At 68.6% G+C, this 57,201-nt stretch carries 48 protein-coding genes and 2 pseudogenes (2 of these 50 running past the window's edge); 14 read left to right on the forward strand and 36 right to left on the reverse strand.

Annotation, left to right across the window (positions count from 1 at the left end):
* Together M3M27_RS00245 and M3M27_RS00250 are read right to left on the reverse strand one after the other, a co-directional pair.
* Window positions 1-6, reverse strand: the 5' end (the start) of a protein-coding gene (locus M3M27_RS00245) for a DEAD/DEAH box helicase (protein ID WP_434026779.1). It extends 2,433 nt beyond the left edge of the window; 6 of the gene's 2,439 nt are visible here — the first part of the coding sequence; its start codon is at window positions 4-6; its stop codon lies off the left edge, out of view.
* A gap of 107 nt (window positions 7-113) precedes the next feature.
* Window positions 114-1,940 (reverse strand): family 43 glycosylhydrolase, encoded by a 1,827-nt coding sequence (locus tag M3M27_RS00250; RefSeq protein WP_434026780.1) that lies wholly within the window; start codon window positions 1,938-1,940, stop codon window positions 114-116.
* A 374-nt stretch (window positions 1,941-2,314) separates the two neighbouring features.
* On the opposite strand from M3M27_RS00250, the gene proP reads away from it, so the two are divergent.
* Window positions 2,315-3,832: a glycine betaine/L-proline transporter ProP gene (gene proP / locus M3M27_RS00255; RefSeq protein WP_434026781.1), complete on the forward strand. Its 1,518-nt coding sequence runs from the start codon at window positions 2,315-2,317 to the stop codon at window positions 3,830-3,832.
* Window positions 3,833-4,086: 254 nt separating this feature from the next.
* On the opposite strand, the gene acpA is transcribed toward proP, so the two are convergent.
* From acpA to fabV, 4 genes are all read right to left on the reverse strand, one after another.
* Complete coding sequence (acpA, locus tag M3M27_RS00260) at window positions 4,087-5,772, reverse strand: acid phosphatase (protein WP_434026782.1); 1,686 nt, start codon at window positions 5,770-5,772, stop codon at window positions 4,087-4,089.
* Window positions 5,773-6,005: 233 nt separating this feature from the next.
* Window positions 6,006-6,335, reverse strand: coding sequence for a YXWGXW repeat-containing protein (locus M3M27_RS00265; RefSeq protein ID WP_434026783.1), 330 nt, complete (start codon window positions 6,333-6,335; stop codon window positions 6,006-6,008).
* 274 nt (window positions 6,336-6,609) lie between these two features.
* A complete protein-coding gene (locus tag M3M27_RS00270) occupies window positions 6,610-7,686 on the reverse strand; it encodes an HDOD domain-containing protein (protein ID WP_434026784.1) in 1,077 nt (358 codons plus the stop codon).
* A 283-nt stretch (window positions 7,687-7,969) separates the two neighbouring features.
* A complete protein-coding gene (gene fabV, locus M3M27_RS00275; RefSeq protein WP_140724621.1) occupies window positions 7,970-9,178 on the reverse strand; it encodes an enoyl-ACP reductase FabV in 1,209 nt (402 codons plus the stop codon).
* A gap of 330 nt (window positions 9,179-9,508) precedes the next feature.
* Between fabV and M3M27_RS00280 the strand changes: the two genes are divergently transcribed.
* Complete coding sequence (locus tag M3M27_RS00280; protein WP_140724624.1) at window positions 9,509-9,922, forward strand: host attachment family protein; 414 nt, start codon at window positions 9,509-9,511, stop codon at window positions 9,920-9,922.
* A 10-nt stretch (window positions 9,923-9,932) separates the two neighbouring features.
* Here the strand turns inward: M3M27_RS00280 and M3M27_RS00285 are convergent, their stop codons facing one another.
* On the reverse strand, window positions 9,933-10,535 hold the full coding sequence (locus M3M27_RS00285; protein ID WP_434026785.1) for a hypothetical protein: 603 nt from the start codon (window positions 10,533-10,535) through the stop codon (window positions 9,933-9,935).
* Window positions 10,536-11,152: 617 nt separating this feature from the next.
* Here M3M27_RS00285 and M3M27_RS00290 point away from each other — a divergent pair.
* Both M3M27_RS00290 and M3M27_RS00295 read left to right on the forward strand, forming a co-directional pair.
* Window positions 11,153-13,150: a bifunctional 2',3'-cyclic-nucleotide 2'-phosphodiesterase/3'-nucleotidase gene (locus M3M27_RS00290; RefSeq protein ID WP_434026786.1), complete on the forward strand. Its 1,998-nt coding sequence runs from the start codon at window positions 11,153-11,155 to the stop codon at window positions 13,148-13,150.
* A 200-nt stretch (window positions 13,151-13,350) separates the two neighbouring features.
* Entirely contained in the window at window positions 13,351-14,133 is a 783-nt protein-coding gene (locus tag M3M27_RS00295; RefSeq protein WP_140725302.1) for an EcsC family protein, read from the forward strand.
* 1,023 nt (window positions 14,134-15,156) lie between these two features.
* Here M3M27_RS00295 and M3M27_RS00300 read toward each other — a convergent pair.
* The 11 genes from M3M27_RS00300 to M3M27_RS00350 all read right to left on the reverse strand — a co-directional run bounded on the left by M3M27_RS00300 (window position 15,157) and on the right by M3M27_RS00350 (window position 29,470).
* Window positions 15,157-16,476, reverse strand: a complete 1,320-nt coding sequence (locus M3M27_RS00300) for an acetamidase/formamidase family protein (protein ID WP_434026787.1) — start codon at window positions 16,474-16,476, stop codon at window positions 15,157-15,159.
* A gap of 189 nt (window positions 16,477-16,665) precedes the next feature.
* Window positions 16,666-16,998, reverse strand: a complete 333-nt coding sequence (locus M3M27_RS00305) for a YegP family protein (RefSeq protein WP_140724637.1) — start codon at window positions 16,996-16,998, stop codon at window positions 16,666-16,668.
* A gap of 122 nt (window positions 16,999-17,120) precedes the next feature.
* On the reverse strand, window positions 17,121-18,920 hold the full coding sequence (locus M3M27_RS00310) for a carboxypeptidase regulatory-like domain-containing protein (protein WP_434026788.1): 1,800 nt from the start codon (window positions 18,918-18,920) through the stop codon (window positions 17,121-17,123).
* Window positions 18,917-21,145 carry a hypothetical protein gene (locus M3M27_RS00315; protein ID WP_434026789.1) on the reverse strand — a complete coding sequence of 743 codons (2,229 nt, stop codon included), beginning with the start codon at window positions 21,143-21,145 and terminating at the stop codon, window positions 18,917-18,919. The genes M3M27_RS00310 and M3M27_RS00315 overlap by 4 nt, the downstream gene beginning before the upstream one ends.
* Window positions 21,142-22,299: a BatA domain-containing protein gene (locus M3M27_RS00320; protein ID WP_434026790.1), complete on the reverse strand. Its 1,158-nt coding sequence runs from the start codon at window positions 22,297-22,299 to the stop codon at window positions 21,142-21,144. The genes M3M27_RS00315 and M3M27_RS00320 overlap by 4 nt, the downstream gene beginning before the upstream one ends.
* Window positions 22,300-22,465: 166 nt before the next feature.
* On the reverse strand, window positions 22,466-23,356 hold the full coding sequence (locus tag M3M27_RS00325; protein ID WP_434026791.1) for a DUF58 domain-containing protein: 891 nt from the start codon (window positions 23,354-23,356) through the stop codon (window positions 22,466-22,468).
* A 10-nt stretch (window positions 23,357-23,366) separates the two neighbouring features.
* Window positions 23,367-24,359 (reverse strand): AAA family ATPase, encoded by a 993-nt coding sequence (locus M3M27_RS00330; RefSeq protein WP_434026792.1) that lies wholly within the window; start codon window positions 24,357-24,359, stop codon window positions 23,367-23,369.
* Between the two features lie 93 nt (window positions 24,360-24,452).
* Window positions 24,453-25,154, reverse strand: a complete 702-nt coding sequence (locus tag M3M27_RS00335) for a DUF4159 domain-containing protein (RefSeq protein ID WP_434026793.1) — start codon at window positions 25,152-25,154, stop codon at window positions 24,453-24,455.
* A gap of 211 nt (window positions 25,155-25,365) precedes the next feature.
* Window positions 25,366-26,700 (reverse strand): TldD/PmbA family protein, encoded by a 1,335-nt coding sequence (locus tag M3M27_RS00340; RefSeq protein ID WP_140724658.1) that lies wholly within the window; start codon window positions 26,698-26,700, stop codon window positions 25,366-25,368.
* Between the two features lie 20 nt (window positions 26,701-26,720).
* Window positions 26,721-28,355, reverse strand: coding sequence for a TldD/PmbA family protein (locus tag M3M27_RS00345; protein ID WP_434026794.1), 1,635 nt, complete (start codon window positions 28,353-28,355; stop codon window positions 26,721-26,723).
* A 167-nt stretch (window positions 28,356-28,522) separates the two neighbouring features.
* Entirely contained in the window at window positions 28,523-29,470 is a 948-nt protein-coding gene (locus tag M3M27_RS00350) for a LysR family transcriptional regulator (protein WP_434026795.1), read from the reverse strand.
* Between the two features lie 120 nt (window positions 29,471-29,590).
* Here M3M27_RS00350 and M3M27_RS00355 point away from each other — a divergent pair, with 120 nt between their 5' ends.
* The gene (locus M3M27_RS00355; protein WP_140724664.1) at window positions 29,591-30,364 is read left to right on the forward strand and encodes an SDR family oxidoreductase; all 774 of its coding nucleotides are present in this window, start codon (window positions 29,591-29,593) and stop codon (window positions 30,362-30,364) included.
* 52 nt (window positions 30,365-30,416) lie between these two features.
* Here the strand turns inward: M3M27_RS00355 and M3M27_RS00360 are convergent, their stop codons facing one another.
* The 4 genes from M3M27_RS00360 to M3M27_RS00375 all read right to left on the reverse strand — a co-directional run bounded on the left by M3M27_RS00360 (window position 30,417) and on the right by M3M27_RS00375 (window position 35,821).
* The gene (locus M3M27_RS00360) at window positions 30,417-32,042 is read right to left on the reverse strand and encodes a TldD/PmbA family protein (protein ID WP_434026796.1); all 1,626 of its coding nucleotides are present in this window, start codon (window positions 32,040-32,042) and stop codon (window positions 30,417-30,419) included.
* Between the two features lie 157 nt (window positions 32,043-32,199).
* Window positions 32,200-33,246, reverse strand: coding sequence for an alpha/beta hydrolase (locus tag M3M27_RS00365; RefSeq protein WP_434026797.1), 1,047 nt, complete (start codon window positions 33,244-33,246; stop codon window positions 32,200-32,202).
* 86 nt (window positions 33,247-33,332) lie between these two features.
* On the reverse strand, window positions 33,333-33,977 hold the full coding sequence (locus M3M27_RS00370; protein ID WP_434026798.1) for a DUF2931 family protein: 645 nt from the start codon (window positions 33,975-33,977) through the stop codon (window positions 33,333-33,335).
* A gap of 8 nt (window positions 33,978-33,985) precedes the next feature.
* Window positions 33,986-35,821, reverse strand: a complete 1,836-nt coding sequence (locus M3M27_RS00375; RefSeq protein WP_434026799.1) for a PAAR domain-containing protein — start codon at window positions 35,819-35,821, stop codon at window positions 33,986-33,988.
* Between the two features lie 647 nt (window positions 35,822-36,468).
* On the opposite strand from M3M27_RS00375, the gene M3M27_RS00380 reads away from it, so the two are divergent.
* Window positions 36,469-37,104: an XAC0095 family protein gene (locus M3M27_RS00380; protein WP_434026800.1), complete on the forward strand. Its 636-nt coding sequence runs from the start codon at window positions 36,469-36,471 to the stop codon at window positions 37,102-37,104.
* Between the two features lie 233 nt (window positions 37,105-37,337).
* On the opposite strand, the gene M3M27_RS00385 is transcribed toward M3M27_RS00380, so the two are convergent.
* On the reverse strand, window positions 37,338-37,763 hold the full coding sequence (locus tag M3M27_RS00385; RefSeq protein WP_434026801.1) for a hypothetical protein: 426 nt from the start codon (window positions 37,761-37,763) through the stop codon (window positions 37,338-37,340).
* Window positions 37,764-37,837: 74 nt separating this feature from the next.
* The gene (locus M3M27_RS00390) at window positions 37,838-38,323 is read right to left on the reverse strand and encodes a hypothetical protein (protein WP_434026802.1); all 486 of its coding nucleotides are present in this window, start codon (window positions 38,321-38,323) and stop codon (window positions 37,838-37,840) included.
* Between the two features lie 249 nt (window positions 38,324-38,572).
* Here M3M27_RS00390 and M3M27_RS00395 point away from each other — a divergent pair.
* Window positions 38,573-39,102 (forward strand): annotated as a pseudogene (locus M3M27_RS00395) (transposase); the annotation flags it as partial.
* 50 nt (window positions 39,103-39,152) lie between these two features.
* Here M3M27_RS00395 and M3M27_RS00400 read toward each other — a convergent pair.
* A complete protein-coding gene (locus M3M27_RS00400; protein ID WP_434026462.1) occupies window positions 39,153-40,358 on the reverse strand; it encodes an IS256 family transposase in 1,206 nt (401 codons plus the stop codon).
* Window positions 40,359-40,444: 86 nt separating this feature from the next.
* Between M3M27_RS00400 and M3M27_RS00405 the strand changes: the two are divergent.
* Window positions 40,445-41,032: pseudogene (locus tag M3M27_RS00405) on the forward strand (IS3 family transposase); the annotation flags it as partial.
* Between the two features lie 157 nt (window positions 41,033-41,189).
* On the opposite strand, the gene M3M27_RS00410 reads toward M3M27_RS00405, so the two are convergent.
* The 9 genes from M3M27_RS00410 to M3M27_RS00450 form a co-directional block, all read right to left on the reverse strand.
* Window positions 41,190-42,059, reverse strand: a complete 870-nt coding sequence (locus M3M27_RS00410; RefSeq protein WP_434026803.1) for a TIR domain-containing protein — start codon at window positions 42,057-42,059, stop codon at window positions 41,190-41,192.
* 68 nt (window positions 42,060-42,127) lie between these two features.
* Window positions 42,128-42,640, reverse strand: coding sequence for a hypothetical protein (locus M3M27_RS00415; RefSeq protein WP_434026804.1), 513 nt, complete (start codon window positions 42,638-42,640; stop codon window positions 42,128-42,130).
* 88 nt (window positions 42,641-42,728) lie between these two features.
* Window positions 42,729-42,986 (reverse strand): abortive infection family protein, encoded by a 258-nt coding sequence (locus tag M3M27_RS00420; protein WP_434026805.1) that lies wholly within the window; start codon window positions 42,984-42,986, stop codon window positions 42,729-42,731.
* Window positions 42,980-43,785 (reverse strand): IS5 family transposase gene (locus tag M3M27_RS00425; protein WP_130531530.1). Its coding sequence is split into 2 segments (ribosomal slippage): window positions 42,980-43,455 and window positions 43,455-43,785, totalling 807 coding nucleotides; the frame shifts between segments, so codons are not numbered across the junction. The genes M3M27_RS00420 and M3M27_RS00425 overlap by 7 nt, the downstream gene beginning before the upstream one ends.
* Before the next feature lie 23 nt (window positions 43,786-43,808).
* Window positions 43,809-44,513 carry a hypothetical protein gene (locus tag M3M27_RS00430; RefSeq protein ID WP_434026806.1) on the reverse strand — a complete coding sequence of 235 codons (705 nt, stop codon included), beginning with the start codon at window positions 44,511-44,513 and terminating at the stop codon, window positions 43,809-43,811.
* 85 nt (window positions 44,514-44,598) lie between these two features.
* A complete protein-coding gene (locus M3M27_RS00435; RefSeq protein WP_434026807.1) occupies window positions 44,599-44,877 on the reverse strand; it encodes a hypothetical protein in 279 nt (92 codons plus the stop codon).
* A gap of 69 nt (window positions 44,878-44,946) precedes the next feature.
* Window positions 44,947-45,264, reverse strand: coding sequence for a hypothetical protein (locus tag M3M27_RS00440; protein WP_434026808.1), 318 nt, complete (start codon window positions 45,262-45,264; stop codon window positions 44,947-44,949).
* Between the two features lie 231 nt (window positions 45,265-45,495).
* Entirely contained in the window at window positions 45,496-46,512 is a 1,017-nt protein-coding gene (locus tag M3M27_RS00445; RefSeq protein ID WP_434026809.1) for a class 1 fructose-bisphosphatase, read from the reverse strand.
* 619 nt (window positions 46,513-47,131) lie between these two features.
* A complete protein-coding gene (locus M3M27_RS00450; protein WP_434026810.1) occupies window positions 47,132-48,334 on the reverse strand; it encodes an aromatic amino acid transaminase in 1,203 nt (400 codons plus the stop codon).
* A gap of 161 nt (window positions 48,335-48,495) precedes the next feature.
* On the opposite strand from M3M27_RS00450, the gene M3M27_RS00455 reads away from it, so the two are divergent.
* The 3 genes from M3M27_RS00455 to M3M27_RS00465 all read left to right on the forward strand — a co-directional run bounded on the left by M3M27_RS00455 (window position 48,496) and on the right by M3M27_RS00465 (window position 51,677).
* A complete protein-coding gene (locus tag M3M27_RS00455; protein WP_434026811.1) occupies window positions 48,496-50,631 on the forward strand; it encodes a TonB-dependent receptor family protein in 2,136 nt (711 codons plus the stop codon).
* A 190-nt stretch (window positions 50,632-50,821) separates the two neighbouring features.
* Window positions 50,822-51,379 (forward strand): flagellar basal body L-ring protein FlgH, encoded by a 558-nt coding sequence (locus M3M27_RS00460; RefSeq protein WP_434026812.1) that lies wholly within the window; start codon window positions 50,822-50,824, stop codon window positions 51,377-51,379.
* A 79-nt stretch (window positions 51,380-51,458) separates the two neighbouring features.
* Entirely contained in the window at window positions 51,459-51,677 is a 219-nt protein-coding gene (locus M3M27_RS00465; RefSeq protein ID WP_434026813.1) for an SHOCT domain-containing protein, read from the forward strand.
* 150 nt (window positions 51,678-51,827) lie between these two features.
* Here M3M27_RS00465 and M3M27_RS00470 read toward each other — a convergent pair whose 3' ends face one another.
* Window positions 51,828-53,708, reverse strand: coding sequence for a sigma-54-dependent Fis family transcriptional regulator (locus M3M27_RS00470; protein WP_434026814.1), 1,881 nt, complete (start codon window positions 53,706-53,708; stop codon window positions 51,828-51,830).
* A gap of 237 nt (window positions 53,709-53,945) precedes the next feature.
* Here M3M27_RS00470 and adh point away from each other — a divergent pair, with 237 nt between their 5' ends.
* From adh to M3M27_RS00485, 3 genes are all read left to right on the forward strand, one after another.
* Window positions 53,946-55,475 (forward strand): aldehyde dehydrogenase, encoded by a 1,530-nt coding sequence (gene adh / locus M3M27_RS00475; RefSeq protein WP_140724695.1) that lies wholly within the window; start codon window positions 53,946-53,948, stop codon window positions 55,473-55,475.
* Between the two features lie 150 nt (window positions 55,476-55,625).
* Window positions 55,626-56,654 carry an alcohol dehydrogenase AdhP gene (gene adhP, locus M3M27_RS00480; RefSeq protein WP_140724698.1) on the forward strand — a complete coding sequence of 343 codons (1,029 nt, stop codon included), beginning with the start codon at window positions 55,626-55,628 and terminating at the stop codon, window positions 56,652-56,654.
* Between the two features lie 79 nt (window positions 56,655-56,733).
* A complete protein-coding gene (locus tag M3M27_RS00485; RefSeq protein WP_434026815.1) occupies window positions 56,734-57,135 on the forward strand; it encodes a DUF779 domain-containing protein in 402 nt (133 codons plus the stop codon).
* A gap of 22 nt (window positions 57,136-57,157) precedes the next feature.
* On the opposite strand, the gene M3M27_RS00490 is transcribed toward M3M27_RS00485, so the two are convergent.
* On the reverse strand, window positions 57,158-57,201 hold the 3' end of the coding sequence (locus M3M27_RS00490; protein WP_140724704.1) for a hypothetical protein. Its footprint extends 352 nt past the window's final position; only the last 44 of its 396 coding nucleotides appear in the window; the start codon falls outside the window, past its right edge; its stop codon occupies window positions 57,158-57,160.

Raw genomic sequence — 57,201 nt, forward strand, 5'->3', positions numbered from 1 at the left:
GGTCATGGAGACGGTCGGCCGATCAAAGGGCGCCATCAAAGCACGAGGGCGTCTCAGCCCGTGAGACGGACATACGGTGCCGGGCGATCGCATGTCGTCCGGCGGCTTGGCCTTCACTTCGCCGGCACCACCTCGCTGACCGGCGAGACCCCGCGTTCGTCGAACGCTTCCACCGCGAACACGTAGCCGGTATCGACGTTCAACGCGCGGATCTCCAGTTCGGTGCCGCGGTCGGCGAAGACCTGGTAGGTCAGGTCGAGGCGGTCCGGACGCAGGCCCCAGCGCACGTTGTAGCCGACCGCGCCGGGTACCGCCCGCCAGCGCACGGTGGCATCCCGGCGGTCGCTGCCGCGCTCGACGCGCACCTCGCGCGGCGTCGCGGGCGGCGGGCCGTCGGCGTTGCCGAACACGCGCAGGTCGCTGATCGCCAGGTGCGCGGCGCCGACGTGCCCATGCACGTAGCGCACGTAGCGGGTGCGCACCGGCGCGGGCAATTGCAGGTAGGCATTGGGGCGGTCGCGGCGGTCCGGGCCGTCGCCGACCTCGGCCAGCGGCTGCCAATGGCGGCCATCGCGCGAGTGTTCGAGCCGGAAGCTCGTATAGATGTCGGGCGCATCGCCATAGCGTCCGGATCGGTAGTCGGCGTAGTTCACCTGCACCGCGCGCACGGTCTTCTCCGCGCCCAGGTCGACGGTGAGCGCCTCGCCGGCGGCGTTGCGCGCGGCGACCCAGAACGTGCGCGGGTCCTCGTCGGTGGCGCGGGCCGCGGCGAACTCGCCGAGCGTGGACGAGGCATGCGCCGGCTTGCGGTAGGACAGCAGCATCCAGCCGGTGAACAGCGCCTGCGGATCGTCGACCGGGCCATCCGGCATCCAGTGCGGGAAGTCGCCGAAGCGGGTCGACACGCGCATCTGCCCGTCGTCGGCGAAGGCGGCCGGGAACAGCGCGATGCGGCGCTCGAAGGTCCAGTTGGCGCCGATCCATGGCGTGCCGCTGTTCCACCAGTTGCCGTGCGCGTCCTGGAACGTGGAGCCGTGGCCGGCGCCCTGCACGAAACCGCCGGGCTTGTACGCCACCGGGTTGTAGTCGGCGTAGCGGAACGGGCCGAGCGGATGGTCGCCGACGTAGACGCCGGTGGCATAGGCGTTGTACTCGGTGCCCGGTGCGGCGTACTGCAGGTAGTAGCGGCCGCCGGCCTTGGTCATCCACGCGCCTTCCAGGTAGCTGCGCGCGATGCTGCCGTCGGAGAGGACCGCGCCGCGGTGGTCGGGGCCGAAGCGTTCCCAGCCGTGGCGCTGCGGGTCCGCCGAGACCAGCGGCGTGGGCGTGCCGCGGAAGGCGAAGCCGCGCGCGCCGCGGTCCATCGCGATGCCGTACAGCGGATAGCGGTCCGACGAGCCCCAGTACAGGTACCACTGGCCGTCGTCGTCGATGAACAGCGCCGGATCCCAGGGGCCGGGCGGCGTGCGGCCCGGCGGCAGCGGCGGCTGGTCGCGGCCTTCCGCCATCGTGGTCGGGATCGACGGCAGCAGGCGCGTGAGGAAATCGAGCCGTCCTCGCGCGGGATCGCGCGTTTCCAGCAGCGGGCGCGGACCGAACGCGGATTGCATGATCACCAGCCGCTCGCCGTCGGCCACGACGGCCGGCGCGACGATGCTCTCGAACGGCCAGCGGCTGGGCGCGACGAAGGTCCAGTCGACCAGGTTGGTGGAACGCCAGTAGCCGTCGGCCAGCGTCAGGAACAGGTAGTACGCGTCGCCGGAGCGCACGAACACCGGATCGGCGCCGGTGCGGTAGGAAATGCCCTCGTTGAGCTGCTCGAAGTTGTAGCGGTAGTCGATGTCGAGCGGGTTGGCGTAGGTGCGTTGCCCCGGCGGCGCGGCATGGGCCGCGGCGGCACAGGCGAGCATGGCCGGGGCGATCAAGTGCGGCAGGCGCATGGCGTGGTTCCCCTTTGGACGATCCGGTGCAAGACCTTAGGACGGATCGGCGTGGGGAGATAGGGCGGGCGCATCGTGCAGGCGGGCGAAGCCTCCATGCGCGACATCGCGCGTCGCGCGCGATGGGCGCATCGATGTGAACGCGCAGTCAGGCTCGCGTGAGCGCAGCGGTTATAATGCCGTTCGCAATCCGTTCCCTGGACCGTGTTCCGCCCGGTCCTCTCACCTGCCAATCCTGGCCTGGCCGTCCGTGGTTCGCACGCGGAGGCCCGGCGATTCCCCGCAAGTCCACGCGCATTCGGCGCATCGGCATGGGCCTGCTTGCGCGCGCGCAACGGAAACAGGATCGGCATCGCCGCAGGAGGAAAACCCAGATGCAGGATTCGCATGCCGCCCACGTCCACTTCGGCTGGTTCAAGCGCAGGCGCCAGCTGCGGCTCGACGACGTCACCGTGGTGGACCGTCCCATGCTGCGCAAGGCGGTCGGCGCCGCCGCGCTCGGCAACGCCATGGAGTGGTTCGACTTCGGCGTGTACGGCTACATCGCCGTGGTGCTCGGCCAGGTGTTCTTCCCGACCAGCAGTCCGACCGCGCAGTTGATCGCCACCTTCGCCACGTTCACGGTCGCGTTCCTGGTGCGTCCGCTGGGCGGGCTGGTGTTCGGCCCGCTCGGCGACCGTTACGGCCGCCAGAAGGTGCTCGCCTTCACGATGATCCTGATGGCGCTGGGCACCTTCAGCATCGGCCTGATCCCCTCCTACGACCGCATCGGCCTGTGGGCGCCGGCGCTGCTGCTGCTGGCGCGGCTGGTGCAGGGCTTCTCGACCGGCGGCGAGTACGGCGGCGCGGCCACCTTCATCGCCGAGTACGCCACCGACCGCAACCGCGGCCTGATGGGCAGCTGGCTCGAGTTCGGCACGCTGGCCGGCTACATCGCCGGTGCCGGCGTGGTGACCGCGCTGCACTGGTCGCTCACGCCGGCGCAGATGCTGGAATGGGGCTGGCGCCTTCCGTTCCTGGTGGCGGGGCCGCTCGGCCTGCTCGGCCTGTACATGCGCATGAAGCTGGAGGAGACGCCGGCGTTCCGCGCGCACGTGGAGCAGGCCGAGCGCCGCGAGCGCGAGCATGCCGCGCCGCGCCTGGCCGAGATGCTGCGCGTGCATTGGCCGCAGCTGCTCAAGTGCGTGGGCCTGGTGCTGGTGTTCAACGTCACCGACTACATGCTGCTGACCTACATGCCCAGTTACCTGGAGGTGACGATGGGCTACGCCGAGACCAAGGGCCTGCTGCTGATCCTGATCGTGATGCTGGTGATGATGCCGCTCAACGTGCTCGGCGGACTGTTCAGCGATCGCCTGGGACGGCGGCCGATGATCATCGGCGCCTGCGTGGCGCTGATGGTGCTGGCGGTGCCTTGCCTGAAGCTGGTCGGCAGCGGCCATGACGGCCTGATCTTCCTCGGCCTGGTGCTGCTGGGCCTGGCGCTGGTGTGCTTCACCAGCTCGATGCCGTCCACGCTGCCGGCGCTGTTCTACACGCCGGTGCGCTACAGCGCGCTGTCGATCGCCTTCAACGTCTCGGTCTCGCTGTTCGGCGGCACCACACCGCTGGTGACCGCATGGCTGGTCGAGCGCAGCGGCGACCCGCTGGTGCCGGCCTACTACCTGATGGGTGCGGCGGCGATCGGCCTGGTGACGATGCTGTTCGTGCGCGAGACGGCCGGCCTGCCGCTGCGCGGTTCGCCGCCGGCGGTGGGCAGCGATGCCGAGGCACGCGCGCTGGTGCGCGGCGACGTGCCGGTCACGGTCGACCCGGTATTGCCATCGCTGCCGGAGAACGTGGTGGCCGGCGACGGCATCGAGGCGGCGGAACCGGCGCGCGGCGGTACTTGAGCCGCTGCGGCGGGTTCGTCAGTGCGAAACCCAGTAGGCGAACTCACCCATGCTGCGGCCGAACTGGAAGATGGCCGCGGCGGCCAGCAGGAACAACACCGGCGCGAGGTACTTCCGGGAGCGGGTCATTGCAGGGATCCTCGTCCACGATCACGCGCCAAGCGTGCCACACGGGCGCACGACGATGCGTGAAGCGGTGCTCCGGCGGGAATGGAGCGCCGGAGCACCATCCCGCCGGCGGCCCGCGCTGCGGCTCAGCCCAGTTCCAGCGCGTTGGTCAGGTCGCCCGGCGTCACGCCGCTGGCGGCCTGCATCGCGCGTTCGCGTTCGACCAGGCCAGGCAACGGCTCCAGGCCGAAGCGGCGGTTGATCAGGCGCAGGATCGAGCCGGTGTCGTAGACGGTGTGGTCGACGAAGCCGCGCCTGGCCAGCGGCGAGACCACCAGCGCGGGGATGCGCGAGCCCGGGCCCCAGCGGTCGGCCCTGGGCGGGGCGACGTGGTCCCACCAGCCGCCGTTCTCGTCGAAGGTGATCACCACGACGGTGTTCTCCCACTGCGGGCCGTTGCGCAGTGCGTCGATCACGCAGGCGACATGGCGGTCGCCGGCGGCGACGTCGGAGTAGCCGGCGTGCATGTTGAGGTTGCCCTGCGGCTTGTAGAACGTCACCGGCGGCAGCTTGCCGTCGCGGATGTCGGCGATGAATCGGTTGCCCGGCGCGCTGTCGCCGAGGCCGCCGTCGCGCAGGCGCCTGGCGCGCGCGGGCGTGCCGGGAGCGAGGTTGGCGAAGTAGTTGAACGGCTGGTGGTGGTACTGGAAGTTGGGGCTGCCGGGGAACTCGGCGGTCTCGCCGGTCTCGCCGTTGCCCTGCACCGCCAGCGCCCAGCCGCCGGCGTACCAGGCCCAGTCCACGCCGGCCGCGTCCAGCGCGTCGCCGATGTGGCGATGGCGCTGCGGCGGCAGCACGTTGGCGCTGTCGGCCGGGGCGTAGTCCGGGCGCGCCGGGTTGTTCATGCCGCACGGCTGGAACGGCGGCAGCATCGTGTTGACCGCCCAGAAGTCGGGCGTGAGCGCGCCGTTGCGGACGAACTTCGGGCGGCCGTCGAGCGCGCTCGGCGGGCTCTTCTCGTCGAGCAGCAGGCGCGTGCCGCGCGGGTCGTCGCCGTCGAGGATCGCGGTCTGCAGGCGCGCCGGGCTGCGGTCGGCATCGGGGTAGAACGGCGGCTGCGCGGCGACCAGGTACTGGTGGTTGAGGAACGAGCCGCCGAAGGCGCCCATGAAGAAGTTGTCGCAGAGCGTGTACTCGCGCGCCAGCTGCCACAGCCGCAGCGTGGCGGGCGCGTCGCCGTAATGGCCCATCACCAGCGCGCCGCTGTCGCCCCAGGCGGCGAAGCCGTCGTTGCGCCCGCCGTTGATCTGCATCTGGTTCTCGTAGAAGCGGTGCACCAGGTCGCGCGTCACCACGCCGTGCGGCAGCGGCCTGCCGTCGGGCGTGGCCAGCGCGAACGGTGCGTTCGGCAGCGGGCCGAGCGCGTCCTCGGCGATCCGGTAGCGGCGATGGTCGACCACCTGTTCGTCGGGCACCATCCCGCCCCAGATCGGCGGCAGGACGTCGAGCACGCTGCCGTCGCGGTCGCGCTGCAGCGCGTCGGCCGGCTTCAGGGCCGACAGCGGCCGTTGCAGGCCGGGGAAGTCCGGGAACAGGTTGTTGAAGCTGCGGTTCTCGCAATAGATCACCACGATGCGTTGCACGCGCTCGCGCAATGCGCGGTCCAGCGCGGTGGCGCTCCCGCGAGGCGCGGCCTTCGGGCGCGCGCTGGCCGCGCTCTCGCCGGGCGGCGCGCCGACGGCGAGGGCGCTGCCGGCCAGGGCCATGCCGCCGAGCAGGCGGCGGCGTTGCGGGTTGTCGGGGGTGTCGGGGCGGCGGGGTGGCGTCTTCAACGTGTGGCTCGGTTCAGGGCAATGGAGCCGGCTGGGCCAGGCACGCCCAGGATCCGCCCGCGGCGCGCGGCCAGGCAAGGGACAGGGCGGAATGGGAGGGACGGGTCATCAGGCGCGGCGTGCGGTGCGCCGGCGGCCGGGGCCGTCGGCGCGATGGAGCGGGACCGCATCCTGCGGAGGCTGGCGGAATCTAGCGCGGTCGGGTGGCGGTTGCATGACAACCGCGGCAACGTTCAGCGCACCCAGCCGCCGGGGACGAACCACCAGTTGCGGCCACGGTGTTCCCAATGCGCGGGGCGGTAGTAGTAGCCCACGCGCACCGGTTCCCAGTAGCCGTCCACCCAGACGTGGCGGCGCACGGGGCCATCCCAGCGCCAGTAGCCTGGGGCCCAGACGTAGCCGGGACGGGGCGGCGGCACGCGCACGTAGTACGGCGGCGGCGGCGGGACGCCGACCACCACGTCGACGACGGTGCGGGCTTGCGCTTGCGGAACGAAGGCGGCGCCTGCGGCGGCCAGGGCGAGGCTGGCGCTCAGGGCGAGGGGGCGGAAAAGGCCGTTCATGGGGTGTCTCCGTCGATGCCGTCGGGGACGGCGGGCAATGCGGAGAACGTGGAGTGGTTTGCGGTGTTGACGGTGGGGATCGGGCGGTTCAGCGACGGGTGGTGTTGCGGTGGGCGACGGTTGTGTTCGGGCTGGATTGCGTTGGCTTTAGGTTCCCGCGGCAAGGCCGGGCGTCCTTCTCGCGCGCGATCCGAAGCGGGCTTGTTACTTTTCCGAATCCCGAATCCCGAATCCCAGCCTTCCTCGAGCCCGCCGGCCGCGAGGGTTGGTCCCTTCACTCTATGTTCGGTGCGACCAGGCGCTTCCACAGCCGTGCATTGGCGTCGACGTCGGGTTCCAGCGCGGCCAGTTGCGCCAGCGCGTGTTCTTCGGTCTCGGCGCCGGTGCGTACCAGGATCGCGAGTGCGGCGGCCATGCGGCCGTAGCGCAGGGCGGTGCCCAACGGCGTGGCGGGGGCCACGGCGTCGCGTTCGGGGCGTTGTTCGTCGAGGGCCGCCGCGAGGGCCGGCGGCATCTTCCAGCCGATGGCGATGGTGCGCGCGGTGACGGCGGTGTAGCGGTCGACCAGGGCCGCGGCCACGCCCAGGTCGGGCTCGATGCCGGGGCGGCTGGCGTACTCGTCGCGCAGCACGCGCATCGCCACCACCGCGCCGAGGCCGTGCAGCAGGCCCACCAGTTGCGCCGACAGCGCATCGCCCCGGCGCCGGCGCGCGTAACCGGCGGTCGCCGCGGCGCTGCGCAGCGCGAAATCCCATACCGCCGCCGGGAGGCGATCGAACAGGTAGCCGTCCAGGTCGAGCACCGGCTGCATCAGCGCGGTGGCGACGATCTGGCGCACGCCTTCGGTCCCGACCTGCACCACCGCGCGTTCGAGGTTTTCCAGCGGCTGGCCCTGCGGGCGGTAGAGCGCGCTGTTGGCGATGCGCAGCAGGTTGGCGGCGAGCGCGGGGTCGCGCGCGATGATCGCGGCGATGTCGCGCCCGGAAGCATTGGGGTCGTTCACCGTGCGCATCAGCTGCGGCAGCAGGTGCGGACGGCGCGGCATCTGCTGGGGGCGCACGTCGAGGCGATCGAGCACGTCGCCGGCGGCCGCCAGCACGTGGGCCTGGGCCTCGTCCGGGCACGGCGACTCCTCGGCCAGCGCGGGCGTGTCCATCACCGCCGCGTACATGCGCCGCAGCAGCGGCCGCAACGGGGGCGGTGCCGGCCTGGCGAGGGTCGGTGGCGGCAGGGGCCCGGCGTCCGTTCCCGCGGATCCGGCCGATGCCTCGTCGCGGCGCCGGCGCCGTTGCCACCACAGCAGCAGCACGACGGCAAGGACGACGGCGATCGGCAATAGCGCAGGAATCATGGACGGTCGGGCCAAGGAGCGTGCGTACTATCCGTCGTGCAGGCCGGGATCGGCAATGCGCGTCCGGCATGCGCCGGGTGGCGCGCCTCCGGGCGGACATGCCAGGCGTGCGCTGCTTGGCGGGAGCGGTGCACGCCGCGCTGGCGCCCGCGGCAAGCCTTGCCGCGGCCCGTGCCATCTCCATGGCACCAGGCATGCTCCCCGTGGACGCGGGATCCGGCGGCCTTCGCGCCGATCGGGGCGGGCCGCGTCCCCGCCCGCGCGGGGACGACGGCGGCGTCGATCAAAGCTCGATGACGTCGAACTTCACGTCCGGGTCGACCTCGGCGTCGTAGTCCACGTCGTCGCGCTCGAAGCCGAACAGCTTGAGGAACTCGTGCTTGTAGCTGGCGTAGTCGGTCAGCTCGAACAGGTTCTCGGTGGTGACCTGCGGCCAGATCGCCTTGCACTCGGCCTGCACGTCCTCGCGCAGCTCCCAGTCGTCCAGGCGCAGGCGGTTCTCGGCGTCGACCTCGCCCGGCTGGCCGTCGGCGCGGTACATGCGCTCGCGGAACAGGCGGTCGAGCTGCTCGATGGTGCCTTCGTGCAGGCCCTTGGCCTTCATCACCTTGAAGACGATGGCGATGTACAGCGGCAGCACCGGGATCGCCGCGCTGGCCTGGGTGACCACCGACTTCAGCACGGCCACGTTCGCCGCGCCGCCGCCGATCGCCTTCAGGCGCGCGTCCAGGCGCCGCGCGGTGGCGTCCAGGTCGGCCTTGGCCTTGCCGAGCGCGCCGTGCCAGTAGATCGGCCAGGTGATCTCGGTGCCGATGTAGCTGAAGGCCACGGTGCGCGCGCCCTCGGCGAGCACGCCGGCCTGCTCCAGCGCGTCGATCCACAGCTGCCAGTCCTGGCCGCCCATCACCGCGACGGTGTCCTCGATCTCCTGCTCGGTGGCCGGCTCGACCGTGGCCTGGACCACCTGGTCCTTGTTGGTGTCGATCGCGCTGGAGGTGTACGGCGCGCCGATCGGCTTGAGCGCCGAGCGCTTCACTTCGCCGGTGGACGGCAGCTTGCGCACCGGCGAGGCCAGCGAATAGACGACCAGGTCGACCTTGCCGCCCATCTCGTTCTTGATCAGCTCGATCGCCTTGGCGCGCACCTCGTCGGAGAACGCGTCGCCGTTGATCGAGCGCGAGTACAGCCCGGCCTGCTTGGCGTACTTGTCGAAGGCGGCGGCGTTGTACCAGCCGGCGGTGCCGGCCTTCTTCTCGCTGCCGGGCTTCTCGAAGAACACGCCGAGCGTGTCGGCGCCGAAGCCGAACGCCGCGGAGATGCGCGCGGCCAGGCCGTAGCCGCTGGAGGCGCCGATCACCAGCACCTTCCTGGGACCGTCGTTGCGCACGCCCAGCGCGCGGGTGGCGGCGATCTGGTCGCGCACGTTGAGGTCGCAGCCGGTCGGGTGCGTGGTGGTGCAGATGAAGCCGCGGACCTTGGGATGGATGATCAAAGCGGTTGCCTCTCGGTTTTCAAAGCGCGCGGCATCTTAAGCCCAGCGGCGCGGCGCGGCCACGTTCGCGGGCGTATGGCCGGAGCCGGGTCGGGGATCCCGGGAGGACGGAGGCCTTGCGGGAGGGACTTCGGTCCCGGCGCTTGTGCAGCAAGCCCGCCGGGACCGAAGTCCCTCCCACGAGAACCAGCGCAGCCGGCCACGGAATGCGCGCACGAGTCTTCCCCGCAGCGCGCTGGCGGACGGGATAACGCGATGCACACGTTTGTTCCTCGCCCCGCTCACATCGGCTGGCCTACCGTCGAGGGTCAACCGTAACGAGGAAACCCCATGCCGCAGATCCCCGAAGGCACCTTGGTCGTCGTCGCCGACGGCGGCTCCGCCCGCGTGTTCACCAACGTCGGAAGCGACCACCGGCTGGTGCTCAAGCAACAGGAGGAACTGCAGGTGCAGGCCCTGGCCGAACAGGGCGTGATCGGCCAGGGGCCGGCCGGCGCGATGCCGGACGGGATGAGCATCGCGCAGTTGAACGAGGCCACCTTCGCCAAGCAGCTGGCCGAACAGCTCAACGAGGACGCGCTGAACAACCGCTACGCGCACCTGGTGCTGGTGGCCGACCCGCAGACGCTGGGCCGGATCCGCCCGCTGCTGCACAAGCAGGCGCAGCAGCGGCTGGTGATGGACCTCGCCAAGGACCTCACCAACTCGCCGCTGGCCGATATCGAACGCGCGCTGTCGGCCTGAGCGGCACGCCTCACGGCGGGACCGGCACCGGCAGCGGGGCCGGCTGGTCGGCCGGGGTGGGGACGGGCAGCAGCAGTTCCGCGTCCGCCGGCGCCTGCGGCAGGACCGGCACGCGCGCGGGATTCTCCGGATAGCGCCTGCCGTCGTAGGCCAGCCGGGCCAGCCCCGCAGGCTTGATGCCGACCAGCAGGTCGCGCCAGCCGTTGCTGCGCGAGCGTGCCGCATACAAGGGCGCACCGGCCGGGCCGATCTGCGCGACCACCTTGTACAGGCCGGTGGGGTCCGGCGACAGCACGAACACCGAGCAGCCCTCGTCGGTGCACACCGCCGGGCCGATCACCTCCACCACCACCTCGTCGTGCCCGTCGTCGTTCAGGTCCACCGCCCGGGCGAAGTAATGCAGTTCGCCGTCGGCCGGCGCGAACAGCGACGCCAGCGCCTTGATCGCCGCCTCCGGGACCATTGCGTCCTGCGCCTGGGCGCGGGCGGCGAAGGTCCCGCCGGCGGGCTCGCCGGGCGCGTCGCCGGTGGACGAGGACCCTGGCGCGGGCGGATCGCAGGCCGCCAGCAGCAAGGCACAGGCACAACCCTGGATGACATCGCGTGCGCGCATCGGCGCCTCCTCCCCCCTGTAGTGGCTTCCGTTCTAGCGTAGTGGACGTGTAGGCCGGGTCGGTCCCCGCCGTCGGTGCCGCCGTCCCCTGCCCGCGTGCCCAAGCGGCGCGGACGCTCATGGTAGGCGTTGGATGCCATGGGAGGGGCAAGGCGGGCGAAGATGACGATGGACGGATGGCTGCCGGGCGACGCAGGAACGTTCCGCAGGAGCGGTGCAAGCCGCGACGGGACTTTGCCGCCACCTTCGGCATCGGGCCTCGGTCATCGTTCCCATCCCGTCGTCCCCGCGCAGGCGGGACCCAGCGCCTTGTGGCAATGGCTCAAGGCGCTGGTTTGCGCCCTGGCCTCGCGCATAGCCAGGTGCGAGCCGATGGCTCACAAGCAACCCGGCTTCGCCCCTGCCCGCGCGGGGACGACGGGTCCTCGAGAAAGTTTCGGGCTGATGCAACCTCGCCATGGTTCTTGTGGGAGGGACTTCGGTCCCGACGGGCGGTACCGATGAAGCGTCGGGGCCGAAGTCCCTCCCACAATCCTTGCGGTACCGATCCGGTGACGGCGTACGGAAACACCGATCTGCTACCGTTCCCGCACTTTTCCCAAGCCGTTGCCGTCGCCATGCCCGCATCCCCGATCCGCCCCTCCCTGCTCGCCCTGGCCGCCACCGCCGCGCTCGCCGGCTGCGCCTCCGCTCCCACGGCGAAGACCGCCCTGGCCGACGGTGCGCAGGCGCGGGTGGCGATCCTGGAGACCACCGACGTGCACGCCAACGTGCTCAGCTACGACTACTACCGGCAGCGCGAGGACAAGACCGTCGGCTACGAGCGGGTGGCCACGCTGATCCGGCAGGCGCGCCGGGAATTCCCCAACACCTTCCTGTTCGACAGCGGCGACACCATCCAGGGCAGCGTGCTGGCCGACTACCAGGCCAAGGTCAAGCCGGTCGGCTGCGACGAGGAGCTGGCCATCTACAAGGCGATGGACGCGATCGGCTACGACGGCGGGACCGCCGGCAACCACGAGTTCAACTACGGCCTGCCGTTCCTGTCGCAGGTGACCGGCACGCCGATGAACGTCGATGGCGGCCGCAGCGACCGCTGCGCCGGCCCGGCCTTCCCGCTGGTGCTGAGCAACGTCTTCAGCGCGCGCGACGGCGCGCCGATCTTCAAGCCGTGGGCGGTGGTGGAAAAGCCGATCGTCGTCACCGACGCCGACGGCACCTCCCGCCGGGTGCCGCTGCGCGTGGGCATCATCGGCTTCACCCCGCCGCCGATCCTGGAATGGGACAAGCAGAACCTGGAAGGCAAGGTCACCGTGACCGGCGTGGTCGAGGCCGCCAGGCGCTACCTGCCCGAGCTGCAGGCGCAGCATCCGGACATCGTGGTCGGCATCCTGCACGGCGGGCTCAACACCGCGCCGTACACCCCGGACATGGAGAACGGCGGCTGGCACCTCGCCGCCGTGCCGGGCATCGACGTGCTGCTGCTCGGCCATTCGCACACCGAGTTCCCGGGGCCGCGCTTCGCCGGCATGCCGGAGGTGGACAACCAGCGCGGCCTGGTGCGCGGCAAGCCGGCGGTGATGGGCGGCTTCTTCGGCAAGGACCTGGGCGTGATCGACCTGAAGCTGGTGCGCAAGGACGGCCGCTGGACCGTCGACGCCGCCGCCAGCCAGAGCCAGGTGCGCCCGATCTGCAAGGGCAAGGACGACTGCGTGCCGGCCGACCCGGCGATCGCGCCGTTGGTCGCGCAGGCGCACGCCGCCGCCCAGGCCCACGTCAACACGCCGATCGGCCGCAGCGAGATCGAACTGAGCAGCTACTTCGTCGACCAGGGCAACAGCACCGCGCTGGCGGTGGTCAACGCGGCCCAGCGCGACTACGTGCTGCGCGAGCTGCCGGCGGCGCGCCCGGACCTGGCCACGCTGCCGGTGCTGTCGGCGGCGGCGCCGTTCCGCACCGGTTTCGGCGGTCCCGACGACTACACCGACGTGCCGGCCGGCGAGCTGACCCTGCGCAGCGCCGCCGACCTGTACTTCTATCCGAACACGCTGGCCGCGGTGAAGGTGGACGGCGCCGGGCTCAAGGCCTGGCTGGAGCAGTCCGCCAGCCGCTACGCGCAGGTCGATCCGGCCAAGCCCGGCGAGCAGCCCTTCATCAACGAGCGCTACGTGCCCTACAACGCCGACCAGCTGCAGGCGCCGGGGCTGGCCTACACGATCGACGTGAGCAGGCCGCAAGGGCAGCGCATCGTCGCGCTGACCTGGCAGGGCAAGCCGGTGACGCCGCGGCAGGCGTTCGTGGTGGCGACCAACAACTATCGCGCCAGCGGCGGCGGCAACTTCCCGGGCCTGGACGGTTCCAGCGTGGTGTTCCCGGCGCCGGACGGCGTGCGCGAGATCGTCGCGGCCTGGCTGCAGAAGCAGGGCACGCTGCGCGCCGCCGACCTGCCGCCGCGCGCCTGGCGCTTCGCCCCGGTCAAGGCCAAGGGTCCGCTGAGCTTCGCCTGCGCGCCGGGCAAGCTCGACGTCGCCCGCGCCGCCGGCGTGGACAGCGTGCGCGTGCTCAAGGACAACGGCGACGGCACCGGCACCTGCGCGATCGACCTGTCGCGCTGAGCCGATTCAGGAAGGTTGTGGGAGGGACTTCGGTCCCGACGGGCTCTATCGGTAAAGCTCATCGGGACTGAAGTCCCTCCCACAAAAAAACCACATCGCGCTGGCATGACGGAACGTGAAGCTTTGCCTGCCTATGATCGGTGCCCTGGCTTTCGAACCCGAGAGGTGACGCCGTGACCGAACCGCTGCCGATCCCGGTGATGGACGAGTCCGCCCTGCGCGATCTCGCCACCGCGCGCGAACTGCTGGAGAACCCCGGCCTGGCCGCGCAACTGGCCAACTACGTGGGCGCGCCGATCGAGAGCCTGATCAACAAGCGCCTGCCGAAATCGGTCGCGCAGCGCATCGACGCGATCAGCCGGCGCGCGCTGCAACTGTCGCTGCGGTCGGCGCTGCTGACCCTGCGCCGCGACAAGCGCAGCGCCGGCACCGGCCGCCATCGCCTGGCGGTGATGTTCACCGGCGCCGGCGGAGGGTTCTTCGGCCTGCCCGGCCTGGCGGTGGAACTGCCGCTGACCACCACGCTGATGCTGCGTTCGATCGCCGCGATCGCGCGCGCCGAAGGCGAGCGGCTGGACGATCCGGAAACCGCGCTGGCCTGCCTGGAAGTGCTCGCCCACGGCGGCCCCAGCCGCGGCGACGACGGCAGCGAGTCCGGCTACTTCGCGGTGCGCGCGGCGATGGCGCAGCAGGTCAACGCCGCCGCGCGCCACATCGCCGCGCACGGCCTCGCCCACAAGGGCGGCCCGGCCCTGGTGACGCTGCTTTCGCGCATCGCGGCGCGCTTTTCGGTCAACGTCAGCGAGAAGCTCGCCGCGCAGGCGGTTCCGCTGGTCGGCGCCGCCAGCGGCGCGGCGCTCAACATGCTGTTCATCCGCCACTTCCAGGCGATGGCGCGCGGCCACTTCACGATCCGGCGGCTGGAGCGCCGCTACGGCGAGATCGCGGTGCGGCGCGCGTACGAGGCGATGCCGGCCGGCTGACCTTCGTCACCTCGTCGCGAATCGCAGGCGCCGCTTTTTGTGGGAGCGGCTCTGGGTGGCCTAGGGCCATTAGCCGCGATGGGGCTTTCCCCGCAATGGATAAGGAAGAGAGAGTCTTTGTGGGAGGGACTTCAGTCCCGACAGGCTTTCCCGGTGAAGCCCGTCGGGACTGAAGTCCCTCCCACAGGAATGCCTGTAGGGAGTGCCTCGGTGGAGCCCATCGCAGGCGTGACTTTTGTGGGAGCAGCTCTGGGTGGCCCAGGGCCATCAGCCGCGATGGGGCTTTCCCCACAATGGATAGGGAAGAGAGAGTCCTTGTGGGAGGGACTTCAGTCCCGACAGGCTTTCCCGGTAAAGCCCCTCGGGACTGAAGTCCCTCCCACAGGAATGTTTGTAGAGAGTGCCACGATAGAACCCATCGCAGACGTGACTTTTGTGGGAGCAGCTCTGGGTGGCCCAGGGCATCAGCCGCGATGGGGCTTTCCCCACAATGGATAGGGAAGAGAGAGTCTTTGTGGGAGGGACTTCAGTCCCGACAGGCTTTCCCGGTGAAGCCCGTCGGGACTGAAGTCCCTCCCACAGGAATGCCTGTAGGGAGTGCCTCGGTAGAGCCCATCGCAGACGTGACTTCTTGTGGGAGCAGCTCTGGGTGGCCCAGGGCCATCAGCCGCGATGGAGCGTTCCCCACAATGGATAGGGAAGAGAGAGTCCTTGTGGGAGGGACTTCAGTCCCGACAAGCTTTCCCGGTGAAGCCTGTCAGGACTGAGGTCCCTCCCACAGGAATGCCTGTAGGGAGTGCCACGATAGAACCCATCGCAGGCGTGGCTTTTGTGGGAGCGGCTCTGGGTGGCCCAGGGCCATCAGCCGCGATGGAGCGTTCCCCACAATGGATAGGGAAGAGAGAGTCCTTGTGGGAGGGACTTCAGTCCCGACAGGCTTTCCCGGTAAAGCCCGTCGGGACTGAAGTCCCTCCCACAAAAAGGGGCTCCTGCAGCTGCGCCTGCGATGGATTACATCCTCGATCACAACGCGGGCCGGTCGTCGCGACCGGCTTCCACGCTGACCACGCGACGCGATGCCGGCAACAAGGCCTTGTCGATCTTCGCCGCCACGCCGACGCTGCGGCCGGCCAGGTTCGCCACCGAGTAGCGCGCCGCGCTGCCCAGCACCTGGGCCGCCTGCGACAGCGTCATGCCGTAGTCCTGCTGCAGCCACGCGATCATGCCGCCGCTGGCGGCCTTGAGCGCTTCGTCGAGCGAGCCGGCCTGGCCGAGCGCCATGACCTGCGTGGCCGACTCCACGCGAGGCATGGCGATCGCCTTGCCCTTGATCAGCTCGACCGAGAACGTCACGTCCATCGAGGTCTCCAGCGCGTACTGGCTGGTTTCGCCATCGCCCTGCAGCGCATGGGCATCGCCCAGGTACAGCAGCGCGCCGGGTTGCTGCACCGGCAGGTAGACGGTGTTGCCCTCGACCACCTCGTTGAAGTCCATGTTGCCGCCGAAGCGGCCGGTGTCGCCGGTCGAGACCGGCGGCATGCCGAATCCCGGCGCGACCGCCAATCCGCCCAGCATCGGCTTCACCGGTACCTGGTAACCGGCCAGCGCGCCGTCGGCGTGTTCGGGCCGCGCGGTGCCGCGCATGCGGTCGAGCGTCCAGCGCACCGGCTTGCCGAGTTCGCCGGCCTGCGCCGCAAGGCTGGACGGCAGGGCGCGCCCGACGACGGTATCCAGGCTGTCGGCGTAGTCGCGGTTCAATCGCAGCCGCCGCAGGTGGACGACGAGGGTGTCGCCGGGCGCCGCGCCGGCGACGAAGAACGGTCCGGTCTGCGGATTGCCGAACAGCGCGCGGGTGACGCCGTGCTCGTCCACGCCACCGGAATCGAGCGTCTTGGTCCGCACCGTGTCGCCGGGCCAAAGCACCAGCACCGGCGCGCGGTCCGCGTTCCAGGTGTTGGAATAATCGGTGGGTTGGAAATCGAGCGTGCGCGGCGCGCCCGCAGCGCGCTCCGGCAGACGCCATGCACTGAAGCGGTGCCGCGCCCGCGCCTGGCGATCGTTGGTGTCGGGCGCATCCACCTCGCCCTGCATGCGCTCGCCTTCGATGTCGGCGGTGTAGCGCGATACGCCGCCGTTGCGTTCGGTCGCGCCGAACGCGATGCGTTGCCCGGCAAGGGTTCCTTCGACCCGGTCGCCATCGAGGTCGCCGCCGATGCGCGCGCCGTCGCGCTCGATGGTCAGCGTCGAGAACGCCGGGTTGCCCCACAAGTCGGTGCGGAGGATCCAGGTTTCCCCGGCCTGGAGCGAAGGAACGACGAGGGACGCGCACAATGCGATAGCCATTGCCTGGAACTTCATCGCCATCTCCACCGGAAGCCGTCCGCATGGTGGCATGGCCCCGCTGGCCCGGCCGCAGTGCCGGATGTCACGTGGACGACCGGCCCGTATCCGGACGGCCGCCGGAAAAAGACCGGCCCCGGCGCGATGGAGCCGCCGGGGCCGCCGCCCGTTCCCGCACGCCGCGCGAGGCGGCTACGCGATCTCCTTCACCGTGGCGCTGGGCCCGTTGTTCTGCACCGAGGCGATGCCGCCGTCGCGCGCGGCCTCGCTGCCGTACATCTGGCTGGTGCCGATGACCTGGTGGTTGGCGGCCTTCAGGGTGAAATAGAACTTGCCGTTGCTGGCGGCCTTGCGCTCGTAGCGGGCCGGGTCGGGGCTGTTCTTCTGCACCGAGGCGATGCCGCCCTCGGCGGCGGCCCGGGAACCGTAGTGCTCGCTGCTGAGGATGGTCTCGGCGTTGCCCGCCTTCAGCACGAAATGGAATTCGCCCTTCGCGTTCTTGCTCAACTCGTACCAGCCAGCCATATGGGGCTCCTTGGATAAGGGGAAAACGATCCTGGGACGACATCGCCGGCCAGGGGCTTCCGGGGGGCTGGCCGGCGCCGCGTATTGCGCGGTCGGCAAGGTGAAGCGGTCGTGACGAAGGGTCAGCGGGCGGTTCCGGCGCGGTCCCGGCCGAGGCGGCTGCGTTCCAGCCACCATAGCAACGCGGAAGCGGCGACGAAGGCCAGCCACCATGGCCAGCGCGGGCCGGGCTGCGGCGCGGCCATCGCCGGCCGCGGCGGCGCGCCTTCGCGCACCAGCCCTAGCGTGGCCGCGCGCAGGCCATTGGCGTGCAACGCGGGCGCCTCGGCCGGATCGCGCACCAGCACGCGGCCGGCGCGTTCGCCGTCCTGCCAGCGATACAGGCCGGCCTGGCGCGGCCACGCGCCGGCGCACGCGGCGTCGCCGGTGGCCGGATCGCGCAGCAGCGGGGCCGCGCTGCCGTCCGGGGCCTGCAGCACGGCGGCGTCGCCCAGGCCGCACAGCGCCAGCCGTTCGTCGCGCCACCCGGGCGCGGCGACGGCCAGGGCGGGCGCCTTCGGGCGCGCCAGCGGCGACAGCAGCTCGCTCCACAGCGCCGCATGCGCGGACGCGTGGCCTTCGAGCACCAGGCGATAGCTGTCGGCGAGCGTGGTCACGCCGATCCGGCCGCGGCCGAGCGTGCGCCACCAGGCGTAGGCGCTGCCGTCGGCGGCGCGCAGCGCATCGACCGCGCCAGCGGCGGCGGGTGCGAAAACCCGGCGCTCCAGCGCCGGCAAGGGCGATGCTTCGTCGTCGCGGCCAGGGTCCGGCCCGGCCGGTGCGCCGCGCCGCGCCGCATCCAGCGACGCATCGGCCGGACCGGGGAGCCTGACCGGCGCGATCCCGCCCTCGCCGCGCAGCGGCATGCCGAGCTCGGCCAGCGCGGCGCGCGCGCCGGCGTCGAGCGGGCCGCCGATCCGCACCAGCAGGCCCAGCCCGCGCGCGACCGCGTCGCGCACGGCGGCGCGCTGCCCGCGGCCGAGCCCGGCCAACGCGCGTTCGTCGACGATCAACAGGTCGACGCCGTCCAGCGTGGCCGCCTCCAATGGGCGCGGCGCATCGCCCAGTTGCAGGCCGCCGCCGACCGCGACCTGGGTCTGCAGCGAGAGCCCGGCGTCGTGCGCCCAGCGGCGCAGGTACTTCAGTTCCGGCTGCGGCGCGCCGGCGATCAGCCACAGTTCGAGGGCCGGCGCTTCGGCCACCGATACCGGCACCCGCGCGCGGTCGCGCGGGTCGCCCTTGGCATCGAGCACGCGGACCTCGAACAGGACATCGCCGGTGGCGCGCGCGCTGCCGTCCAGGACGAAGCGCCCGTCCTCGCCGATGCTCGCGCGATCGACCCGGCGGCCCGCCGGGTCGAGCAGCTCCACGCTCGCCTGCGGCAGGCCAACGACGCGGCCGCCGATGGCGAAACCGGCGCCCGGCACCAATGGCGGCGGCGTGGACAGCTCGGCCAGGCCCGGCACCGGCGCCACGGGCGCATACGCCAGCGGCCAGCCGGCGGCGGCGTCGCGATCGCGCGCGGGCAATCCCGCGCCGACGATCCGCAGCCGCTGCGTGCCGGGATGGCGGCGCAATGCCGTGGCCAGGTCCGGGACGCGTTCCACCTCCGCCAGCGCGGGGGCTTCGGGCAGCGTGACGACGCGGTCGCCTGGTGCCGCGCCCAGCGAACGCAGGTCGCTGCCGGCGCTGGCGACCACCAGCGTGCCGGCCTGCCCTGCGCGCGGCGGCGGCGCCAGCGCGAAGTAGAGCAGCGCCGCGCATGCCGGTTGCAGCGCAAGCAGGGCGATCTTCTTCCAGGGGGCGACGCGGGCGCGGCGCAGGCGCCACATCGCCAGCAATGCCGCCACCGCCAGCACGGCGGCCAGGACCAGCTGCGTCATCGCGCGTCCTCCTGCCGTTGCAGCGCGTCCAGGTAGCGCCGGCCACGCTCGTTGGCCGGTGCGCGCGGCGCCGGCGCGGCCGGGGGACGGACCAGCAGCGGCCACACCAGGGCGCGCAGGCGCTGCCGGCAGGCGCCGCAGTCGGGCGTGGCGCGCAAGGTCTCGACCGCGGCGGCCAGGTCGAGCGCGTTCTCGATGCTCCCCTGGTGGGCGCCGAGCCACGCCGCGAAATCGTCCAGCGCGCCGGACGCCGCGGCGCGATCGGCCGCGCCCAGCGCCTGCCACAAGGCCATCGGCCGCGGGTCGGGCGCGGTACGCGCGACGAGCGCGTCGTCGCGCCGCGCCAGGCCGTCGCGCTGGCCGCTCATGCGGCGGCCCTCGTCGATCGGCGGCAGCTCCGGCCCCACCCGCGCCAGGTAGATGCGTTCGGATTGCTGCACCTGCTTGATGTACTCCAGCGCCTTGTACGCATGCGGCAGTGCCTGCGCGGGACGGCCCTGGCGCAGTTCGCCCTCGGATTGCCACATCTGGTCGAGCGCGGCCTTGAGCGTGGCGCGGGTCTTCGGATCGAGCAGGGTCGCGGCCTCGGCATGGTCGTGGGTGTGGCCGAACTCGGCCAGCACGTTGCCGGCCTGGCCGAAACCGGCGCTCCCGTGCGCGTCATGGTCGTGATCGTGGTCGTCGAGCGCGGCCGCGCCTTGCGGCGCTTCGTCGTGGTCGTGGCCGGCATGCGCGTCGCGCGCCGGCTCGGGCCTGGGCGCGGGCGCATCGGCGGTGGGCAGGTCGGCCGTCGGCGGCGCGTCGGCGCTGGGAATGTCGTCGGCCGACGGCGGCTTCGGCGCGCCTTCGCTCTCCTCGCCGAGGAACTGGCCGTAGCGCAGCCGCAGCAGGCGCTGGTCCACGCCGATCGCGTCGGAGCGCTTGAGGAAGGCGTCGGGATCGAGCCGCGGCTTCTCCTTCAGCAGCGCCTCGGCGTCGAGGATGATCTGGCGCTGGCTGCGGAAGTACGCCGGCAGGGTCTTCTTGACGCTGCCTTCCAGGTCGGTCGCCAGCGCCTGTTCCGGCGGCGGCCAGCGCAGGATCACGCTGGCGCTGCGCGCCTCCTGCGGCGCCGGCTGGCGGGTGTCGCGCACGACCAGCTGCGCGATCAGGTCGTCGCCCGGCGCCATGCCCAGCGCCTGCGGCTGCAGCGTGTGCGCGAACCGGCGCAGCGTCGCCGGCCCGCTGCCGGCCAGCGCCACGGTCTGCTCGCGGAAGCGGATGTTCTCGCCGCTGCCTTGCGCCAGCGTGAGCTTCAGTTGCGCGCCGGCGGCGACGCCGTAGTCGTCGCTGGCCTCGAAGCGGAGCGCCCAGCCGGCGCGCGTCGGCGTCCACTGCACCAGGCTGCTTTCCGGTTCGAGCACGCGCACCTGCGGCGGGCGGTCCGGCAGCGCCTCGAGCTTGTGCAGCGCGCCGTCCAGCGGCTTGCCGTCGACGATCACCCGGTACAGCGCGGAGCGCTGCAGCGCCATCCGCGCCTGCCAGGCATCGCCGTCGCGCACCAGCTCCAGCGTGCTGCCGTCGTGCAGGCGCAAGGCGACGCGCATCGGTTGCGGCTCGAAGCGCAGCGTCCACGCCAGCTGCGTGCCTTGCGGCACCTTGGCGTCGAGCGACGGCAGCGTGCCCGGCGCCTGGCCGGTATAGGCCGGCGGCGTGGCGTGCAGGCGCGCCGTGCGCAGCACCGGTGCACGACTGGCCGGTGCGGATGCCTCGTCGCGCGCCGCGGGCGCGCTCGGGCGTTGGCCGTGCATCGGCCAGCGCAGCGCCAGCGACGCCAGGACGAGCGCGGCCAGCGCGAGCGGCAGGATCGAGCGCCAGGGCCAGGGTTCGCGCAGGTCGCGGGCGCCGGAACCGAGCCGCGCCTCCACGCGCGCGCGCTGCAATCGCTGCAACGGCCCGAGCGCGGCCGGATCGGCGAACAGCAGGTCGGCGCTGTCCTCCAGGTCGCGGTCGCGGTCGAGCCGGCGGACCAGCCAGCGGCGGTCCAGGCGCCGCGCGCGCAACACGCCGGACGCGGCGGTGGCCAGCAGCGCGACGGTGGCGACGGCCATGGCCATGGACGGGCCGGCCCAGCGCCAGGCCAGCGCGGCCGCCAGCAACGCCAGCGGCACGCCCTGCGACCAGACGATCGCCTGCCGGCGGCGCCGCGCCGCGCGCCACAGCAGGGAGAGCCGCGCGGCGCTCATGCGGACCTCCCGCGCCGCGGCGAGGTCGCCAGCCAGCGTTCGAGCAGGAACAGCAGCGCGGCGACCAACGCCAGCCAGGGCGCCAGCGATCGCGGTGCGGCCGGCGAAGGCGTGGCGCCGGTCATCGGCGCCTGGGTCGAGGCGAACGCGCGTTGCGGCGGCGGTGGCGGTTGCAGCACGGCGCGCAGGCGGTCCGGGAACGCGGCGTCGAGCAATGGCGGCAGTGCGACCGGATCCAGCGCGCGGGCGAAGCGCAACACGCGCCCGGCGCCGAAGCCGGCGCCTTCGACCACGGCGGTGCCGCGCTCGTCGTGCCAGTGCGGCTGCAGCGCGAGCCCGCGCGGCAGCGGCGTGCGCGCATCGAGCAGCAGCGTGCCGCCTTCGCGGGCCCACTGCAGCAGCGATGCCGGCGGTGCGGCCGCGGAGAGCCACAGCGCGGTCGTATCGCGCGGCGGTGCGGCGGCAGCATCGGCGGCGGGCCGGACATCGAGCGCGGCGTCTTCGTGCCAGGCCGCCTGCACGGCGCGCAGGTAGCGCAATGCGCCATCGTTCGCAGCGTCGGCGAACACGCGCAGCGTTGGCGGTGCGGTCTTCGCGGCCGCGGGCGATGGCGACGCGGCTTCCACGACCTGCCATCGCACGCGCCGCGACAGCACCGGTACCTGCCCGTCCAGGCCGCCCCATCGGCGCGGGACCACGACGGTCAACGGCGTCGCGGCCGGCAACGTCGCGTCGAGTTCGCGCAACAGGCTGGTCTGCTGCCGGGCCGCATCGGGCGCGGGTGTGGCCAGGTCGGGAAATCCAGGGGCCAGCCACAACCAATGCGCATCCGCCTCGCCGGCAACCGCGGCGCGCGCCTGCGCCGGATCGACGCCGGGCGCGACCGCGATGCGCGGCCGGCGGTCGTCGCGCCCGAGCAGCGCCGGTTGCGCGAGCAGCAGCGCCAGCAGCGCGAGCAGCAACAAGCGCACCAGCAACAGCGGCCATTCGTCGAAGCGGACGCGATGGCGCGGGCGCGGCACCGCGCGCAGCCAGCGCAGCGCCGCGAACGGCGTCGGGCGATGCTCGCTGCGGCGCGCCAGGTGGATCAGCAGCGGCAGCAGCAGCGCGGCGAGCGCGGCCAGGCCGAGGGGCAGGAGCAGGACGAGGTTCAAGGGATACCCTCATCCGCCCCTTCGGGGCACCTTCTCCCGCTCGCGGGAGAAGGGAGCGAAACCGTTGGCGCGGCGTGCGGCGGCATGCCGGCGTTCCTTCTCCCGCCCGGCGGGAGAAGGTGCCCCGAAGGGGCGGATGAGGGCCAAGACGACAACGCGATGCCGATCATGCCTTGGCCTCGAACAACCGCCGCAGCACCGCGTCCGCCGGCTCGTCCAGATGATGGATCGCATGCCGGATGCCCGCCGCCTGCCAGCGTACCGCGCGCGCGCGTTGCGCCTCGGCGAAGCGGCGCAGGTAGTCGGCGCGCATCGCGGCGCCGTCGCCGAGCAGTTCCTCGCCGGTCTCCGGATCGAGGAAGCGATGGCCGCCAGCGAACGCGAAATCGCGCTCGTCGCAGGTCAGCACCTGCAACTGCAGCACCTCGCGGCGCGCGGCCGCGAGCTTTTCCAGCAGTTCGCCCGCGTCCTCGTCGAAACCGTCGCCGATCGCCAGCACCAGGTCGTTGGCGGCGATGCGTTCCCAGACCGGCCGCAGCGCCGCCGGCGACGGCCAGGCGCCTTGCGCGCGTAGGCGATGCAAGGCCAGCCAGAGCCGGTCGCGCTGGCGCAGGCCGGTACCGGCAGGCACAAGCTCCAGGCCTGCCCCATGCACGGCGACCAGGCCGAAGCGGTCGCCCTGCTGCAGCGCGACCTCGGCGGCGCAGGCGGCCAGGGTCTTCATCGCGTCCAGCCGCGCGTAGTCCGGCCGGCGTTGGTCCGCCTGCCCCGCCGACGCGGTCGCATCGAGCAGCAGCCACAGCGTCAACGGGCTCTCGCGCTCGGCCTCGCGCACGAAGAAGCGGTCCGAGCGCGCGTAGAGCTTCCAGTCGACCTGGCGCAATTCGTCGCCCGGCTCGTAGGCGCGGTACTGCGCGAACTCCAGCCCGGCGCCGCGGCTGCGGCTGGCGTGCAGGCCGATGCCGTGCGCGCCGGCCATGCGCCGCGCGCGCAGCTGCAACGTACGCAGGCGGCTGCGCACATCGCCCGGGATCAGCGCCGGCAAGCCTTCGGCCACGTCGGCCCGCTCAGGCGGCGGACGGCACGCCGCGCAGCAGCGCGGCGACCACGTCGTCGGCCGTCTTCTGCTCGGCCTCGGCGGCGAACGACAGCAGCAGGCGATGGCGCATCACCGGCGCGGCCAGCGCGGCCACGTCCTCGCGGGTCGCGGCGTAGCGGCCGTGCAGCAGCGCGCGCGCCTTCGAGGCCAGCACCAGCGACTGCCCGGCGCGCGGGCCGGCGCCCCACTTCACCCATTGCCGCACCTCCTCCGGCGCCTGCGGCCCCGGGCGGCTGGCGCGCACCAGGCGGTTGATCCAGCCGAGCAGGTCCTCGCCGACGTGCACCTCGCGCACGTGGCGCTGCAGGGCCTGCACCGCCTCGGCGTCCATCACGCGCGGGACCTGCGCGCCATGCGAGCCGGTGGTCTGCCGCAGGATGTCGCGCTCCTCCGCTTCGCTCGGGTAGTCCACGCGCACGTGCAGCAGGAAGCGGTCCAGCTGCGCCTCCGGCAGCGGATAGGTGCCGGCCTGCTCGATCGGGTTCTGCGTGGCCAGCACGAAGAACGGCGCCGGCAGCGAGTAGGTGGTGCCGGCGTAGCTGACGGTGCGCTCCTGCATCGCCTCCAGCAGCGCCGCCTGGGTCTTGGGCGGGGTGCGGTTGAGCTCGTCGGCCAGCAGCAGGTTGGTGAAGACCGGGCCGGGCTGGAAGCGGAAATGGCGATGGCCGGTGCCGTGGTCCTCCTCCAGCAGCTCGGTGCCGAGGATGTCGCTGGGCATCAGGTCGGGCGTGAACTGCACGCGCCGGAACTGCAGCTCCAGCGCCTGGCCGAGCGAGCGCACCAGCAGGGTCTTGCCCAGCCCGGGCGCGCCTTCGAGCAGGCAATGGCCGCCGGCGAGCAGGCCGATCAGCAACTGCTCGACCACCTCGCCCTGGCCGACCACGGCCTGGGCGAGCGCGCCGCGCAGTTCGCCGAGCTTGGCGAGCAGGGGATCGAGGGTCTGTGGTTCGGGGGAGGTCATGGGAATCTCGTAGTGGTTCTCTGCGGGAGGGACTTCAGTCCCGACGGGCTTTACCGGTAAAGCCCGTCGGGACTGAAGTCCCTCCCACAAGGGTCATGAATTCAATGCGTACATCACGATGTTCACGCCGAACTTGGTGTTGTCCTCGGCCAGGAAGCGCTTGTTGCGCCAGTCGTAGTCCCATTCGCAGCCGTAGTCCTTGTTGCTGTAGAGCACGCCCAGGCGGCCGTCGATCTCGATGCCCTTGAGGTAGTCGTGCACCAGGTCGTCGCCCCAGCCGTTGAGCTCGAAGCCGGTCGCCGGCGGGCCGTCCGGGAACTTGAAGAAGCTGCTGTAGATCGGGTGCCGGTTGGGCAGTTTCTTCAGGGCGGACTTGCCGAAGATCGCCGCCATCTGCGCCTCGAACGACTTGGCGAACAGCCCGTCGATGTCGTGGTTGCAGTCGTCCACGAACACGAACCCGCCGTTGCGCACGTAGCGCTCGAAGTTGCGCCGCTCGGCCGGGTTGAACTCCACCAGCTTGTGCCCGGCCAGGTAGCAGAACGGCGCCGACAGCATGCGCGGGTCGGCCAGCGGCAGCACGTGCTCGACCGGGTCCACGCGCAGCGTGGTGTAGTCGATCAGCGAGGTGATCAGGTTGGACGGCATGCGCGCGTCCACGTCCCAGTCGCCGGAGTCGTACTTCAGGCGCGTGAACCAGAAGTCGTAGCGCGCCGCCTGCGCCCGCGCCGGCCACGGCAGCGCGGCGGCGGCGGCCGTGCCGAGCAGCAGCTGCAGGAACTGGTTGCGAGTCATGGCCCTCATCCGCCCTGCGGGCACCCTCTCCCGCAAGCGGGAGAAGGGACACTTCCGGCATCCCGGACCGCGGAAAGATCGTAGCTGGCCAATCCTTCTCCCGCGTGCGGGACAAGGTGCCTTGCCGCGCCGCGTGTGACGCCGGGTGCCATCCCTTCTCCCGCGCGCGGGAGAAGGTGCCCCGGAGGGGCGGATGAGGGCCGCCTTTCCCTCACACCGCGTCCGACAGCGAGGTGAACGTGAAGTCCCGCAACCGCATCGGCGGGATCATCATCACGAAGCTCGACTCGTCGCCGGCCACGCGCACCGGCTTGCCCAGCTCGTCGATGTTGTTGAGCATGATCACCGGCGACTCGTTGAAGCGGAAGTTCTTCACCGGGTGCTTGATCTGGCCGTTCTCGATGTAGAACGTGCCGTCGCGGGTCAGCCCGGTCAGCAGCACGGTCTGCGGGTCGACCATGCGGATGTACCAGGTGCGGGTGACCAGGATGCCCTTCTCGGTGGTGCGCACCAGGTCGGCGATCGACTTGTCGCCGCCGGCCATCAGCAGGTTGCCCGGCTCGCCCACCGCGCGCTTGCCGTTCTTCTGCGCCCAGTAGCGCGAGTAGTTGAGGTTGACCACCTTGCCGTTCTCGACGATGGCCATCTTCTCGCGCGGCAGGCCCTCGTTGTCCCACGGCATCACCGGCGCGCGCGGGTCCCACGGGTCGGCGGTGATGTTCACGCGCGGGTCGTAGACCTGCTCGCCGAGCTTGTTGCCGCCGCCCTTCTTCGACAGGAAGCTGCGGCCCTCGTCGGCCATGCGCGCGTCGAAGAAGTTCATCATGAAGCTGATCAGCCCGGCCGCCGCGGCCGGCTCCAGGATCACCGTGTACTTGCCCGGCTCCAGCGCCTTGGCCTCGGCCGACTCGCTGGCCTTGCGCATGGCGATGCGGATGTCCTGCTCGGCCTTGAAGTCGGCCGCGTCCTTCAGGTTGCGCCCGACCCAGCCCGAGCCGCGCCCGTCCTCGGTGCGCACCGTGCAGGTGTAGTCGAAGCGGGAGCCGCGCTGGTAGCCGAAGTTGCCGTTGCTGTTGGCGAAGGCCTCGAAGTTCTGGCCGTCCTCCAGGAAGCCGGCGGCGATCAGGCCGTTGCCCTTGCACGGGCCGATCGAGTCGGCCGCCACCTGGGCGCGGAACTCCGGGGTGATCGCGGCGGTGGACTCGCTGAAGGTCGGGCTGGGGGTGTAGGTCTGCTTCGGCACCGCCGGCACGAACTCCGGGTTCTCCGGCGCCAGCCGCGCCAGGTCCTCGGCGCGGCGCACCACGCGCTCCAGCGAGGCGTCGTCGAACTCGTTGATGGTGGCGGTGCCCACCCGCTTGCCGAACGCCACCTGCACCGCCAGCTCGGTGTTGTCGACGATGCCGCTGGTGGAGACGTTGTTGAGGGCGAAGCGGATGTTGCCGTCGATCGAGCCGGACAGCGAGGCCGTGCACTCGTCGGCCTTGGACAGCGCGACGACCTTGTCGAGGATGGCCTTGGCCTGCGCTTCGGTGAGGATGCTCATGGGATATCTCCTTGCGCCGGTCAGCCCAGCGAACGGGCGGTGTTGATGACGTTGATGCCGTTGAAGCGGGCCGTGGACGAGCCGTGCGAGACCGCCGAGACCTGGCCCGGCTGGCCCTTGCCGTCGAAGAACGAACCGCCCAGGCGGTAGTCGCGCTCGTCGGCCACGGCCACGCAGGCGTTCCAGAACTCCGGCGTGCGGATCTGGTAGGCCACGTCCTCCAGCATGCGGGTGATCTGGCCGTTCTTGATCTCGTAGAACAGCTGGCCGCCGAACTGCGCGTTGTAGCGCTGCTGGTCGATCGAGAACGAGCCGTCGCCGATGATGTAGATGCCGTTCTCCACGTCCTTGATCATCTCGGCCACCGACAGCGGCGTCTTGCCCGGCGCCATCGACACGTTGGCCATGCGCTGGAACTGCACGCTGCTCCAGGAGTCGGCGTAGCAGCAGCCGTCCGACTCGGTCTTGCCGAGGATGTGGGCCTGGTCGCGGATGGTCTGGTAGTCGACCAGCTTGCCGTCGCGGATCAGGTCCCACTGCTTGGTCTTCACGCCCTCGTCGTCGTAGCCGACCGCGCCGAGGCTGCCCGGCTGGGTCTTGTCGGCGAAGACGTGCACCTTGTCGCTGCCGTACTGGAAGTGGGACTTGAGCTTGTCCAGCGTGGCGAAGCTGGTGCCGGCGTAGTTGGCCTCGTAGCCGAGCACGCGGTCCAGCTCCAGCGGATGGCCGATCGACTCGTGGATGGTCAGCCAGGTGTGCGACGGGTCGAGCACCAGGTCGTACTTGCCCGGCTTCACCGAAGGCGCCTTGAGCTTCTCCTGCGCCTGCCGCGCGGCGGCGACGGCGTCTTCCTTCATGTCGTAGGACATGCCGTAGTTGACCACACCGTTGGGCGTGACGACCTTGCCGGACGCGTCGCCGTCCAGGTACTCGTAGCCCAGGCCCATCGGCGCGGACAGGCCGTCGCGGGTGCGGAACTTGCCGCTGGCCTTGTCGATGGCGGTCACCGTCATCGGCGCCCAGATGCGGTGCACGTCCTGGTCGATGTAGGAACCGTCGGTGCTGGCGAAGTACTTCTGCTCGTTGACCAGGAACAGCATCGAGTTGACGAAGTTGGCGCCGGCGTTGATCGCCGCCGCGTTGACCCCGAGCAGCAGCTCGACCTTGTCCTTGATCGGCACCTCCATCGCGTTCTTCTTGATCGGCGTCTTCCACGACACCTCGCCGTAGCCCGGCGCCTTGGCCAGCTGCACCGGCGCGGTCTGGATCCTGGCGTTGGCCTTGGCGATCGCCGAGGCCTGCTGGGCGGCGCGGGCGATGCCCGCCTCGGTGAGGTCGTTGGTGGCGGCGAAGCCCCATGCGCCGTTGGCGATCACGCGCACGCCGGCACCGGTGGACTCGGTGTTCACCACGTTCTGCACCTTGTCCTCGCGGGTGATCACGAACTGGCGCAGGTAGCGGCCGATGCGCACGTCGCTGTAGCTCGCGCCGGCCTTGCGCGCCGCGTCGAGCGCGGCATCGGCCAGGCGCTTCTTGACCGCCGGGTCCAGCGTGGCCAGCAACTGCTCGGCCGCGATGGCCTTGCCGAAGAAGGACGGCACCATCAAGCCGCCCGCGGTCAGCCCGGTCAGGGCCAGGAAATCACGTCGATGCACGGCGATACTCCCCTTGGTTCCGCACGGACGCGCGGAAGGTTGGTCGGGCGCGCCGCACACGCGGAGCGCGATCCCGATTCTTGCGGTGCGCGGAATCGACCGTCAAATGACTTTAGGCATGGTCCGCACGATTCCGTTCGACGGATCCGCGCAGCGCACGGCGCGGATCAGGCGCGCGGCGCCATGCGGCGCGTCTTGCGGGCGCCGGCCGGCGGCGATGCCGTCTCGCGCTGCAGCAGCGCCTGCAGCCAGTCGATGAAGACCTGCAGCCGCCGGGAGAGATGGCGCCGGTGCGGGTACAGCAACGTCATCGGCAGCGGGTCGGCGCGGTGCCCGGGCATCACCTCCACCAGCCTGCCCTCCTCCAGCTCGCGCCGCACGTCGTAGGCCGGGACCTGGATCAGGCCGAGCCCGGCCAGGCAGCAGGCGATGTAGGCCTCGGCGCTGTTCACCGTCACGCGGCCGTGCAGGGAGCGGGTGCGCAGCTCGCCGTTCTCGCGCCATTCCCACGGCTCGATCCGCCCGCTGCCGGGCGAGGCGTACAGCACGCCCCAGTGCGCATCCAGCATCGACGGATGCGCGGGGGTGCCGTGCCTGCGCAGGTAGTCCGGGCTGGCGACGTTGACCAGCGGCAGCTGGCCCATGCTGCGGCCGACCAGGCGCGAGTCTTCCAGCGGCCCCACCCGCAGCGCGCAGTCCACGCCGTCCTCGACCAGGTCGATGGTCCGGTCGGTCATGCCGAGCTCGATGTCGACCTGCGGGTGCCGGCGCAGGAATTCCGGCAAGGCCGGCGCCACGATCAAGCGCCCGATCCGGCCGGGCACGTCCACCTTCAGCCGCCCGGACAGGGCCTGCGGCGCCTGCCGGAACAACTGCTCGGCCTCGTCCATGTCGACGATCAGCTGCTGGCAGCGCGCATGGAACAGCAGCCCGTCCTGGGTGGGCGACACGCGCCGGGTGGTGCGATGGAGCAGGCGCGTGCCCAGGCGCTGCTCCAGCACGCGCACCGCCTCGGACACGGTCGAGCGCGGGATGTTCAGCTGGTCGGCGGCACGGGTGAAGCTCGCGCAATCCACCACGCGGACGAAGATGCGGCACAGCTCGATGCGGTCCATGGCGCGGATTATCCGGGCCTGCCGACAAGTGAAGTCAAGGCGGCCGTCTTTATCCGGGATTCCCAGTCGATACGCTGGCCCTCACCACGGCACGCACGCCGTTCCAACAGGAGAACCGTCATGACCGACCACCGCATCCAGGGCAAGACCGTGCTGATCGCCGGCGGCGCCAAGAACCTCGGCGGCCTGCTCGCACGCGACCTGGCCAAGCAGGGCGCGGCCGCCATCGCCATCCACTACAACAGCGACGCCAGCCGCGCCGACGCGGAAGCCACCGCGGCCGCGGTGCGCGAGGCCGGCGCCCAGGCGCACCTGTTCCAGGCCGACCTCACCGCGGCCGCCGCGGTGGAGAAGCTGTTCGCCGACGCCAAGGCCGCGCTGGGCCGCATCGACATCGCGGTCAACACGGTCGGCAGGGTGCTGAAGAAGCCGATGGTGGAGATTGGCGAGGCCGAGTTCGACCGGATGGACGCGGTCAACAACAAGACCGCCTTCTTCTTCCTCAAGGAAGCCGGCCGCCACCTGGCCGACAACGGCAAGGTCTGCACCCTGGTGACCTCGCTGCTGGGCGCGTTCACGCCGTTCTACTCCAGCTACGCCGGCACCAAGGCGCCGGTGGAGCACTACACGCGCGCGGCCGCCAAGGAGTTCGGCGAGCGCGGCATCTCGGTCACCGCGATCGGCCCCGGCCCGATGGACACGCCGTTCTTCTACCCGGCCGAGAGCGACGACGCGGTGGCCTACCACAAGACCGCGGCGGCGCTGTCGCCGTTCTCCAGGACCGGCCTGACCGACATCGAGGACATCGTGCCGTGGATCCGCTTCCTGGTGTCCGAGGGCTGGTGGATGACCGGCCAGACCATCCTGGTCAACGGCGGCTACACCACCCGCTGAGGCGCGAAGGCCTCGCGGCGGGGCACGGGCGCGCGAAGGCGCGCCCGCGTCCTCATCCCAGCGAGCGCGCCGTGTTGATCACGTTCACCCCGTCGAAGCGCGTCGTCGCCGAGCCGTGCGACACCGCCGAGACCTGGCTCGGCTGGCCCTTGCCGTCGAAGAACGAACCGCCCAGCCGGAAATCGCGCTCGTCGCAGATCGCGCTGACCGAGTTCCAGAACTCCGGCGTGCGGATCTGGTACGCGCCGTCCTCGACCAGCCGGGTCACCTTGCCGTGCTCGATCTCGAACAGCAGCTGCCCGCCGAACTGCGCGTTGTAGCGCTGCTGGTCGATCGAGTACGAGGCGCGGCCGTGGATGTACAGGCCCTTCTCCACCCCGGCGATCATCTGCTCGACCGACAGCGGCGCCTTGCCCGGCATCAACGATACGTTGGGCATGCGCTGGAACTGCACGTTCGACCAGGCATCGGCGTAGCTGCAGCCGTCCGAGGCGTTCTTGCCGAGGATGTGCGCCTGGTCGCGCGTGCACTGGTAGTCGACCAGGATGCCGTCCTTCACCAGGTCCCATTGCTTGGTCTTCACGCCCTCGTCGTCGTAGCCGACCGCGCCGAGGCTGCCGGCGCGGGTCTTGTCGGCGACGAAGTTCACCGGCGCGCTGCCCCAGCGGAAGCTGCCGCGCTTGTCGAGCGTGGCGAAGCTGGTGCCGGCGTAGTTGGCCTCGTAGCCGAGCACGCGGTCCAGCTCCAGCGGGTGCCCGACCGACTCGTGGATGGTCAGGAACAGGTTGCTCGGGTCGATCACCAGGTCGTACTTGCCCGGCTTCACCGACGGCGCGGCGAGCTTGGCGCGCGCCTGCTTCGCTGCGGCGACCGCGTCCTCGCGCGGATCGTAGGACAGCCCGTAGCCGACCACGCCACCGGGAAGGTGGTGCTTCTGCGACGCATCGCCGTCCAGGTACTCGTAACCCATGCCGACCGGCGCGCCCAGCCCATCGCGGGTGCGGAACCTGCCGCTGGCCTTGTCCACCGCGGTGACGGTGAACGGCAGCCACAACCGGTGCACGTCCTGGTCGATGTAGGAACCGTCGCTGCTGGCGAAGTACTTCTGCTCGTTGATGCAGAACAGCCGCGAGGCGACGAAGTCGGCGCCGGCGTTCTGCGCGGCGGCGTTGATGTCCATCAGCAGCGCGACCTTTTCCTGCAGCGGCACCTCCATCGCGTTGCGCTTGATCGGCGTGCGCCAGCTCGCCTCGCCCACGCCCTCCAGCGGCGCCAGCTGCACCGGCGTCGCGGCGAGCTTCGCGTTGGCGCGCGCGATCGCCAGCGCCTGGCGCGTGGCGGCCGCCACGCCGTCGGAGGTCAGGGTATTGGTCGCGGCGAAGCCCCAGGCGCCGTCGGCGATGACCCGTACGCCCACGCCCATCGACTCGGCGTTGATCACGTTCTCCACCCGCGCCTCGCGCGTGATCACGAACTGGCGCAGGTAGCGCCCCACGCGCACGTCGCAGTAGCGGGCGCCGGCGGCCCTGGCCGTGCTCAACGCGGTATCGGCCAGCCGCCGGTTGCGCGCGGCATCGGCCGGCACCAGCAACTGCTCGGCCGCGACCAGGCGCGTATGCGGCAGCAGCAGCCCGGCCGCGCCGAGCCCGGAAAGCGTGAGGAAAGTGCGGCGATCCACGTGGACGAGTCTCCCATCGGGGCGCATCCACCCCGATGCGGCGCGCCAGGAACGGGACCATCGTTCCCCGCGGGCGATCGGGTCAAGTGACCATGGTCATGCGGTGCCGCATGGCGGCCCGCGGACGCGCCATGCACGGCGGCGCGCCCGCCATCGCTCAACGGCCGCCGGTCGCGACCTGCCGCCCCGAACCGGCCGCGCCGACCCCCAGCAGATACTTCAACCCGTGCGTGAACCCGCGCGGCGCCACGCTCATGTGGTCCTCGTCGTTCAACACGTCCAGCGCGATCCGCAGGGACGGGTACCGGCGCGACTGCAGGGCGCGGGCCATCCGCCTCGCATCTTCCACCATGTCGTAGCGCTTTCCGTGGCGCGGGTTCTCGTACTCGCCCACGTACAGGTAGACCCGGGCGGCCAGGTCCTCGTGCCGCTTGGCGGAGGCGGCTTCCAGCCTCTCCATGTAGCGGCCGTCGTACCAGTATGACGGGCTGCCGAGGATGTAGCCGGAGAACATGCCCGGGTGCGTCAGCAGCGCCTGCGTCCCGAGCAGGCTTCCGTAGGAGTGGCCCAGGAACAGCCGGCGGCTCTCGTCGGTCCGATAGCGTTGCGCCACGAACGGCAGCACCTGCTCGCGCAGATAGGCCAGGTAGGCCTCGCCGCCACCGTGCACCGCGCCGGCAGGCGCGTCGCTCGGGCCCTTCGGCGACGGCGTGTAGTCGCGCCGGCGGCTCGGCATGCCTTCTTCCCCCACCGCGTACGACAGCCCCACCAGGATGAAGTCCTCGACCGTCGGTTCCTCGACGTTCAAGCGCCGGCCGATCTGGCGGGCCAGCGGAAACGCGTAATCGGCGTCGGTGACATAGAGCACTGGGTAACGCCGCCCGGCGTCCTCCGCGTACGACTTCGGCAAGGCCACGAAGACCTGATAGTCGCGCCCGGAAACCGGATCCGGCACGTCCCAGACCTCGCTTCCGATCACCTCATAGGGCTGCCCCTGGCCGCGCTGCCCATTCGCGATCGACGCGACCGGCGCAGCCTTCGGAGGTTCCTTCGCTTCCGTGTGCGTATGTGTAGCTTCCTTCGGCGCTTCGCTGCAACCCAACAGCAAGAGCGCCACCAATCCTGCCAACCAGAACGTTTTCAAACTTTCTTTTCCATTGTCGTGAAGGCGTAGAACAGAGCGAGAGAACCAGGGCTCCAGCATCCATGAGGTGGTTTGGCCTCGACTGGTGTAGCCAGCGCCTAGCCCGTAGTCACACCAGCCCTGCCACAGCCAACTGCTTCATTGAGTCAGGCGCCGGGGCACTTCCATGAATCATAGGGGATGGGGTTGCGCGAGATGTACTCCTTGGCCTTTGCCGGCAATGTCACGTAGCGCCCTTCGTACTTTCCTTGATCGGGCCCTTTGGGTGCTATCTCAGCCTTTTGGCACCGTATCTCCACTGGTTTGCCAACGGGTCCCGTCACCCACATCTTGACAAATCCTCCGGGGGCTAGGCCGATCGCAATCGCCTTGCGCCAGTTTCGATAAGTTGGATCATTGGAAGACGTTACCTGCGTCAGCATCAACTGGCGGGCCTGTTCTGGAACTTCCAGGATGGCCTCATAGGTTTGCGGTTCGACCAATGATTGCCACCGTACGTAAATGCGCTTGGGCAAGTCCGCACCGATAACGTGGCGTCCCAGCCCCCCTGGCATGTTGCTCCAGCCGGCGGGGCTACCCGCATAGCCCAACGAAGCCGTGCCGGCACCAGCTCTCTGAAAGATCCGGCCATGGATGTCTTCTACGTCGGCAGTCTCCACCCAAACAGACATATAGGGCGGGGCGGAAAATCCTAGATACCAAGCGTCATAGGGCAACTTCGCCTTGGCAGATCCTGAGGCACATCCGGCCAACAGGCATGTCACAAACCACAAGAAAAGCAAGCGTTTCATCATCTGCCTCATTGGTTGGGCTTGATTCCGCGTCGTCCACTCGGATCCGGTCGATTCACGTACACCAAGTCCAAAGATACCGGGTTGCGGCTCGTGGCGAAGTTCCAGTGCGAGGATTGGTGCAGGTATTTGCGTCGCAGGAGCGCTTCCTCTTCAATGCCCAATAATTGGCTTGCCAGTAGCTTCGCGGCGATAGGCTCAAGCTCTGCCGGCAGAGCTTGAGCCGGGATATCGTCAGGCGATTGTTCCCAAGGTGCGCCGGCTTCCATCGCCAGCTTGTGCATCAACCGCAATGGAATCAGTTGATAGCGCCAGTCCAATGGCCGTTCCAATACCGGCACCGCATAAATGCGCAGCACCCAATCCGGCTGCACGCTGGCGCTGCCGGCACGGCGCTGGCTTTGCCAGTGATGCCATGCATCCACTCGTATGGCTTGTGCGTCCAGGCCCAGGTGCTCGCGCCAGCGCGCACAGGCCGCCTCGGCCTGCGCATAAGCGCGGCTGCGCTCCAGCTGGGTGCGGTCGGGCGTCTGCCCGGGCGACAGGCCAGTACCGGATTCGATGTAGCCGACGGGCTTTTCCAGCATCAAGGGTCCTTCGCGGTCGCGGTGGTAGCCGCCACCTACGTCTGAGTGCGCGCCCGGTAGAGCGATTTCCTGATGGGGAGGGGCTACCGTGGTCAGCAAAAAGTTCGCCCGGTACTCGTCGCGCGCAGTCAATTGCACCACTTTTCTGGCGCAGCCGGCTGGCAGCTGGGTTTGCACGCCACCGTCGTTGCCATCGCGCACGTTCAGGCCATCGGCCAGGCTGCCTATGGCGGCCACGGTGTCGAACAGGCCGACGAAACCGACCTGCACGGCGTTCGTCAGTTCGAAGCCTGGTGCGTAGGTCACCCCGCTTTGCAGCAGAGCATCGCCCAAAGGACCCAGACCCTTGCGATTGACCTGATTGACGAAGTGGCGAGCGGCCGCCGCACCGCGGGAGAAGCCGAAGACGTCGAACTCGATAGCCTCGACCTGAATACTGGGCTGTACCTCCATCAGACGGCGTAGTTGTTCGGGGATGTATTCCTTGAATGCCCTTTCCACCTTGGACAGGACACCGGTCTTACCGCCGCCGAGCCCTTGAGACAACAAGTCATCGGGTTCGCCGGCTAGTGTGCCGATTCCCTCGATGTAGACGCGAAGTGCGTAGTTGCTCGCATTTTCCGGTGGTTGTGACGAGTTGTCCTGATACAACTCGTAGAGGCGCGCCACATTGGTAATGCCGTTGTCGTAGCTACTGCCTTCCTTGAGCATGAAAGGTCGGCAGCTCTCGGCAATGGACTGGCGGTCCTCTGCGCTCTGCCCCAAGGCTTCCGCCGACGAGGCCCGGCATTGCAGTCCCTGGGCCACGTTGGCCGCATTGTTGTTTGTGCCGTCGAAGAATACCCCGATACGCAGCTTGACGGTGGTAGGTGTTTCCTGCGCTGGCGGGGCGGTCTCCGCCTGCAATGTCGCTGGCTCGGCGGTCGCTGGTGTGGCGGCGGGCGCCAGCGCCGCAAGCGCTCCTGCTGCCGAGGCCTTCCGGGTTGCGGCGGCGCTGCCGTCGTCGACGGTGGCGACTTGCTGGCTGGATATGAGCATCGCGCCACACGCCGTTTTGTCTCCGTGACGTGCGACAGCCTGTCCATCGAATATCAAGGTCGAATCGCCGGTCGCGATGCTGTTGGTACCGTGCACGGCGCAGATCACGCGGTCGCCGACGCGGGCAATGGGCTTGCCGTGGATGTCGCTGGAGGAGGTGCCGCTGACGACGCTGCCCCCATGGCTGAGACGGTCGCCGACGACGATGATGGGCCTCATGGCATTGCGCTCCTTGTTCTGGTTTTCCGCTGCGGCACGGCCGCCGTTTCGTCGTCTGGTGCGTGGCTTGCCATCGACGTAGGCAGAGGAAGTCGCTCGGAGAAATTAACCTTAAAGGTTAATTCGATCAACTCGGCCCTACCACTCAGTAGCAAGACCCGTGAGCGGTCACCAGTCATATCGCCAGAAGGCCGACTAGGCGGCCATGAGAAAGCTTGCAAAGCGATGTAGGAAAAACCCTATGTGCCCCGTAAGAAAAGCGCGGGTCTGGGTCTGCCGAGCGTTACATGCCCACGGACAAACCGTCGGGTATACATCTGCTGATGAGTGCCTGTTGCTCGCAGAACACTCCCGAACAACTCCGGCAATCGCTCACAGTTGACGCGACGTTGCGGTAGTAGCATCCTCGCCCTCAAGGAGCGTCGAAACTCCCACTAACAGCGGTACCCACCTCCGACAAACCGGTGGGTTTTTTGTGCCTGCACGTTTCCTGCAGGCGCAACCGACGTGATGCCTGCGTCGGGAGGGCGGCTAATACAACACCCGCAAGGGGAATACGCCCGCCGGCTACTAGCGGTTTCGAACCTCCCGACTTCCCGTCCGTCCTCCGCGACGGACGGGCCACTCTAGGGAATGAGGAGGCGACGATGTCTGAGCATGCGTTCGACGATAGGAATGAGCCGGGTTATTTCCTGCCCGAGGACAGCCAGTTGCGGCTGGTGAGGCTGAGCGATTACGTGAAGTTCTTGGGCAGGCTGGCGCAGCCGCGCACGGCGAAAGAGCGCGATGTCGCGCCGGAAATCGGCATGGACGAGTTGGCATTCTGCATGGAGCTGCTGGCGGAACAGATGGACCTCGTGCTGGACGAAGTGTCCTGGCCAGCACGGCGCACCGAGAGGAAGAACAAAGCCGAGCGAGACGATCTGCACGAAGGGGAATCGAAAGAACCCGATGAGAAAAAGCCTGGCGCGGAAGCGGATGCGGCCGATTTCGCCTTCGGACTCACGGCGGACCAGTTCGACGCGCTCGACCGCCTGATCCAGACGATCTCGGCCCACGGCGACGTCGTGGCAGCCAGCGACACGGCCGAGTTCGCGGACGGCACCTTGCCCCTGATCGGCCATGCGATCTTCGACGCCGTGGAGACGGTACGTGGCCTGCTGGACCAGATAGAAGCCCAGCCGCTTGGGAACGGTGCTTCCCGCCGATCCGGCGTAAGCGAGGAACGAGCGGTCTATGCAGTGGCACGAGCGGAACCGTTGCACCGCTTGTCCATGCACTGATGCTGGCTCTTGTTCGGAACGACGCAGGCGCGCTACCAGCTCGGTGGCGCGCCTGTATTACTGAGGGAACCGATGTTCCAGCACAGGCGCTGCGACCTGCTGGCGTGTTTGGAGCCGTTCTGCCTGGGCGGCACGCCGAATCAGACGTGATTGCCGTGACGGTCGTCCAACGCCCGAATTAAACCAAGCCGCGAAGCGGGTTCGGCTTGAATGAACTGTTAGGCGGCAACCGACTAGTGCCGCAATGCGCCGCTAACCTTGCCATGCTCTATGCCGCCAAATAGGCCATAGGAGACATGAGAACCCTCGAAGCTCGCGCCGGAAACGCTACCAATGAACGAAGTGTAGGCGTCGCATAACTCCGAAGAAAGAAGAATCTCAAGCTTGCCGGATTGGTATTGATAGGCCGATCGGGACACCGAACCCTTTGGAGCAGAGAGCGGCTGTGCTTGGTACCAAGTGCCCGATATGCAAGTCTCGGCGGGAATATTCGTGAGAGAAAAACTGAACGACTGGGGTGCGCCCTTGCCGGCAACAACAAAGTCCCATGTGCCTGTTACGAGGTCAGGAGCCGGAGAGGTGACGGTGCCAGTTTGCACCGGTGCTGAGGCGCAGCTTGATACCAGGACGGCAAAGAGGGCAGTTGCGAGAACTTTCATTGTGGCCTAACGCCTGAATTAAGCCGAGCTGCGAAGCGGCTTCGACTTGAATGAATTGTTAGCCCCCGTGGTGCTCACCGGAAGAGCCTGCGCCATAGTGACGTGGGCGCAGGCAAATAGGTCTCTGCCGGTATACCAATCAGTGCGGGTCCAGAAAGCGTTGCCCCGTCGAGAGAGGCACCCTCATTTAGCGCTCTATTGACCACAGCCACCATCGAACTGCGAAGAGCTATGTTACTAAAGGTGCTTCGCGGACCAGAGTGAAAGATCTCCATGCTGAAGCGGAGAGCTATTGGAAATATCGGCTCTACCTTGAACTCGAACTCCATCCATTTGCCGCGACTGGACTTGGCACTGAAGGTTGTAGGCAGGTTGACATTCGCCAGGTGAGGGACAAAAACAATCCCAAATGTCTCCGGTAGCCAGTCAATCAATCGTCTGGCAAGCATGGGGTCTTTAGCCAAAGCCAACACATTAGTCTCAATCTCCTCGGCAGAAATGCCGTCAGAGCCGATGATGGCAATGGAACGTTCGATTAGGTCAGGTGCTACTTGAAGCATGGTAAGGGGGCTAACGCCTGAGTTAAGCCGACCCGCGAAGCGGGTTCGGCTTGAATGAATTGCTAGGGCCCAACTCCGGACCCTTGATCACCGACATCATAAATGTCCAGCCCTAGTGCAATGCCGCGCTGGCCAAGTGAGAGTAACACCTTGGCCGAAAGAGGTAGCCCGTCATTGCTGCTGACCTGAGACGGATCGTGTAGCCAGTTGGCTGGTGAGTTCTCTACCCTCGACAGGAAGGAGAGCTCCATGAAGAAGCGATTCACCGACGAGCAGATCATCGGCATCCTGCGCGAGGCCGAGATCGGCGCCATGTCGATCAAGGCCTTGTGCAAGAAGCACAACGTTACCGAGCAGACCTTTTTCCGATGGCGCAACAAGTTCGGCGGCCTTGACGTTCCAGATGCCCGCCGGCTCAAGGACCTCGAGTCCGAGAACGCCCGGCTCAAGCGGTTGGTCGCCGAGCAGATGCTGGTCATCGACGGGATGAAGGAGATCGTCCGAAAAAAATGACGACCCCGTCGGAACGACGCGACACGGTCCAGATGCTGGTCCGTCGGGGTCTCTCGCAGCGCAAGGCCCTTCGATACCTGGGCCTGAGCCGCCGCATCGCCAGCTACGCCCCGCGCCAGGCCGCCAAGGACCAGGCGGTGGCCGAGCGGCTGCTGGCCGCGTCGCCGAAGGTGCCGCGGTTCGGGTATCGCCGGATGGCGGCCTGGCTGGACCTGGGCGAAGCCCGGGTGCGGCGCCTGTGGCGCCAACTGGGTTTGAACATTCCCGGTAGCGCAACGATTTTTTCGCACTTTGGCTTGGCGGTGGCCCCGCCCCCTCACGCTGCGACGGTCGCGAGGCCTTGGCGCTTGTTCAATTCCTCCATGCACAGATAGCGCTTGACGCCCCAGTGCGTGCCGGCCAGATAGCGCAGGCGGGCCGCGGCCAGCATCAGGGCGGCATGTCCGTCCGGGAACGCACCGACCACGCGGGTGCGTCGCCGGATCTCGCGCATCATCCGCTCCAGTGGATTGTTGGTCCGGATCCGTCGCCAGTGCGTCTCCGGGAAGGCGTAGTAGGCGAACGTCTCGGCGATGTGGGCCTCGACCTTGTCCGCCGCCGCCCCCAGCTTCATCTGCCGCAACTTGGCCACGACCTGATCGGCCTTGAGCTGCGCCGCCTCGATATCCTCGGCCGCGTGGATCGCCTTGAGCATGGCTGCCACCTCGCGCACCTTGCCGCTGGGCACCACGCTGAACACGTTGCGGTAGAAGTGCACCACGCAGCGCTGCCAGCGGGCCTCGGGGTAGTGTTCGCCCAGGCTCTCCACCAGTCCGGCACAGGCGTCGGAGACGAACAGCGCCGGCGTGGCCAGCCCGCGGCCCTTCAGATAGGCCAGGAAGCCGCTCCAGCCCGACTTGTCCTCCTTGGCTCCCTCGGCCACGCCCAGCACCTTGCGGTAGCCCTCGGCATCCACCCCGATCGCCACCAGCACCGAGACGTTGCGCACCTCGCCCGCCCACGTGCGCTTGAGCACGATCCCATCCAGGTACACGTATGGGTAGTGGCCGCTGATCGGCTCGTTGCGCCAAGCTTCGATCCGTGCGTAGACCTTCTGGTTCAGTCGGCTCACCGCCCCGGCGCTGACCTTCGTGCCCCACAGTGCCTCGGTGATGTCCTCCACCCGCCGCACCGACACCCCGGCCAGATACATCTCCATCAGCGACTCCTCCACCGACGCCTCCCGCCGCCGGTAGCGTTCGATGATCGCCGTCTCCAGCGGCAGCTTGCGCAGCTTCGGCACCTTCAACCGCACTTCCCCGGCCCGGGTGTGCAGCGTCCGCTCGTAGTGACCGGCCCGGGTGTCCCGCCGCTCCTGGCTGCGCTCGTATCGCCCGGCGCCGCACACCCGGTCGGCCTCCGCATCCAGCAGCCCGTTCAACGTCTCCTCGATCGTACTGCGCACGACCTGTCCGAGGTGGTCCTGGATCCGGGCCTCGTCGATCTTGATCACCTTGCCCAGTCCGGGCGTAGACTCGTTCATGGTGGTGGTCCTCGTTGGTGGTTGGAACGTCGCAGTCCCAAACGTCATCGTGGGCCACCGCCTTCGTCAAATGTGCGCAAGAAACGTTACGTCATCACATTCCCCGCCGACGACCGCGTCGCCGTCGTTCCGGCAACGACATCCGTCTGCCGGGCGCGGTGCGCCCGAATGCGGTCTGGAGCTACGACTTCGTCCACGACCAGATGGTCGACGGGCGCTCGCTGAAGATGCTGTGCGTGATCGACGAATACACCCGGGAATGCCTGGCCATCGAGGTCGGGGCCAGCCTGCGGGCACAAGACGTGGTCCTGACGCTGTCGCGACTGATGCGGCTTTACGGCAAGCCGGCCTTTGTCCGCTCCGACAACGGCGCCGAGTTCACGGCGGCCAAGGTGATGCGCTGGCTGCGCGACGCGGCGATCGGCCCGGCGTTCATCGCGCCGGGCAGCCCCTGGCAGAACGGCTTCGTCGAGAGCTTCAACGGCAAGCTGCGGGACGAGCTGCTGAACCGCGAATGGTTCCGCAGCCGCGCCGAGGCGAAGGTACTGATCGAACGCTGGCGGCAGTTCTACAACGAGCAGCGGCCGCACAGCGCCCATGGTTACAAACCCCCGGCGAGCGTTCGCCGGAACTGGTCGAAACCCGATACCATCAACCCCGGACTCACTGCCTGATTGGCTACAAGTTCCATACTCAGGTCAAAGTGACTCGTGGGCCGATGCGTGGCCTGATACTGGCGAAGCGGCGGATTTCAGTTTCGACCATGGTGCTGAAGGCATCATGGCGAGAAAAATTATCGTACAGGAAGTCAACCTGACCCCGTTACTCCTCTTACCGCAATAGCTGAACGCGTTCTAGTACGAATTTGGCAGCTTGCTCTGGCGGGAACTTAGCAACATCAATGTAGCCGTCATGAGCGAAGACTCCTGGAACCTCTGCGTTGTCAGCGCGAAAAAACATCACGGTTTCATCGCTACGACTGTTGATGAAGCTGCGCACTGCGCGCCACTCAATGCCACACCACATCTTTTTGTCATAGTCACTCGACAGAAAGACCACCACCAAGTCAGAGTTCTTCAGGTAGACGGTCTGCAGCAGGGTATCTAAGTTTGGTCGCGCCAGTTGAGCTTGAAAGTCATTGTCGTAAAAAACGCTACCCGGCCCAAGTGCTTTCTTCACGTGGTTTGAGATGCCCTCAACATAGTCTCGTAGTTCGCCAGGAAACGAGAAAGCGACCCTGAAACGTAATTCTTCCAGCCGCCCCAAAGATCCATCGGTGTTTTCAATGCTTTTACTGACAAGGCCGGCTGCATTGAGAGTTGCGAGAAGGTCGACTGGCTTGACCGCCCAATGTGTTCGGTATTGCTCTCCGTGGTACTCATCAATCTGTAGGGCCGATGCCAGTTCTCTAAGCTTGTCTGGTACTACGGGCTCGATTGCGGGGTCGAACTCGTATTCAATAGATACGGAGTTTCCGCGCTCAACAATGTTTCGGATGTAGCCGACTTTTGCTTCTCGATCGTATCTCTCATACATGAAAAGAGAAGGGTAAGACTTTAGGTCGGAGACAATCTGGGTGGTCAACTCTTTATGTTGGTTCTTGATCGAATCAATGGTGTACTCGAGAAACCGACTCCTCGGAAACTCGTAAGCAGGCAGATCCCACGCCGTATCGTTTCCGCTTACTACCAAGTTGTACACGATGCCTCCTAAGAGAGAGCTAACGCTAGAGTTAAGCTGCGGCGAAGCCGTCCGCCTTGAACGAACTGTTAGAAATGAACACTTTTTGTATCGACGACTTTGCCGTCTTTGTCTTCGTCTTTGACGGTGATGGAGAGGTGCTCCGTGAACTTGACATTCACTGTGTCGGAGACACTCAAGAAAACCTTATTGAGAAACTCTAAAAAATAATCGGTTGTCGTTGCATCTTGATTTAGTAAAACTTCGACGACGTTGGCCTTAGAGGCAACTTTCTTGGCCCCTTCTTGAAGCCCAATTGGTGATACGAGAATTCCGCCGGATGCACCAACGTCTTGGATGCTCCATGCCAATGCGGCGGTGATGGCTTGACTGATACCGCTCTTCGTATGTCGTTTGCATTCGACAACAATGAAGTGGCTGGCATCGGCTGAGCAGCCTTTTGCATCGATCTCCCATTCAGTACCACTTTCGCCAGCGACCAATTGTTTACCTTCGAATCGCCCCACTCCGAAGTGAACAGCGAACTCATTGAGAAGGTAAGCGGCGACTTCTTCGTACGTCTTCCATTGCTTTTCTGGCACGAGAGTTTCCTTTGGGTCTAGCGTTTGACATAGGGGGTAACCGAAAGGTGAAGCCTTTTGGGCATCCCCTCGATGGCAGGGTTAGGCGTCATTCTGTGCCCGCGGCCTGATGAGTCTCTTGAAGGAAGAGCGCAAGGGTCGACGCTGCTCCGACGGCGAGCTTGGCGTGCCGAGGCTGGAGGCCCTTCGAATCCGCCGCCTTCCCATGGCCAGTCCCATACTTGTTTCTGATTTCCGCCAAGCTTTGAGTGATCGTTCCCAGATTTCCGAGGAGCCGGCGTAGCGAGTCTGCTGCGGCGTCTTCGTCTGCAATGTCGCTGGGCGTCAGCTTTAGAGCGGCTAACAAAACCCGGGAAGATGGCGAAGACAGATGACCGAGCAGGCGAGAGACAGCAGGGCCAGATGGATATCGATCCGGCGTTCGAAACGGATGCGCAGCTTGCCCATGCCCGCGAACCAAGCATGAGTGCGCTCGACTACCCAACGATAGCGTCCCAGCCTATCGTTGCGTTCTATCCCCTTGCGGGCGATACGCGGGGTGATACCTCGCTGGTTGAGGTGATCGCGGCAGCGGTCGATGTCGTAGGCCTTGTCGGCGTGCAGCTTGCCCGGCCAGCGTTGCGGACGCCCCGGCTTGCCAGCGATCGGGGGCAGTGCATCAACCAACTCCTCGAATACCACCGAGTCGTGCCGGTGGGCTCCGGTGACACAGAACGCCAAGGGAATGCCGTTGCAGTCGGTGATCAGGTGCCGCTTGCTACCGAGCTTACCGCGATCGGTCGGGTTCGGCCCGGTGTAGGCGCCCCCCGGGGGGCGGCCACACTGGCCGCGTCCAGGCTGGCTCGACTCAGGTCCAGCTTGTCGGCCCGGCGCAGTTCGGCCAACAGGACCTGATGCAGACGATGCCAGACCCCGGCGGCTTGCCAGTCGCGCAACCGCCGCCAGCAGGTCATGCCGCTGCCGTAGCCCAGTTCCTGGGGCAACTCCTCCCACGGGATGCCGGTGCGCAGGACATAGACGATACCGTTGAGGGCTTGTTGGTCGCTCACGCGCGGTCGCCCTCCCTTGGGCGAGGGCTTCACGGGCGGGATCAAAGGTTCGATGCGCTTCCACAGCGCGGCGGGAATCTCTTTGCGACGTGCCATGCAGGCGATTTTGTCATCACCGCTCAGGTGTACAAGGCGGTTTTGTTAGCCGCTCTTAGTTCTTTAGCTGTCAGTTTCACGAGCTGAGCTAGATCGAGAGTGGCTGGTGCTTCTATGCGTCTCTGGGTCAGTATGGTGCGACATACAGTCTCGACAAGCTCTTTCGCTGTTCCGATTGAGAGGTCCGGGTCTGCGTCAATGCTCGACTCCATGCGTGTGATCTGGCGGGCGATGTATGTGAGCCCGCCTTCCGGAAGGCTCTCTTTCAGGGACTTCAGCGGGCTGAGGTCAACATCTTCGGCCTGCCTTGCCGCAAATACTGGGCGCCCAGCCATTCGAGCGCGCTCCACCAACTCGTACCCGTCTTTGCGAAGGAACAGGTTGTACATCTGACGTAGGCGCTCGACTTCCTCTGGATCACTTCGGACGACGGGATGCAGCGTCTCGCAGAGGAAATTCAAGAAGAGGTCGTCGTCGGTGTGGAGAAGGTCAAATCTTGAGTCGTAGAAGACCCAGCCGTCGTCCCAGTCAGTCGGATTGTTGACGCGGTGCTGCCATATGTCGCGATACGCGTTCGTATACCTGTGGTCCTTGGACGGCAGCGCATTGACGTCAAAGATCCGAGCTAGGAAGTCCGGTTCCTCAAGCCGTCCAGCCCAGTTCACCTTCTCGAGAAGCAAAGAGTCAATGAGGTCCCGTCGAGTGGCTTCGGAAATCTTGGTACGCATGGCGGAACTCTTGGGTTTGTGATTACGCCTAACGCCTGATTAATCCGACCCGCGAAGCGGGCTCGGCTTGAATGAATTTTTAGCACTACTGCGCTGGCACCCTGTTCGCGAACAAGTCTAGGTTATTGAGGCAGCGCTTTACCCGTTCGTCACAATCATCTTGCGTAATATCAGCGGTTATGCCGATGAAGCCGCCACCAATCGGCTCTACTGTCGCTCCAACGTCAGCAAAGTAAGAACCAATCTCGTCGAAAAAGAGACCAATATTGCGCTTTACCTCATCCGCGCTCAGTTCTTCAAGAAATGGCTGGGACAACGTAGGGCCGTTGTACTGGTAATAGGGCTGGTACTTGAAGAGCGGCATAAATTTCCCCTGTAGTGCTAACGCTTGAACTAAGCCGACCCGCGAAGCGTGTTCGGCTTGAATGAATCGTTAGGCCGCATGCTGGGACTCCGCACGGCGATATGCAACATGGGCCAACGGCAACAACGATAATGGCGCGGGCATTGCGACGTGCTGCTCATCCAGTTGCCATGGTGAAGGAAAGTCCGCAATGACCTCGGTTGCAGCGCAGGAACAGCTCTCGCGCGCGGCATCCGATGGCGGGCCGTCGTACTCGAAGCGAAGCCGGATAACCCGAGAGATTAGGTCAGCCTCGATAGAGGCTTGGCGCAACTCAGGATGTACCTCGCCCAGAAGAGCTCGTTGCAGTGAGAGAAGCAACATTGAACGTTCCGGAATCTCGCTCATGCGGCCTAACGCCTATTGGACCGCCTAATTGCGATCTAATGCGATGCTCGCCGGTTATGATTGTCGCGTCAATTGCCGGTAACGGATTGATGGGATTGGAAGTTCCACTAGCTACCGGGAAAGATGGATACCCGCGTTACGCTACATTTCTGCGGCTGTAATAGTTACACCCGCTCAGTAGCGGGTGTAACGGGGGAAATACTGAATTTTCGAACCCTCAGAGAAGAAAGCTCAGCCTTGGCCGCGGTCGTAGTCCAGGTGATACCGCGTCGCCTCGGCCACTTCGTTCTTCGACCCGAGGAATACCGGGACGCGCTGGTGCAGGCCGGTGGGTTGGATCTCCAGGATGCGTTCGCGGCCGGTGGTGGCGGCGCCGCCGGCCTGTTCGACCAGGAAGCCCATGGGGTTGGCTTCGTACATCAGGCGCAGCTTGCCGGGCTTGCCCGGGTCCTTCTTGTCCCAGGGGTAGATGAAGATGCCGCCGCGGGTGAGGATGCGGTGCACGTCGGCGACCATGCTGGCGATCCAGCGCATGTTGAAGTCCTTGCCGCGCGGGCCTTCCTTGCCGGCCAGCAGGTCGGCGACGTAGCCCTGCATCGGGGCTTCCCAGTGGCGCTGGTTGGACATGTTGATGGCGAATTCCCTGGTGTCCTCGGGAATGCGCATGTCCGGCTGGGTCAGCAGGAAGCTGCCTTCCTCGCGCTCCAGGGTGAAGGCGTGGGTGCCGTGGCCGAGGGTCAGCACCAGCATCGTGCTGGGGCCGTAGATGCAGTAGCCGGCCGCGACCTGGCGCGTGCCCGGTTGCAGGAAGTGTTCGTCGCCGGGCTTCTCGGTGCCGGGCGGGGCGCGCAGCACCGAGAAGATGGTGCCGACCGAGACGTTGACGTCGATGTTGGAGCTGCCGTCGAGGGGATCGAACAGCAGCAGGAAGTCGCCGCGCGGGTACTGGTCCGGCACCGGCTGGCTGTGCTCCATCTCCTCCGAGGCGCTGGCGGCGAGGTGGCCGCCCCAGGCGTTGGCCTCGATCAGGATGTCGTTGCTGAGCACGTCGAGCTTCTTCTGCGCCTCGCCCTGCACGTTGCCGGTGCCGGCGTCGCCGAGCACGTCGCCCAGGGCGCCCTTGCTCACCGCGATGGAGATGCGCTTGCAGGCGCGGGCGACGATGCTGATGAGCTGGCGCAGTTCGGCGTCGATGCGGCCGGCGTGTTGTTCTTCGATCAGGAATCGGGTCAGCGAGGTGCGCGACATGGGGAGCGGTGGCCTTGCGTAGGAAGTGGACCGCTATTGTCGCGGGTGTGGCGTTAGATTTCGATGCGAGGGGATGTCCGGTGGGTGGCCTGGGGCCGTCGGCGGCGATGGAGCTTTCCCCGCAGTGGATGAGGGATAGAGAGCCTTTGTGGGAGGGACTTCAGTCCCGACAGGCTTTCCCGGTAAAGCCCGTCGGGACTGAAGTCCCTCCCACAGGAATGCGGTGGGGTGGCTTCTGTGGGAGCGGCTTCAGCCGCGATGGGGCCTTCATGCAGATTCTTCTGCAACAGCCTGCGCATCCATGTGGGGGGGCAATGAGAAAGCCCCATCGCGGCTGAAGCCGCTCCCACAAAAGCCGCTCCCACAAAAGCCGCTCCCACAAAAGCCGCTCCCACAAAAGCCGCTCCCACAAAAGCCGCTCCCACAAAAGCCGCTCCCACAAGCCGCTCCCACAAGCCGCTCCCACAAAAGCTGCTCCCAGAAAAGCTGCTCCCAGAAAAGCGGCTCCCAGAAAAGTCGCTCCCGCAACAGCGGCTCCTGCAGGGAGATGGCGGGTGGAAGGCATGAAAAAAGCCGGGAGGCTTGCGCGCTCCCGGCTTCGTTCTCGATCGCGCGGCGATCAGCTCTTGCTGACCGTCGCCACGGCCTGGGCCACGTACTCCAGGTTGTTCTGGTTCAGCGCGGCCACGCAGATGCGGCCGCTGCCGACGGCGTAGATCGCGAACTCCTCGCGCAGGCGGTCCACCTGCGGCTTGGTCAGGCCGGAGTACGAGAACATGCCCGCCTGCTGCTGGATGAAGGCGAACTCCGGCGCGCCCAGGTCGGCCAGCTTCTGCACCAGGCCGGCGCGCAGCGCGTGGATGCGCTCGCGCATCTCGGTCAGTTCCTGCTCCCACACCTGGCGCAGTTCGGCGCTGGTCAGCACGCCGGCCACCAGCTGCGCGCCGTGCGTGGACGGGCTGGAGTAGATCGTGCGGATGATGCGCTTGATCTGCGACTGCACGGCCTTGGCGTCGGCGGCGGTCGGGGCGACCACCGACAGCGCGCCGACGCGCTCGCCGTACAGCGAGAACGACTTGGAGTACGAGCTGGCGACCACGTAGCTGTCGATGCCAGCCTCGCCCAGCAGGCGCACCGCGTAGGCGTCCTCGGCGATGCCCTTGTCGAAGCCCTGGTAGGCGATGTCGACGAACGGGAACAGCTGGCGCTCCTTGAGCAACCCGGCGACCTGCTGCCACTGCTCGCGGGTCAGGTCGGCGCCGGTCGGGTTGTGGCAGCAGGCGTGCAGCAGCACCACGGTGCCCGGCTCCAGCTTCTGCAGGTCGGTGAGCATGCCGGCGAAGTCCAGCCCGTGCGAGGCGGCGTCGAAGTAGGTGTAGTCCACCACCTCGAAGCCGGCGGCGCCGAACACCGCGCGGTGGTTCTCCCAGCTCGGGTTGGAGATGGCGACGGTGGCCTTGGGCAGCAGCTTCTTGAGCAGGTCGGCGCCTACGCGCAGCGCGCCGGAGCCGCCGATGGTCTGCGCGGTGGCGACGCGGCCGGCGGCCAGCAGCGCGGAATCGGCCCCGAACAGCAGCTGCTGGGTGGCCTTGTCGTAGGCGGCCAGGCCGTCGATCGGCAGGTAGCCGCGCGGTTTGGCGTCCAGCGCGAGCTGCTGCTCGATCTGGTAGACGGAACGCAGCAGCGGGATGCGGCCGTTCTCGTCGTAATAGATGCCCACGCCCAGGTTGACCTTGTTGGGGCGGCTGTCGGCGTTGTAGGCCTCGGTCAGGCCCAGGATCGGGTCGCCTGGGACCAATTCCACGTTTGCAAAGAAGGACACGGCGGTACTCGTTGGGAAGCGGAGGTGGGGTGTTGCCGGCGCTCGCGGCCGCCTTGCGCGGCCGGAAAGCAGCCAATCGTAACAGGGCCGGCAGGCCCAGGTGGCAAGGCGTTTCATCGGAAACGGTGCGGCCTTGACGCCGCCCGGGCGAGAATGCGCGGATGCGATGCGCCCCTCCCCTCCCGCTGTGCGGCCTGCTGGCCGCCGGCCTCGCCCCGGTCGTCCATGCCGAAATGCCCGGCGACCGGCCCGCCACCCTTCCCGCCGTGCAGGTCGAGGCGGCGCGCGTGCAGGACGTGGACGATTTCGACCTGCCCGCCTCGCTGACCTCCGTCGGCGTGGGCCGCGACCTGAACGGCCGCGCCGCGCAGGCGTCCGAGCTGCTCGACGGCATCCCCGGGGTGGTCGCGCGCGAGCGGCAGAACTACGCCCAGGACACCCAGCTGTCGATCCGCGGCTTCGGCGCGCGCTCGACCTTCGGCGTGCGCGGCGTGCGCCTGTACGTGGACGGGGTGCCGGCGACGATGCCGGACGGCCAGGCCCAACTGTCGCACTTCAACGTGCTCGGCGCCGACCGCATCGAGGTGCTGCGCGGGCCGTTCTCGGCGCTGTACGGCAATTCCTCCGGCGGCGTGGTGCAGCTGTGGAGCGCCGACGGCCGGCCCGGCGATCCTTGGCGGGTGCGTACCAGCTACGGTTCGTACGGCACCTCCAGCACCGGTGCGCAGCTGCTCGGGCAGCAGGGGCCGGTCCACTACAACATCGCTGCCAACCACTTCGAGACCGATGGCTGGCGCGACCACAGCCGCGCGCGGCGCGACTCGGCCAACGCCCGGCTCGGCATCGACCTGGCCGAGCGCAGCCGGCTCGACCTGGTGTTCAACTACCTCGACGCGCCCGACGCGCAGGACCCGCTCGGCTTGACCTGGGCGCAGGCGAAGGCCGATCCGCGCCAGGCCACGGCGGTGGCCTACCAGTACGACACGCGCAAGTCGGTGCGGCAGGCGCAGGCCGGCGCGGTGTTCACCCAGCAATTCGATACCCAGACGCTGCGCCTGATGGCCTATGCCGGCCAGCGCGAGGTCGAGCAGTACCAGTCGATTCCGAAGGCGGTGCAGGCCAATCCGCTGCATGCCGGCGGCGTGATCGACCTGGACGGCGACTACGGTGGCGCGGATGCGCGCTGGGCCTGGCAGGGCGAGCTGCTGGGCCGGCCGCTGGACGTGACCGCCGGCGCCAACGTGGACCGCCAGCGCCAGCACCGCCGCGGCTACGAGAACTTCGTCGGCGACACGCTCGGCGTGAAGGGCGGCCTGCGCCGCGACCAGCGCGATACCGTCGAGAACGTGGACCAGTTCGCCCAGGCCTGGTGGCAATGGAGCGAACGCTGGTCGGCGTTGCTGGGCGTGCGCCACAGCGAGGTGCGCTTCCGCTCGGTGGACCGCTACGTCACCGCGCGCAACCCCGACGACAGCGGCCGCCGCGACTACGCGGCCACCACGCCGGTGGCGGGCCTGGTGTTCAAGGCCAGCGACGACCTGCGCCTGTACGCCTCGGCCGGGCGCGGCTTCGAGACGCCGACCTTCAACGAGCTGGGCTATCGCAACGACGGCGGCGCCGGCCTGGCGCTGGACCTGGCCGCGGCCAAGAGCCGCAACTACGAGCTCGGCGCGAAGTGGCGCAGCCAGGCCGGCGCGCGGCTGGAGCTGGCATTGTTCCGCGCCGAGACCGACGACGAGCTGGCCGTGGCGAGCAACACCAACGGCCGCAGCACCTACCGCAACATCGGCCGCACCCGCCGCCAGGGCGCGGAGGCGGACTTCCTGCTGCCGGTCGGCCGCGACCAGGAGCTGCAGCTCGCCTACACCTTCCTCGACGCGACGGTGCGCGACGGCTACCGGGTCTGCGCCGCCAGCGGCTGCGCGGTGCCCGACGCACTGGTCGCGGCCGGCTCGCGCCTGCCGGGCGTGCCGCGCCAGCAGCTGTTCGCGCGCTGGCAGTGGCAGCCGGCGGCGTGGCAGTTCGCGGTCGAAGGCGTGGCGTCCGGCGACACCCTCGCCAACGATCTCGCCACCGCCTCGGCGCCGGGCTATACCCTGCTCAACCTGGAAGCGGCGCGGCGCTGGAACACCGCGCACGGCGCGGTGCGCGCGTTCGCCCGCATCGACAACGCGCTGGACCGCGACTACATCGGCTCGGTGATCGTCAACGACGGCAACGGGCGCTACTACGAACCGGGCCCGTCGCGGAGCTATACCGTCGGCTTGCAGTGGGAGTTCGGAGCCGGGCGCGAGTGAGCGGGCGCGCAGGTTCACGCTGAGCCGCGACGCGGCTCCGTGTGGCGGCGTTTGGCCGCGCCGGCAAACCCGGGCCATGCCCGGCGGCAACAATCGCGGGGCCCGGTCGGGGATCGGGCGATGCCTCCCGATGCGCCGGCAGGCGGGTCTTCGGTCCCGCCGCGGCCGCGCTTGCCCTCCCGCTCCGCCCATGCCGATGAAGATTCCCGCGTTGCCGCTGGTGCTGTTGCCCGTGCTCTCGTGCAGTGGTTGCTATCCGCTGTACATGAAGTCGATGCAGTTGCGGCAGTCGATCGGCGATTACCGCGAACGGCGCAAGGAAGCCAGGCCGATGACGCAGACGGCGGTGGAATACGCGCCGGGACCGGTCGTGTCGAACGCATCACCGGCCGGACGGGAAGGCGTGGTCGGCCGGTGGCTGCACGTGCGGTTCGAGGACGCCGCGCGCGATGGCGCGCCCGGCAACCCGCTCGCCGGCTGGCTGCGGCGCGGCGATGGCGGCATGACGGTCACGGTGATCCGCCAGCTGTACGACGGCCGCTGGCTGGTGCGCGGGCAGAAGGCCCTGTCGGGCGCCGGCGGCTACGTGCAGCTCGAAGGCATCGTCGATCCGCGCGACATCGACGGCGACGGCAAGGTGCCTTCCCCGCGCGTGGCCGAGCCGCGGCTCCGGTTGTCCGGCGGCCGCGGCACGACGGAGACGCAGGACCTCGCCGAGCTTGCGCGGTTCTTCCAGGGCGGCGGTTGAGGCCGGCGGGCGGCACGCGCGTTGCCGGCGGCGGCGCGCCGGCATAAGGTACGGCCGGTACGAAGGAGGGAGACAACGGATGGTCAGTACTTCGACGCTGCTGCTGCTCATCGCGCTCGTGCCGCTGCTCGTCGGCGCGGCGCTGGGAGCGTGGTTCGGCCATGCGATGGCGATGCGGAAAATGCGTGCGCGCGAAGTGCCGGCGCGATTGCGCCAGCTCGAGGAGCTGCATGGCGCCGGCCTGATCGACGACGAGGAACGTGCCGCGCAACGGCAGCGGATACTGGCGGCGGTCTGAGCGCATGCGGCCGTGCGCCGCGCCTGCCGGCGTCATCGCGGCGATCGCCGCGTACCAGTCCGCGGGTATTGCCGGCGTCCGCCGGCGGCATGCGGAACGATGCCGCCGAGGATCCGCGGCAAGGCATGGCGCCATGCCGCGGCATGCGCGTCATGAAGCATCGGGTGCCGCTCGGCCCTGCCCTCCCGCTCCCAGCTTGCGATACAGCGTGCTGCGGCTGATGCCGAGCCGCCGCGCGGCGCGCGTGACGTTGCCGCCGCAGTCGGCCAGGGCCTGGCGCATCGCCGCTTCCTGCAAGGCGTCGAGCCGGCCGGCCTCCGCCTGCGCGAGGGCCGGGGAAGGCGCCGGTCGCCATGTGGCGAGGTAGGCCGGCAACGCGTCGCGCCCGAGCATATCGCCCGGATCGCTGAGCGCCACCAGCGTGCGCAGGCACGCCGCCAGTTGCCGCAGGTTCCCGGGCCAGCCGTAGCCGGCGAGCGCGTCGAGCGCGTCGGCGGAGAGGCGGCGGCCCTGCGCCAATTGCGCCCACAGCGCCTGGACCAGCGCGCCGCGGTCGGCATGGTCGCGCAGCGCGGGCAGCCGTACCACGTGGTCGGCGATGCGATAGTAGAGATCGGCGCGGAAGCGGCCTTCGGCGATGGCCCGTTCGAGGTCCTGGTGGGTGGCGCAGACCAGCGCGAAATCCAGCTTGACCGGCTTGCCGCCGCCGAGCGGCGACAGCTCGCGTTCCTGCAGCACGCGCAGCAGGCGCGGTTGCAGCGCCAGGGGCATGTCGCCGATCTCGTCGAGGAACAGCACGCCGCCGTCGGCCTGGCGCAGCAGGCCGGGGCTGCCCTGCTTGCGCGCCCCGGTGAAGGCGCCTTCCTCGTAGCCGAACAGCTCGGCCTCGATCAGCGTCTCGGGCAGTGCCGCGCAGTTGACCGCGACGAAGGCCTTGCCGGACCGCGCGCAGCGCCGGTGCAACTCGCGCGCGAACACCTCCTTGCCGCTGCCGGTCTCGCCTTGCACCAGGACCGGCAGGCCGGCGTCGAGCACCCGCCGGGCCCGGGCGAGCAGCGCTTCGCCGGCCGCGTCGAACAACGGCGCGACGCCACCGGGCGCACGCGAGCGTGCCGGCGCCGCGTGCGAGCGCCGGCGCGGCGCCTCGCCGTCGTCGACCGTGCCGTACAGCGGCCGGCCCTGGCGATCGAACAGGGCGCCGTCGCCGCGCAATCGCGAGAGCGGTTCCTCGAACAGCGCCTCGAAGCGCGCCCGGCCGATCTCGTGGCGATCCAGCCCGAACAGCTGCAGCCCCGCGCGATTGGCGGCCACCAACCGTCCTGCCCGGAACGCCAGCAGGCCCTCGTGGGCCGTGCCCAGCAGGGCCGGGTCGTGGTGGATGCGCAGCAACTCGGCGTCGGCGATGCCCTCGTCGAACCAGCGGTGCTCGATGCTGGCGACCGCGCGGCGCGCCAACCCGAGCGCGTGCAGGTGCGGGATGCGCGCGTCGCCGGAGATGTCCAGCACCCCGGCGACCCGGCCGTAGGGATCCAGGATCGGCGAAGCCGAGCAACTGAGGATGCCGTGCGGCGCCAGGTAGTGCTCGCCGCCGCGCACCTCGACCGACCGCGCCTCCACGATCGCCGTCCCGATCGCGTTGGTGCCCACCACGTGTTCGCCCCAGCAGGCGCCCGGCATCAGCGCGACCCGGCCGGCCTTGTCGAGGAAACCGGTGCTGCCTTCGGCGTCGAGGATCCAGCCGGCCTCGTCGGTGAGCAGCACGATGCTGCCGGCGGCGGCGGCATCGGCGGACAATCCTTCCAGTTCGGCGCGCGCCAGCCGCCACAGCCGTTCGTGGCGCTCGCGCATCTCGCGCAGGCGCGCGGGCGCGACCGGTTCGATGTCCGGTGCGCGTTCGGCGGCCAGGCCCGCGCGCTGGCAGCGCCGCCACGAGCGCAGGATGGTGTCGGGTACCTGCCCGACCGGGGCATTGCCGCGCTCGAAGAACGAGCGCCGCGCCTGGTCAAGCCTGGACTGCGATTGCACCGCCATAGCCGCCTCCCGCCGTCGCAAATTGCGACAGTCCGAACGATCACTGTCCCGATAAACATCACAACCGCCGACCGCGCGCAATCGCCGCGCGTGACGCGTCGCAACAGGGATCGTCGCCACCGCCCGCATTGGCGCGGCCGGCGGCGCTGATGCAATGCAGCAGCGCGAAGTTGGCATCGGTCTTGCGCCTGCAGGGAGCGCCCGCCAGGGCATCACTTCACAGCCGGAGCCCGATCCATGAATGCCGTCACGTCCGTCAAGTCGTTCGCCACCGATCCGCAGTCGATCTTCAAGCCGCGCTACGGCAATTTCATAGGCGGCCGGTGGGTGGAACCCAGGAGCGGCCAGTACTTCGACGACACCACGCCGATCACCGGCAAGGTCATCACCTCGGTCGCGCGCTCCAACGCCGACGACGTCGAGGCCGCGCTCGATGCCGCGCACGCCGCCAGGGACGCCTGGGGCAGGACCAGCGCGACCGAGCGCGCCAACCTGCTGCTGAGGATCGCCGACCGCATCGAGCAGAACCTCGAACTGCTCGCCTACGCCGAGACCTGGGACAACGGCAAGCCGGTGCGCGAGACGCTCAATGCCGACATCCCGCTGTGCGCCGACCACCTGCGCTACTTCGCCAGCGCGGTGCGCACCCAGGAGGGCGGCATCTCCGAGATCGACCGCGATACCGTCGCCTACCACTTCCACGAGCCGCTCGGCGTGGTCGGGCAGATCATCCCGTGGAACTTCCCGCTGCTGATGGCGTGCTGGAAGCTGGCGCCGGCGCTGGCGGCGGGCAACTGCGTGGTGCTCAAGCCGGCCGAGCAGACCCCGGCCTCGATCCTGGTGCTGCTGGAGCTGATCGGCGACCTGCTGCCGCCCGGCGTGCTCAACGTGGTGAACGGCTTCGGCCTGGAGGCCGGCAAGCCGCTGGCGTCCAGCCCCCGCATCGCCAAGATCGCCTTCACCGGCGAGACCACCACGGGCCGGCTGATCATGCAGTACGCCAGCCAGAACCTGATCCCGGTGACGCTGGAGCTGGGCGGCAAGTCGCCCAACCTCTTCTTCGCCGACGTGATGGCCGAGGACGACGATTTCCTCGACAAGGCGATCGAGGGCTTCGTGCTGTTCGCCTTCAACCAGGGCGAGGTCTGCACCTGTCCCTCGCGCGCGCTGGTGCAGGAATCGATCTACGAGAAGTTCATGGAAAAGGCCCTGGCCCGCGTGGCGGCCATCCGGCAGGGCAACCCGCTCGATCCGAACACCATGGTCGGCGCGCAGGCCTCCTCCGAGCAGCTGGAGAAGATCCTGAGCTACATCGACATCGGCCGGCAGGAGGGCGCCGAAGTGCTGATCGGCGGGGAGCGCAACCGGCTCGGCGGCGAGCTTAGCGGCGGCTTCTACGTCAAGCCGACCGTGTTCAAGGGGCACAACCGGATGCGCATCTTCCAGGAGGAGATCTTCGGGCCGGTGGTCTCGGTGGCCACGTTCAAGGACGAGGCCGAGGCGCTGGACATCGCCAACGACACCTTGTACGGGCTCGGCGCCGGCGTGTGGAGCCGCGACGCCTCGCGCCTGTACCGGGTGGGCCGCGCGATCCAGGCAGGCCGGGTGTGGACCAACTGCTACCACGCCTACCCGGCGCATGCCGCGTTCGGCGGCTACAAGCAATCCGGCATCGGCCGCGAGAACCACAAGATGATGCTGGACCACTACCAGCAGACCAAGAACCTGCTGGTGAGCTACTCGCCCAAGGCCCTGGGCTTCTTCTGAAGCCCGCGGCCTTCCCCTTCCCGGGGGCGGGACTCGCGTCCTCGCCCCCGGGGCGGGAGCGCCTTCCGCCCGGAGCGCGATTGATCCGGATCAACGCTTCCGGCCGCGCGCCGGCAGTACTTTCCCAACGACACGACCTAGGAGCGCGATGTGAACAAGACGATGAAGGCCGCAGTGGTCCGCGAGTTCGGCAAGCCGCTGGCCATCGAGGAAGTCGAGGTGCCGCGGCCCGGCGCCGGCGACATCCTGGTCAAGATCGAGGCCTGCGGCGTCTGCCACACCGACCTGCACGCGGCCGAGGGCGACTGGCCGGTGAAGCCGAACCCGCCCTTCATCCCCGGCCACGAGGGCGTCGGCCACGTGGTGGCGGTGGGCGCGGGCGTCGGCCACGTCAAGGAAGGCGACCGCGTCGGCATCCCGTGGCTGTACTCGGCCTGCGGCCACTGCGAGCACTGCCTGGGCGGCTGGGAGACGTTGTGCGAGGGCCAGAAGAACACCGGCTACTCGGTCAACGGCGGTTTCGCCGAATACGCCCTGGCCAACGCCGACTACGTCGGCCACCTGCCGAAGAACATCGGCTTCGTCGACATCGCCCCGGTGCTGTGCGCCGGCGTCACCGTCTACAAGGGCCTGAAGATGACCGACACCCGTCCCGGCAACTGGGTGGTGATCTCCGGCATCGGCGGCCTCGGCCACATGGCGGTGCAGTACGCCAAGGCGATGGGCCTGAACGTGGCCGCCGTCGACGTGGACGACGCCAAGCTCGACCTCGCCAGGCGGCTGGGCGCGGCGGTGGCGGTCAACGCCGCGACCGCCGATCCCGTGGCCTATCTCAGGAAGGAGATCGGCGGCGCTCACGGCGCGCTGGTCACGGCGGTCTCGCCGAAGGCCTTCGAGCAGGCGATCGGCATGGTCCGGCGCGGCGGCACGATTTCGCTCAACGGGCTGCCGCCGGGCCAGTTCCCGCTGGACATCTTCGGCATGGTGCTCAACGGCGTGACCGTGCGCGGCTCGATCGTCGGCACCCGGCTGGACCTGCAGGAATCGCTGGAGTTCGCCGAGATGGGCAAGGTCAAGGCGACGGTGGCCACCGACCGGCTGGAGAACATCAACGACGTGTTCGGGCGCATGCACCAGGGCCGGATCGAAGGCCGCATCGTGCTCGACCTGGCCGCATGAGCGAACCCGGCGTCGTGCCCGTGCCCTCCCGCGGGTGCGGCGCCGGGGGCTTGCGCCGGCCCTGCCGCAGGAGCGTGCCATGCACTCCCCCGATCCCGTGCCCGAAGCTCCCGTGCCGGCCCAGGTGGTGGCCACGCCCGCCGCGCTGGCGTTGATCGAACGGTTGCGCGCCCGGCATGGCCCCTTGCTGTTCCACCAATCCGGCGGCTGCTGCGACGGTTCGTCGCCGATGTGCTTCCCGGTCGGCGAGTTCGTCGTCGGCGACCGCGACGTGCTGCTGGGGCGGATCGGGGGCGCCCGCTTCTACATCGGACCCGCGCAGTTCGAGTACTGGAAGCACACGCAGCTGGTCATCGACGTGGTGGAAGGCCGCGGCGGCATGTTCTCGCTGGAGAACGGCGAGGGCGTGCGCTTCCTGGTGCGCTCGCGGCTGTTCACCGAGGCCGAGCTCGCGGCCCTGCGCGCGGCGGGCCGGGTCTGACCCGCCGCGCAGCCGGACAGGCTCAATCCGGCGCCTTGGCCGGCACGAACGGCGAGGTCGGGTCGC

This window comes from Xanthomonas boreopolis, assembly GCF_046529185.1.
Lineage (GTDB): Bacteria > Pseudomonadota > Gammaproteobacteria > Xanthomonadales > Xanthomonadaceae > Pseudomonas_S > Pseudomonas_S boreopolis.

Excerpts from the sequence above, each read along its gene's own strand:
- M3M27_RS00250 (WP_434026780.1), bottom strand. The coding sequence starts at position 1,940 with ATGCGCCTGCCGCACTTGATCGCCCCGGCCATGCTCGCCTGTGCCGCC.
- proP (WP_434026781.1), top strand. The coding sequence starts at position 2,315 with ATGCAGGATTCGCATGCCGCCCACGTCCACTTCGGCTGGTTCAAGCGC.
- M3M27_RS00265 (WP_434026783.1), bottom strand. The coding sequence starts at position 6,335 with ATGAACGGCCTTTTCCGCCCCCTCGCCCTGAGCGCCAGCCTCGCCCTG.
- M3M27_RS00270 (WP_434026784.1), bottom strand. The coding sequence starts at position 7,686 with ATGATTCCTGCGCTATTGCCGATCGCCGTCGTCCTTGCCGTCGTGCTG.
- M3M27_RS00280 (WP_140724624.1), top strand. The coding sequence starts at position 9,509 with ATGCCGCAGATCCCCGAAGGCACCTTGGTCGTCGTCGCCGACGGCGGC.
- M3M27_RS00285 (WP_434026785.1), bottom strand. The coding sequence starts at position 10,535 with ATGCGCGCACGCGATGTCATCCAGGGTTGTGCCTGTGCCTTGCTGCTG.
- M3M27_RS00290 (WP_434026786.1), top strand. The coding sequence starts at position 11,153 with ATGCCCGCATCCCCGATCCGCCCCTCCCTGCTCGCCCTGGCCGCCACC.
- M3M27_RS00295 (WP_140725302.1), top strand. The coding sequence starts at position 13,351 with ATGGACGAGTCCGCCCTGCGCGATCTCGCCACCGCGCGCGAACTGCTG.
- M3M27_RS00300 (WP_434026787.1), bottom strand. The coding sequence starts at position 16,476 with ATGGCTATCGCATTGTGCGCGTCCCTCGTCGTTCCTTCGCTCCAGGCC.
- M3M27_RS00305 (WP_140724637.1), bottom strand. The coding sequence starts at position 16,998 with ATGGCTGGCTGGTACGAGTTGAGCAAGAACGCGAAGGGCGAATTCCAT.
- M3M27_RS00310 (WP_434026788.1), bottom strand. The coding sequence starts at position 18,920 with ATGACGCAGCTGGTCCTGGCCGCCGTGCTGGCGGTGGCGGCATTGCTG.
- M3M27_RS00315 (WP_434026789.1), bottom strand. The coding sequence starts at position 21,145 with ATGAGCGCCGCGCGGCTCTCCCTGCTGTGGCGCGCGGCGCGGCGCCGC.
- M3M27_RS00330 (WP_434026792.1), bottom strand. The coding sequence starts at position 24,359 with ATGACCTCCCCCGAACCACAGACCCTCGATCCCCTGCTCGCCAAGCTC.
- M3M27_RS00335 (WP_434026793.1), bottom strand. The coding sequence starts at position 25,154 with ATGACTCGCAACCAGTTCCTGCAGCTGCTGCTCGGCACGGCCGCCGCC.
- M3M27_RS00340 (WP_140724658.1), bottom strand. The coding sequence starts at position 26,700 with ATGAGCATCCTCACCGAAGCGCAGGCCAAGGCCATCCTCGACAAGGTC.
- M3M27_RS00350 (WP_434026795.1), bottom strand. The coding sequence starts at position 29,470 with ATGGACCGCATCGAGCTGTGCCGCATCTTCGTCCGCGTGGTGGATTGC.
- M3M27_RS00355 (WP_140724664.1), top strand. The coding sequence starts at position 29,591 with ATGACCGACCACCGCATCCAGGGCAAGACCGTGCTGATCGCCGGCGGC.
- M3M27_RS00365 (WP_434026797.1), bottom strand. The coding sequence starts at position 33,246 with ATGCTGGAGCCCTGGTTCTCTCGCTCTGTTCTACGCCTTCACGACAAT.
- M3M27_RS00370 (WP_434026798.1), bottom strand. The coding sequence starts at position 33,977 with ATGAAACGCTTGCTTTTCTTGTGGTTTGTGACATGCCTGTTGGCCGGA.
- M3M27_RS00375 (WP_434026799.1), bottom strand. The coding sequence starts at position 35,821 with ATGAGGCCCATCATCGTCGTCGGCGACCGTCTCAGCCATGGGGGCAGC.
- M3M27_RS00380 (WP_434026800.1), top strand. The coding sequence starts at position 36,469 with ATGTCTGAGCATGCGTTCGACGATAGGAATGAGCCGGGTTATTTCCTG.
- M3M27_RS00385 (WP_434026801.1), bottom strand. The coding sequence starts at position 37,763 with ATGAAAGTTCTCGCAACTGCCCTCTTTGCCGTCCTGGTATCAAGCTGC.
- M3M27_RS00390 (WP_434026802.1), bottom strand. The coding sequence starts at position 38,323 with ATGCTTCAAGTAGCACCTGACCTAATCGAACGTTCCATTGCCATCATC.
- M3M27_RS00400 (WP_434026462.1), bottom strand. The coding sequence starts at position 40,358 with ATGAACGAGTCTACGCCCGGACTGGGCAAGGTGATCAAGATCGACGAG.
- M3M27_RS00430 (WP_434026806.1), bottom strand. The coding sequence starts at position 44,513 with ATGCGTACCAAGATTTCCGAAGCCACTCGACGGGACCTCATTGACTCT.
- M3M27_RS00435 (WP_434026807.1), bottom strand. The coding sequence starts at position 44,877 with ATGCCGCTCTTCAAGTACCAGCCCTATTACCAGTACAACGGCCCTACG.
- M3M27_RS00440 (WP_434026808.1), bottom strand. The coding sequence starts at position 45,264 with ATGAGCGAGATTCCGGAACGTTCAATGTTGCTTCTCTCACTGCAACGA.
- M3M27_RS00445 (WP_434026809.1), bottom strand. The coding sequence starts at position 46,512 with ATGTCGCGCACCTCGCTGACCCGATTCCTGATCGAAGAACAACACGCC.
- M3M27_RS00455 (WP_434026811.1), top strand. The coding sequence starts at position 48,496 with ATGCGATGCGCCCCTCCCCTCCCGCTGTGCGGCCTGCTGGCCGCCGGC.
- M3M27_RS00460 (WP_434026812.1), top strand. The coding sequence starts at position 50,822 with ATGCCGATGAAGATTCCCGCGTTGCCGCTGGTGCTGTTGCCCGTGCTC.
- M3M27_RS00465 (WP_434026813.1), top strand. The coding sequence starts at position 51,459 with ATGGTCAGTACTTCGACGCTGCTGCTGCTCATCGCGCTCGTGCCGCTG.
- M3M27_RS00470 (WP_434026814.1), bottom strand. The coding sequence starts at position 53,708 with ATGGCGGTGCAATCGCAGTCCAGGCTTGACCAGGCGCGGCGCTCGTTC.
- adh (WP_140724695.1), top strand. The coding sequence starts at position 53,946 with ATGAATGCCGTCACGTCCGTCAAGTCGTTCGCCACCGATCCGCAGTCG.
- M3M27_RS00485 (WP_434026815.1), top strand. The coding sequence starts at position 56,734 with ATGCACTCCCCCGATCCCGTGCCCGAAGCTCCCGTGCCGGCCCAGGTG.